This is a genomic window from Micrococcus terreus (genome assembly GCF_900116905.1).
GTDB classification, from domain to species: Bacteria; Actinomycetota; Actinomycetes; order Actinomycetales; family Micrococcaceae; genus Citricoccus; species Citricoccus terreus.
Window position 1 is genome coordinate 169018 of sequence record NZ_FPCG01000001.1, and the last position, 56292, is coordinate 225309.

Here is a 56292-nt window from a genome sequence, read left to right on the forward strand (position 1 = left end):
CAGACCTTCCCGACGACGGCCGGCTGGGTTCAGTCCTTCGGCAGCCGGTCCAGGATGGTCGCCACCAGGTCAGCGCGCTCCTTCTCGGAGAGGGCTCGGTGGTGCACGTGGTCGTGCGCCCACAGTCCCAGGGCCATCAGCTGGACCGGGTAGAGCTCGCTGTGCGGGTCCGTGCTCATCCACTGGTCCTCCAGCTCGGCCCACATCTGGGGCAGCTCGGGGTGGTCGTGGGACTCCAGGCTCATCAGCAGCTCGGCGCGGTCTGCGTTGCCGCCCAGGGTGACCACCACGGCACGGAGCCGCTGGGCCAGGGTGAGCTGATCGGCCGGGGCGCCAGCCACCTCTTGGAGCTCGGTCTCCCACTGGTCGATGAAGTGCTGGTTGACCCCGCGCAGCAGGTCGTGGCGGGTGGGGAAGTGGTAGATGATCCCGGACTTGGAGATCCCGGCGGCTGCCGCCACGGACTCGAAGGTCAGTGCCTCCACGCTGCGCTGCTCGATGATCCCGATGACGGCCTGGATGATCTGCTGACGTCTACTGGTGCGCAACACGCGCTCCCTTCGGGTTGCCTCGGAAACAGTACGCGGAGACGACGGCCAGGACGGCTGCGGCTCCGGCCAGGATGGCCAGGGTGCGGAAGTAGGCGGAGTCGTAGGAGCCGGTGGCCAGCTGCAGCACCGGCAGCAGGCTGCCCAGGATGGCCACCGAGACCAGCGTCCCGAACTCGTAGGAGACCTCCTCCACGCCCGCGGCCATGCCCGCACGGTGGGCGGGAGCGGACCCGACGATGGCGGTGGAGGCCACCGACATGATGGACCCCGCGCCGGCGCCCACCAGGGCCAGTGCCCCGACGAAGCCCGGGATCACGTCCACGGAGCCGAACCACAGGGCCAGTCCGATCCCCACGGTCACGGCGATGAAGCCGCCGGTGATCAGCGGGATGAAGCCCAGGCGGTGCAGGAACGCCCCGCTGAGGATGGAGAACGGGAAGGCGGTGACCGTGACGGCGATGATCAGCAGCCCGGCGTCCAGGGGGCTGTACCCCTCCACGATCTGGAAGCGCTGGGTGGTCATCAGCTCCAGGCCGGCCACGGCGAACATGGCACCGCCGGCGGCCAGCACGCCACCGGTGAAGATGCGGGAGCGGAAGATGTCGAAGGTCAGGAGCGGATCGGTCAGGCGCTGCTGACGCCGGGCGAAGGCGACCCCGGCCAGCGCACACACCACGACGGCGGCCGCGAGCAGCCACCAGGTCCGGTCCGGATGGGCGGCCTCCTTGATGGCCATCACCAGTCCGGACAGCGTCAGCAGGGCGTAGATCGAGGAGACGGCATCCCACCGTTTGGCGGGGTTGGGCAGATTCGGCGGAGCGATCAGCACGGTGGCGACCAGGGCCACCAGCACGATCGGCACATTGATCAAGAAGATCGAGCCCCACCAGAAGAACTCCAGCAGCAGTCCGCCCACCACGGGGCCCACAGCGGCACCGATCACCGCCACCGAGCCCCACACGCCGATGGCGGTGTTGCGCTCGCGCTCATCGGTGAAGGTGATCCGGATCAGGGCCAGAGTGGCGGGCATCATCACCGCGGCGCCCAGACCCAGGGCCGCCCGGGCGGCGATCAACGACCAGGCGTCGGGGGAGAAGGCCGCGGCCAGGGAGGCGATGCCGAACAGGACCAGGCCGGTCAGGAACATCCGCCGGTGGCCGATCCGGTCGCCCAGGGTGCCGGTGCCCAGCAGCAGTCCGGCCAGCACCAGGGGGTAGGCGTTGATGATCCACAGTCCCTGGGTCTCGGTCATGTCCAGCTGCTCGCGCAGCTCAGGCAGGGCCGTGTAGAGGATCGAGTTGTCGATGCCGATCATCAGCAGGCCGAGGGAGATCACGCCGAGGAAGGACCAGCGCTGGAAGGGAGCCGTCACGGCGGATAACTGTACCGACCGGTCAGTACAGTTTCAAGAAGGGAAGCGGGCCGGTGGCGCGGGTGGCCGCTGTCATCGGAGAGTCCGGCTCCGGCACGTCCTTGACACTCCGCGCCGGGCGCGGCTGACGGTCCAGGCCATCGGTGAGGACGTCTCACCCGCGGGGAACGGCGGCCTCCAGGCGTTCCACCCACGGGCGGGGGTCCTCGTGCTGGGCGGTTGCCAGGCGGTGGATCAGCAGGGTGGCCGTGTTCAGGATGTGCTCGCCCATGGCCGCGGCAGCTGCCGGCGCGTCCCCGGCAAGGGCAGCGTCCAGGATCGGACGGTGGTCCTCGAGGAGCTCGCGGTGCGTGCGCGAGCGCGGGACGGTGGCGGCGCCCCCGGCGATGACGTGGTCTCGGATCTCGGCCAGGACCCGGAGCAGACGCTGATTGGCATGCCCGCCCAGCAGGGCCAGATGGAAGTCGCGGTCCGCGACCAGCAGCTCCTCGGTCTGTTCGTCCTGGGCGGCCAGCTCCATGCGGTGGAAGGCCTGCGCCACCCCGTCCCGGGTCTCCTCGTCCGCCGCCATGACCGCGCGGGCCACCGTGGGCACTTCCAGCAGCAGACGGATCTCGATGCTGTCCACGATCTCGTCCAGTCCGGCGGTGAGGATCTTGATCCCGCGGTTCGGGATGATCCGCACCAGGCCGTCCTGCTCGAGCGCCAGGATGGCCTCACGCACCGGGGTCCGTGAGACGCCCAGGCGGACGGCCAGGGCTGAGGCGCTGTGATGCTCCTGTGGGGAGAGGGTGCCGTCCAGGATCTCCTGGCGCAGCTGCCCCAGGACCTGGTCCATCAGCGACGTGCGCACGATGCCGCTCATCGGACGACCCTCCTTCGATCAGCCGTCACGACGACGGACAGCAACCTGTTGAATCTACTCCTGTCCGAAGGCTCGGTGCACGACTTCTTCAGCAATGGCGAGGGCACTGGTCGCGCCGGGAGAGGGGGCATTGCGCACGTGCAGGACATGGGCCGAGCCGGAGAACGCGAAGTCGTCCACCAAGGTCCCGTCCTGTGCCATCGCCTGAGCCCGGATGCCTCGAGGACCGGAGGTGACGTCGTCGGGGGTGATCTCCGGGACGAAGTCCGCCGCACCGGCCACGAAACGGCGCCGACTGGTGGCGGTGGACAGCTCCTTCAGGGCCGCCGGGACGTTCTGCCGGGCGAAGCGCCAGAAACCGGGGGATCCGGCCACCGAAGCGAGGTCGCGGGGGTTCAGGCCGAATCGTCCGTACCCCTCGCGGGAGCCGGCCAGGAAGGCGTTGGGGCCCAACAGCACCGAGCCGTCATGCATGCGGGTCAGGTGGACCCCGAGGAACGGGTAGCGCGGATCGGGCACCGGATAGATCAGACCGCGGACCAGGTGGGTGCGGTTGTCTCGCAGGGTGAGGTAGTCCCCGGAGAAGGGGACGATGCGCGGCCACCGGCTGGACCCGGAGTTCATGGCCAGGCGATCGGACTGCAGGCCGGCGCAGGTGATCACCAGGTCGGCCTCAAGCTCGCGATCATCCTGGAGCTGGACGCGGACCTTCGGCCCGGACGGGCTCTGGGGTTCATGGATGGCGGCGACCGCGGTGCCCAGCAGCAGCTCGGCGCCGGCGGCGGTGATCTCGGCGGCCAGGGCGCGGCACACGCCCACGTAGTCGATGACCGCGGTGTGCGGGGAATGGAGCGCCTCCAGGCCGGTGGCGTGCGGCTCGACCCGGCGGATGCCCCCACTGTCCAGCATCTCGACGTCCGGCACGCCGTTGGCCTGGGCCCGTTCGCGGATGCCGCGCAGGCGGGACCGTTCCTCATCGTTGCGCGCGATCAGCAGCTTGCCGGTCTCGTTCAGGTGGACCTGGTGCTCTCGAGCGAAGCTCGTCAGCAGTCCCACGCCGCGCCGGCAGAGCCGGGCCTTGAGGCTGCCGGGCTCGTAGTAGAGGCCGGCATGCACCACGCCTGAGTTGTGACCGGTCTGATGGGCTGCGACGCGGTCCTCCTTCTCCACCACGGTGACCTCGGCGCCGGGACGAGACTGCAGCACTTCCCGGGCCACGGCCAGTCCCAGGATGCCGGCACCCACGACGACGACATGTGGGTGGGTGGACTCAGCGACGATCATCCGATCTCTCTCTCCTTCGCGAAGTATGTTGCATGCAACACGTAACGCTGTGTAATGTACCTCACATTATGACCGCGGTCATACCACCCGCACCGTCTTCCGAGGAGATTCTCATGGCCCCCACCCGCTCCCGTACCGCGCGACGGTTGGCCGTCGTGGCCGCTGCCGCGGCGCTGACCTTGACTGCCTGCTCCGACGGGGGTGACCCCGGCGGCGGCGGCGCCTCCGGTGGCGAGGGCGGCGGTGACCTGGACGCCTCGTTCCTGACCATCGCCACCGGCGGCACCTCCGGCGTCTACTACCAGGTGGGCGCCACCTTCGGTGAGATCCTCAAGGATGAGCTGGAGTCCGACACCACGGTGCAGTCCACCGGCGCTTCGGCGGAGAACATCAACCTGCTGACGGACGGCAACGCCGAAATCGCCTTCACCATGGGTGACGCCAACGCTCAGGCCATCGAGGGCACCGGCCCCTTCGAGGGGGAGCCCCGCGAAGGGCTGATGGCGATGGCCGCGCTGTACCCGAACACCGCTCAGATCGTGGCGACCAAGGCCTCCGGCATCGAGTCGGTCGAGGACCTCAAGGGCAAGCGTGTGTCGGTGGGTGACGTAGGCTCCGGTGTGGAGCTCAACGCCCAGCTGATCCTGGATGCGCACGACATGTCCTATGAGGACATGCAGGTGGACTACCTGCCCTATGGCGAAGCCGCCGAGCAGATGGCCAACGGCCTGACCGATGCCGCGTTTGTGACCTCCGGTGTGCCCAACCCCTCCCTGACCGAGCTCGAGACCAACACCGAGTTCATCATCCTGCCCATCACCGGTGATGCGAAGGAGCGGCTGCTGACCGAGCACGACTTCTTCGTGGAGGACGAGATCCCTGGCGGCACCTACCTCCAGGACGATGCCGTGGAGACCGTGGGCGTGACGAACCACGTCATGCTCAGCTCCCAGCTGTCTGACGACGCCGCCTATGACATCACCAAGGCGTTCTTCGAGAACCTGGAGCAGATCCACTCCGCACATGCCGCCGCCAAGGTGATCTCCCTCGAGAAGGCCACGACCGGCCTGACCGCGCCTCTGCACCCCGGTGCCCAGCGGTACTTCGAGGAGAACGGTGTCGAGCTCCCCGAGTGATCGCAGCGACGGCCGCGGCCCGCGGCTGTCCCGGCGCACGGCCCTGACTCTGGGGGCTGTCGCGGGACTGTCCGCGATCACCGCGACCGGCGCCGTCCTCTGGCCCCGCTCCCCGTCGGAAATCGTGTGCGCTGATCAGCGCACCGGCGAGGAGTGGGGCCGCTGGGCGGCATCCCCGGGCTCGGAGATCAGCCTCACCTGGATCCACTCCATCGAGCTGACGCCCTGGACGGATGTCTTCGTCCTGGAGGAGTCCGAGGGATTCACCTTGGCCCGCACCGAGTTCGAATCCTATGGGGCAGGAATGCCCGCCGGAGAGGCCAACGCCTCTGTTCAGGACGGCAAGGTCGTCATCACCGACATCGGCCGGCACCTGGAGACCGTGAACTGGATCCACTCGCACACCCAGCAGTTCACTCTCACCCTCGACGGGAAGATCGTGGCACGTCCTGACGACCTTCCCCACCACCGACCACTGGAACTGAGGTCAGCATGAGCAACCCATCTGAGTCACGGACTCCGGTGACACCTTCCGGCGAGGCCGCCGCCACGGAGGCGCCGCCGCGCGACGAGGTCGTCCTGGAGAATCTGACGGACGAACAGCGCCGGGCGCAGGAGACGGAGGCCTCAGAGGTCGCGGCGAAGTTCGACATCGAATCGCGTACCAGGGACCACAACTGGAGGCCGCTGGCACTCTTCCTCTCCGGCGTGGCGATCTTCACGGCGCTGTACCACATGTACACCTCGTTCTTCGGGCCTCCCGGGGTGCTGCTGCATCGCTCCATTCACGTGAGCCTGATCCTGTTCCTGGTCTTCATGCTCTACCCGCCGGTGCGCGGCGCTCAGGGCAGGGTCTGGCGGATCGTGGACGGGATCCTGGCCGTGCTGGCGCTCGTGCCCACCGTCTACCTGGCAGTGAACTACGAGACGATCCTGCGCCAGGCCGGTCGCTTCGAGCAGATGGACGTCCTGGTGGCCGGACTGCTGCTGATCCTGGTGGTCGAGGCCGCCCGCCGCCTCACCGGCTGGGCGCTGCCGGTGCTGGCCATTCTCTTCTTCCTCTACGGGATGTTCGGCCGTGACCTGCCCGGCATGCTCCGCCACCGCGGGTACGACTGGGACACGATGGCCTACAGCTTCTTCGCCTCGACCGAAGGAATCTTCGGCACACCGATCGGCGTGGCCTCCACGTACATCTTCCTGTTCATCCTCTTCGGGGCGTTCCTGAACAAGTCCGGGATGAGCCTGCTGTTCAACGACATCGCCTTGGCGGTGGCCGGCCAGTCGCGTGGCGGTCCGGCCAAGGTGGCCACCATCGCCTCCGGCCTGATGGGGTCCATCAACGGTTCGGCGATCGCCAACGTGGTCTCCACCGGTGCCTTCACCATCCCGCTGATGAAGAAGATCGGATACACCCGCAACTTCGCCGGGGCCGTGGAGTCCACGGCGTCGGTCGGCGGCCAGATCCTGCCTCCCATCATGGGTGCGGCGGCCTTCATCATGGCCGAGACCCTGGGCGTCCCCTACGCGGAGGTCGCCCTGGCAGCGATCGTCCCGTCCCTGCTCTACTTCCTCAGTCTGATCGTGCAGATCCACCTGCGGGCCACCCGCCTGGGGCTGAAGGGCATCTCCCGGGACTCCCTGCCGGCTGTCATGGACGTGCTCAAGGAACGCGGCCATCTGCTGTTGCCGCTCGTGGTGCTGATCTACATGCTCTTCTTCTCGGGCCGGACGATCCTGTACTCAGCTCTGGTGACCATCGTGATCACGATCATCGCCGCCCAGCTGCGCAAGAGCACTCGGATGGGCATCAAGGACATCTTGGGAGCCCTGGAGGACGGCACCCGTTCGGTGCTCAGCGTGTCGATCGCCTGTGCCTGCGTGGGCATCGTCATCGGCGTGGTCGGCATCACCGGTTTCGGTCTCACCTTGGCCGGAGGAATCGTCTCCCTGGCCGGCGGTCAGCTGTTCTGGACCCTGGTGTTCACCATGCTGGCCTGCCTGGTGCTGGGCATGGGTCTGCCGTCCATTCCGGCCTACATCGTCACCGCCACGATGGCCGCTCCGGCGCTGACCCAGCTCGGTGTGGAGCCGCTGCTGGCGCATCTGTTCGTGTTCTACTTCGGGCTGTTCGCCAACATCACCCCGCCGGTGGCCCTGGCGGCCTTCGCGGCGGCGGGCATCTCTGGCGGCGATCCGATGAGGACGGGCTTCGCTGCCCTGCGCCTGGCGGCCGCCGGGTTCGTGATCCCGTACATCTTCGTCTTCAATCCGGAGATGCTGTTGCGGGACGTGAACCTGCTTCAAGGCGTGACCGTGGTGATCACCGCGCTCGTGGCCGTCTCACTGCTCTCGGCCGCGCTAGAAGGGCACCTGATGGTCAAGATGCCGTGGTACCTGCGGATCGTGCTGGCCGCGGGAGCCCTGCTGATCCTCAACCCGAACATGGTGCAGGATCTGATCGGTCTGGGACTGGTGGCGGTGGTGCTGGCCGTGCAGGTGGTCCTGGCCAAGAAGCAGGACAACCTCAGCTGGAAGGCCATCTGACAGCCGGGTCGGACACAGAACCGAAGACAACGATGGCCGCCCCTTCACGGAGCGGCCATCGCTGTGTTGGACGTGATGGTGAGGTCGATCAGACTTGCGGGTTCGCGCCACCGGCCGGGGGCACGGTGCCGGAGCGGCCCTGCAGGGCGTCGCGGATCTCGGTGAGGAGCTTGACGTCCTCGGGGACCTCGTCCTCCGCGGGGGTGATGCCCAGGCGACGGTTGCGGGCCTCGATCATCTTGTTCATCGGGAGGATGATGACGAAGTACACGGCGGCGGCGATGAGCAGGAAGTTGACGATGGCGGTCAGCAGGACACCGAACTTGATGTCATTTCCGTTGATGGTGACCATTGCGAACGAGTCGAAGTTCGGGGAACCGACCAGGGCGGAGATCAGTGGCATGAGCACTGAGTCCACCAGGGCGGTGACGACGGCGCCGAAGGCGGCACCGATGACGACGGCAACGGCCAGATCGACCACGTTGCCCTTCATGATGAATTCCTTGAAACCTTGAAGCATGGTCCCGAGCATACGTCAGGATGGACTCGATTCGGTAACGAAATGGCCTAAGGTCCATGAATCCGGCTAAACTACGGGCTCGGAGTGTCCAAGATCACGGTACGGAACCGGGCTGGACGCTCTTTTTCTGCGTCTGACCTGTGCGTTCATCATCTGGGCTCTGAAACGGAGCGGTGACACGGCTGTGGGGCACCCGCTCCCGGGTGCCCCGCAGCCGGGCCGTCCTGCCCTGCGGTGGTGTGAGGGACTCACCACCGGTGGGCGACGTCGATCACCAGACGGGAGACGCCTCCTGACTGCGGGAGCACGAAGGTGCGGAACGGCAGTCGGGCGCGCACGCCGAGCCCGAAGGTGGTCTGACCCTCGAAGCTGCCGGCCAGGGCGATCTGGCGGAACGTGCGGTAGCCGGTCACGTCCACGAGCCGGTTCGGAGAGCGCGGTGTGTAGGTGGCCCGGCCGTCCTGGTCGTAGGCCGGGGCCGTGACCGTGATCCGCAGATCGGCGGCGCCGAGCAGCGGGACGAAGGCTCCGGAGCCTTCCCGGTACACGGGGGCATAGCGCACGTCATAGCCGCGCACCTGCCCCGTCAGGTCGATCACCATGCGGTCGAAGCAGGCGTGGCGGCCTGCCCGGACGTTGTGGATGGTGGCGGAGGAGTATCCGCTCCGGGTCTCCGGGAGCGAGCCCCACCGGATGCCGCAGTAGGGGGTGGCTGCGGTGGTGGCCGTGGTGACGGCGGTGGGCTGGGCCGCCGGCGCGACCGGAGCGGCGGAGGCCGGAGCGAACGCTCCCGCGGAACAGGCCAGGACCACGGCCGTGGCGGCGGCGTGGAGTCTCTGGCGGCGCGTACTGCGTGGCGAGGGGTCGAGTGTCATGGTGGTTGCCTTTCCTGGAAGACCATGTCCCCGTGGCATGGTGGGCTCAGTGTGCGCCCGGCCTCCGCAGCTGCCAAGGCCTGGAGCCCCGTGACCTGATCACGATTCGCCCGGGCTGCGCGACCCGCACATCACGGTCCGGACTCAGGGCCCGGAGCGGGTGACATGGCTCAGGCCGGCAGCTGCCGCTGCAGCTCCTCCGCGGCCCCCGCGTACACCGGACGGAAGGCGTAGACGCAACGGATCCGCAGCAGGGCGGCCCGCTCGAACAGCCCCAGGACCGCCTCCTCCACGCCGGTCCGTGCCGCGAGCCCGTCCACGGCGCGGATCACCGTCTCAGCCCGTTCCGCGGACCAGACGCCCTGCCGCCGCCGCCACTGGGCGTGCGCTCGCAGGTTGCCCAGGTCCAGGGCCGGGTGACCGAGGCAGGCGGTGTCCACGTCCAGCAGGCCCGGGCCGGGGGAGTGCTCGGCCGACCACACCAGCTGCTTGTCATGCAGGTCCCGATGCGTGGGGACCAGAGCGTTCGAGTCCCCCTGTCCCACGTCCTCGAGCCCGGCATAGGTCTGCTCCATGGCCTCCCGGAAGGCGGCCAGGTCCCGGACCCAGGGCGCGGCCCGGTCCGTCCAGTCCCGCAGCACACCGGCCTCCTCCGCGGGGCCGTGCTCCGGGATGCCGGATCCGCAGCCGGACACCGGGAGCCGGGCGGCCTCCAGCGCGTCCATCACCTCGGACCAGGCCCGCTCCCAGTCCGCGCCGCTGAACAGGTCCGGGCGGTGCAGGGACCGTCCGTCCAGCTCGGCGAATGTGACGGTCGCCTCGGTGCTGCCGAGCACGGCGGGGGTGCGGAAGCCCCGCTCGAAGGCCGCCGCCCGGCTGATCCCGTCCAGGATCGCCTCAGCCCGCCCGGCCCGGACGATCTTGGTGTACCGGACCGCGCCGAGGGAGACCTGGTGCCGGACCACGGCCCGGCGCCGCGGCCGGTGCGAGACCACCTCGGCGCCCTGCTGGACCAGCGGCTCCAGGGCCGGCAGCCTCCTGTCCCGGCCGGCGGGGAAGAGCTCGAGCCCCCGGGGCGTCCACAGCCCGGCCCGCAGGGCTCCGTCCGCGCGGACCTCCACGCTCAGCGGGGCGTCCGGCTCGTCGGTCTTGCCTGGCCACACCCGCTCCACGCGCCAGGCGGTGCCTTCGGCGGTCACGACGACGTCCGGCAGCGCCGCGGGGGCGTCAGGGTCCGCGGTGGCCGGCTGCGCCCGCGTGGGGGAGCTGCTCGGACCGCCGGCTGACGCGGTGGGGCGCGGCAGCGCGTCGAGCGCCCCCTGGAGCCGCTCGGTGACCCGCTGCGGCCAGTCCGGTGCTCGGTGACGCAGCGGATCGAGGGCGGCCAGCAGGTGGGCGGAGGACTCCCAGGCGGCGATCGTCCGATCCTCCGGCAGCGGCGCGTGGGCGGCGTAGCCGTTCAGGAACGCCTCGCCGATCTCCGGGGTGCCCTGACGGCGGCAGGCGGCCAGCCAGGAGCCCAGGTCCCGCGCGGCGGGGCCGGCCCCGGCACGGTCCACGTCGATCAGCCTCACCTCGGTGCTCCCGGGGGTGGCCACCAGCAGCTGGTCCGGGGAGAGGTCCCCGTGCAGCTCCACGGCGGGGGAGTCGGAGAGGTCCCGCAGCAGCAGCGGCTCCAGGCGCGCGGCCAGGGCGCGGGCGGCTTCGGCCAGCCAGGGGGCGGACTCGGCCACCGACTCAGCGGAGGAACGCACGCGCAGGGGCACAGCCGGCAGCGGGGAGCGTGCGGCCCGGCGGGAGTGCAGGCGGCCGATCAGCTCACCGGCGGCGCGTGCCGTGTCCGGGTGGGGCAGGGCCAGGGCATCTCCGGCACCCCAGAACGGGCTGGAAGCCGCGGTCCCATGGCCGCCCAGGCTGCGCAGCGGCAGCACCGGCAGGTCCCAGGAGCGCCACCGGCGCACCGTCTGGACCATCCCGGTGGGGCCGTCCAGAGGGGAGGTGTGCACCCGCAGCACGTCCTGGCCGGCGCGGGCCACCAGACGGCGGCCGGGGTTGAAGCGCAGCACCTGCCACGGCTCGTCCGACCCACGGGCCTGGGCCTGCCGACGGTGGGCACGGTGCAGCTCCACCGCGAGCTTTGGGTCGGTCCAGACCGAGCCGATCAGCAGCACGGAGCCGGGCAGCTCGTGCACGGTCACCTGGTCGGGACAGTGGGCCTTCTCGGCCCGGCTGAGGGTCTTGCGGATCTTGTCCGAGTCCGCGGTCACCTGGGCCCAGCCGTGCTCGGCAGGTCCGGCCCCGGTGCTCTGCCAGGCCACGGTCACGCTCTGACCCGGCTTCAGGCGCAGGTGCGTGGCGGTGACCGGGCGGCCCACCGCCTGGGAGAGCGCGGCGTCAGAGAACAGCCGCTCGGCACCCTCCAGCCGGGCCAGCCCGATCAGGTGGGCGTCCGCCTCGGCGGTGCTGGGCACCTGGCTCGGGATCTCACTGGCGCTCATGCCGGGGTGTCCTCTCCTGCAGACGGTGACGGGCCGTCGTCGGGAGCTGTGGGCTGGACCCGGCCCTGGATCTGCGCGGTGGCCCACTGGGCCACCCGGCTGTCCGGGTTCGCCAGCAGCTGCGCCGGGGAGCCGTCCTCCACGATCTGACCGCGCTCGAGCCACAGGATCCTATCCAGCTCGCGGATCATGGACAGGTCATGCGTGATGGCCACCGTGGTGCGGCCGCGGGTGAGCTCCCACAGGGACTCCTCGACCATGGCCCGGGAGGCCGGGTCCAGACCGGTGGTGGGCTCGTCCAGGATGACGATCGGCGCGTTGCGGACCAGAGCGCGGGCGATCGCGATGCGCTGACGCTGACCGCCGGAGAGGGTGTCGCCGCGGGCACCCAGGGCGGAGTCGTACCCGTCCGGCAGCTCCATGATGAACTCGTGCGCACCGGCCCGGCGGGCGGCGGCCTCCACCTCCTCATCCGTGGCGTCCAGGCGTCCGTAGCGGATGTTCTCCCGGACGGAGGTGGCGAACAGGACCGACTCCTGCAGCAGGATCGAGACGTGGTTGCGCAGGTCCTCCTTGAGCACGGCACGGGTGTCGTAGCCGTCGATCAGCACCGCTCCCTGGTCCGTGTCCGCCAGGCGCAGCAGGTACCCGGCCAGCGTGGACTTGCCTGCACCGGAGGGCCCCAGCAGTCCCACACGCTGCCCGGCCGGGATCATCAGGTCCAACTCACGGAACAGCGGGCGGCCGTGACCGTCCCGGGCGCTGATCCGGTCGAACACCACATCGCCCTGGACGTGACGCATGGGCACGGCCGGATCCGGGTCGGTGATCTCCACCTCCTCGTCCATCAGGTCCGCGATCCGCTCGCCGGAGGCCGCCGCACGGGCGATCCGCCCGGTGTACTTGGCCATGTCCCGCAGCGGCTTCATGGCGGTCTTGAGGTACATCAGGAACAGCACCATGTCCCCGGGGGTCATCGCCCCGCGCATCACCTGCAGTCCGCCGAAGCCCAGCACCACCGCGGTGGACAGGCCCACCAGCACATCCGTGGAGCGTTCCAGCCGGGCGGCGAGCTTGCGGGCCTTGATGTTGGCCTTAAGCGCCTTGGCGTTGCCCGCGGCGAAGGAGGAGGCCACGGTGTCCTCCAGGCCGTAGGCCTGCACCACGCGGATGGCGGCCAGGGCCTCGGCGGCGTCACCCACCAGCTGGCCCTCGCCCTTGCGGGTGGCGCGGGAGGCCTTGGTGATCTTGGGGGTGGCCAGCTTGGAGATCAGGAAGTAGATCCCCGCGGTGGCCAGCACCACCAGGGAGAGCATGGGGTTGAGCACCATCACCACGATGAACAGCACCACCACGGTGAGCAGGTTGCCCACCAGCGGCAGCCCCGCCGTGACGGCCACCTCCTGGAGTCGGCCCATGTCTCCCACCAGGCGCTGGGAGGTGTCCCCGATCGAGGACGTGGAGTGGTACCGCAGCGAGAGGGACTGGATGTGGTCGAACACCCGGGTGCGCAGCCGGGTCACCACGCGCACCCCGGTCTTGGCGAAGGCGATGGTGGAGATGTAGTTGCACAGGGCCCGCCCACCCACGATGGCAGCCAGGATCAGGGCCCACATCACCAGGGTGGTGGTCACGTCCTGGGGGACACCGGTGGCCTGGGCCACGTCCGCGCCGAGGGCCACGGTCACGGTGTCGATCGCGATCTTCACCGGCCACGGCTCCAGGATGCGGAACGCCACATCCCCGGCCAGGGCGAGCAGGCCCAGGGCGATCATGCCCTTGTGCTCGCCCAGGTACGGGGTGATCAGCGCCAGGGTCCGGCGGACCGGACTGGTGGGGCGCTTCTTCGGCTTCTTCCGCGCTGGCGCCTTCTGGGCGGCGCCGTTGCGGCGCAACAGACTCACGGCCGGCCCACCTCAGCAGGGGTGTGCGTGCCCACCAGGGCGAGCAGGTCCTGGGCACGGCTGGTCCAGGTGTGGTGCTCCACGACGTCGGCCCGGCCGGCTTCTCCCAGACGGCTCGCCAGCGCGCGGTCCCCGGCGAGCAGGTCCAGCGCGCGGGCCAGGGCGTCCGCGTCACCGGGGGTGACGATGACCCCGCGCTGCCCGACGCGCACTCCGGGGACGGTGCCGGTGCCCGCGGCAGGGGAGCCGTCAGCGGTGGAATCGCCCTCGGTCCCGAGGACGGCGGGCAGCTCGCCGACGCCGGAGGCCACCACGGTCAGGCCGGCGGAGAGGTACTCGTAGACCTTCAGCGGGGAGAAGTAGTGGTCGTGGTCCTGCGCGGGTACCGGGTACGGGGCGGTGGCCACGTCCCAGCCGGTCAGCACGCCGGGCACGTCCACGGGTGCGACGGCGCCGTGGAACACGGTCTGCTCGGCCAGGCCCAGTTCGGCGGCCAGGGTGCGCAGGGACTCCAGCTGGGGGCCGGCTCCGCAGATCTCGATCCGCCAGGAGTCCTTCTCCGGATGCTGGGCGCGGGCCACAGCCTCCAGCAGGGTCTCGGTGCCGTGCCAGGGCTTCAGGGTGCCCAGGAAGCCGACGGTGAAGGAGGGGTCAGTCTGAGCAGTGCGCGCGGTGTGCCCTGTGTGCTCGGCCGGGCGGATGCGCTCGGTGTTCACGCCGTTGGGGGTGACCACGGTCTGCGCGGCGGCGGCCGGGACAGCGGTGCGGACCCAGGTCGCCACCGGCTCGGAGACGCAGGAGACCACGGTGGCCCCGGCCAGGGCGCGCTCAGTCAGCGCCACGGCCTCGTCCCGGTGGTGCAGGGAGCGGTGGGTGAGCTGCTCCTGGACCAGAGGGGCATTGACCTCCATGATCAGCGGGACGCCGAGCCGTGCGGCCAGCTGGGCGCCGGCGTCGGAGAACAGTGAGTAGCGCTCGTAGACAAGTGCGGTGGGAGCGGTGCCCTCGGCAGAGCCGGCGGCGGCGAGCTCGACCATCCGCAGGGCGGTGCGCTGCAGCTCGATCTCCCGCTCAGCGGTGCCGGAGGCGGCCTGGACCGGGACCTCCACCACGGGCAGGTCGGCCAGGTCCTGGGGCACGGACTCATAGCCCTTCTTGTCGCCCCGGCGCACGCAGTACACGGTGACCTCGTGCCCCTGCTGACGGAACGCGCGGACCATCTCCTGCACGTGCACAGAGGCGCCTTTGGTGCCGAACACGCCGATCCCGGGGTCGGCGAGCAGATAGGTGATCCTCATGGCTGCACCACCAGCTCGGCCAGCCGGGCGGCCTGACCGCGCGAGTCGAACAGCTCCTCCACCTGGGCGCGGGCGCGGGCGGCCAGCTCGGCGTGATCGGCCCCGGGACGCACGGCCTCGGCGATCGCCTCGGTCAGGGCCTCCACGTCTCCGGTGGGCACCAGCCAGCCGGTGCGGCCGGTCTGGACCACTTCGCCCACGGCGGTGACATCGGCGGCCACGCAGAGCAGTCCGCGGGCCATGGCCTCCAGCAGCACGGTGGGCAGGCCGTCGGCATTGCCGTCCGACCCCACCACGAACGGGGCCACGAACAGGTCGCGGGTGCCCAGCAGCTCGGTGACCTGGGCCTGGGTGATCGGGCCGAGCAGGGTGATGTGCTCCTGCAGCCCGAGGGACTCGATCTGGGCCCGCAGTTCCGGTGCCAGCGGGCCGTCTCCGGCGATCTCCGCGGTGACCTCCACCCCGCGCTCGCGGAGGCGGTGCACCGCCTCGACCAGCAGGGAGAAGCCCTTCTTCTCCACCAGGCGACCGATCGCCAGCAGGCGAGCGGGGCCGTCGTCGGGATTCTGGGTGTGCTGGCGGGGCTGGAAGGGGAACCGGTCCAGGTCCAGGCCGTTGCGCACCAGGCGCAGGGTCTGGGTGGACTCGGGGAAGCGGGTGCGCAGGTGCTCCAGATTGTAGCCGGAGATGGTGATGGCGTGGTGGGCGTCGGCGAGCTTGCGCCGCAGGTCCTCCTCCTGGACGTCCTCGTGGAAGATGTCCTTGGCGTGGGCGGTGAAGGAGTACGGCAGCCCTGCCATGCGGCCGGCCAGGCGGGCCACGGTGGTGGCCACGGAGGCGAAGTGCGCGTGCAGGTGAGTGACCCCGTGGGCGCGGGCCTGGCGGGCGACCTCCACGGCCTGGACGGCGTCGTCATGGCCGTGCTGCAGCAGCTCCGGCAGCACCTCGGACATGCCCTGGGCCAGCTGCGGGTCGGCGGCGCCCTGGGCGAGGGCGGTCCACAGGCGGGTGGAGCTGGAGGGGCGGCCGATGTGGATCACCGGGGCCTGCACGCGCGCCAACTCGGGGTGGAAACGGGCGTCCGTGCAGGGGCGCAGGGAGAAGATCACGATCCGCTCACCCTGGGCCTCGCGCGCCAGGATCTCCGAGACCACGAAGGTCTCCGAGAAACGCGGGTACATCTTCAGCACATAGCCGATCACGGGGACGGGGGATTCAGCGGACACGGGCGACCTCCGGGGCGCGGGAGCGGACCGACTCGCCAGCGGGGCTCGAGGCGTCGGCGGGGGCGGTGAGGGTGGGGACGGGGAATCGTTCCGGGGCCTGACCCAGCAAATCCGCGGCGAGTTGGCCGACGGTGCGCAGACCGTCCAGCTCCAGGTGGTCCCGGGAGACCCGGCGGTCCCGGGCGCTGCGGAACCACTCGCCCACACGCTCCGGGGTGAGCTGGTCCGCCGGGAGGGTCTCCAGCGCGCCGGACGAGCTGAGCGCCTCGGCACGGCGCGGCTGCTCGGCCCGGCGGGAGCTGCGGGGGATGACCAGCGCGGGGGTGGCGGTGGCCATCACCTCGGCCACGGAGTTGTACCCGCCCATGCAGACCACACCGGCGGCGTGCTGGATCAGCGCCGGGATGTTCGCGGTGGAGCGCAGCACCCGGATCCGGGGAGCGGAAGAGCCGCCGTCCGCCCCGTCCAGCAGTGACTGATCCGGGTTGGTGGCCACAGCGGCGTACACCTGGTCCACGTCCTCCTCCGGCATCTGGGGGCCGGTGACGATCAGGTGGCGGTGGCCGGCGGGGACCGGGGCGGCGGCTGCGGCCCGGGCGATCGCGCCGCCGTCCGACCCGCCACCGACCATGGTCAGGAAGTAGGGCGCCTCCACGGGGCGGCCGGTGTCTTCCGGGCGGCCGTGGGCCAGGTACCCGGTGAAGTAGGAGCGGTCAGCGAACTCGCCCGGGATCTCCCCGGTGGACAGGGGATCGTAGGCCTGGGCGTCCCCGTAGACCCACAGGGCGTCATAGTGGCGGGCGGCCTCCGCGCCGCCACCGATCTGCTCCCATTCCTGCTGCACGGCCGAGGGGGTGTCCAGCACGTCACGCATGCCCAGCACGGTGGTGCACCGGTGCCGATCGCGCAGGTTCTGCAGGGCCGGCTTGAGCTCGCCGTCCACACCGAAGGGGTGCCGGTCCACGATGAACAGGTCCGGGCTGAAGGAGTCCAGGGCCGCGGCCACGATCCCCGAACGCAGATCGGTGAGCTGGTCCGACTTCACGCCCATGGACCGCGGGGCGTAGCCGTCCGGGGTGCGGGCGAACCCGGGCAGCAGCAGCCAGTCCCAGCCCTCCGGCAGGCTGTCCTGGCTGGCGTCCGGGTGGCCGGCGATCAGCAGTCCGGCGGTGGTCTGACCGGTCAGGCGGGGCAGGGTCTCCGCCAGAGCCCACGCCAGGGCTCGGTTGCGGCGGGCGTGGCCCAGTCCCACGGAGTCGTGGGAGTACAAGGCGATGTTGATGCCCATGGTGTGGTCCCTCCGGTCAGCTGGCGATGAAGACCGAATCTACGGACTGACCATGAGCCGTTCATGAGAACGACATGACGTGTTCATGAGGAACTGTGCAGGAGTGGGTGCCTCCACCCCCTTCCCGGGACACTTCCAGGGCGCCCGGGTGCGTTAAGTGTCCCGGGAAGGGTGCGAGAGCAGGGGCCGGGGCTGTGGGACGCGCGGCTACGGGAGGTAGTCCGGTGCGGGGTCGGCGCCCCAGGCGGTCTCCACGATCCCACCGGCCTCCATCACGGCCTGCCCCTGCTCCACGCCCAGGTAGCGCAGGTGCCACGGTTCGGCTCCGTATCCGGTGATGGGCTCGGAGCCCTGCGGGTAGCGGATCACGAAGCCGTGCTCCACGGCGTGTTGGGCGATCCACCGGCCCTCCGGGGTGTCCGCGAAACAGCCCTGCAGGGTGCACGTTCCGTCCGCGGCTGCCAGGTCCGCGGCCAGCCCGGTGTGGTGTTCGGAGTGGCCCGGGCGCGCGGAGTACCGGTCAGCGTGGGCCAGACCGTTGCGCTGGATGCTGTTGGAGTACAGACCGGCCTGGTAGTCGTGCGTGCGGTGCGCGCTGACCAGGATCAGCTCGATCCTGTCCGCCCGAGCGGCGGCCACCATTCCCTGCAGGGCCTGGGCGGCCGGCCTGCGCAGGAGCATGCCCTGCCGGTTGCCCACGACGCCGGCACTGACCAGATCAGGCGCCCTCCAGTTCGCCGGGACGGGGTGATGCTTGTTCACCAGGACCTGCAGCGAGTCCGGATCGCGGTGGAGGGGCGCGAGGGACGGGCCAGCAGCGGTCGGCGCGACGGTGGTGGGGGCCGTGGAGGAAGGCGCCACGGTGGGGGAGGGGGACCGCGTTGACGGTGTGTCCTCGGACGAGGACATCGACGCCGACGGGGCGGCACTGGTGGCGACGGAACGCGTGGGTGAGGCGCTCGCGGTAGGCGAGGGGGCCGTCGTCGGGGTGGAGGTGGTGCGCGCGGTGGATGCGCTGGGTGAGGTGGGTGCGTCAGCCGGCTCAGGGGCGGGGGTGCAGGCGGTGAGGGCGGCCAGCAGTGCCGCTGTGGTGAGCAGGGGCAGGGCGCGTCGCATGGGTCAGACCTTGCGCAGCAGCACGCGGCGGACGGTGTGGCCCACGTCCTTGGACATCACGAGCTTGGCGCGGCCGCGGGTGGGGCGCACGTTCTGCTCCAGGTTGGGGCCGTTGATGCGGTCCCAGATGTCCTGGGCAGTCTCCTCGGCCTCGGCGTCGGAGAGAGTGGCGTAGCGGTGGAAGTAGGACTTGGGGTCGGCGAAGGCGCCGGAGCGCAGGCGCATGAAGCGTTCGACGTACCACTGCTCGATGCTGGCGGTCTTGGCGTCAACGTAGATGGAGTAGTCGAAGAAGTCCGAGACGCTCAGGCCGGTGGTGCCGTCGGCGCGGACGCGCGGTGGGGCCAGCACGTTCAGGCCCTCCATGATCAGCACGTCCGGGCGGCGGACCACGACCTCCTCGTCCGGCAGGATGTCATAGGTCAGGTGGGAGTACATGGGGGCGCGGACCTCGGGGGCGCCGGACTTCACATCGGCCACGAAGCGCAGCAGGGCCCGGCGGTCGTAGGACTCGGGGAAGCCCTTGCGCTCCATCAGTCCGCGGCGCCGCAGCTCGGCGTTGGGGTAGAGGAAGCCGTCCGTGGTGACCAGCTCCACGCGCGGGGTGTTGGGCCAGCGCCGCAGCATCTCCTGGAGCACACGCGCGGTGGTGGACTTGCCCACAGCCACGGAGCCGGCCACGCCGATCACGAACGGGGTGCGGCGGGTGGACTCGCCCAGGAAGTCGTTGGAGGCCCGGCGCAGGTGGGCAGCGGCGTCCACGTGGATGGAGAGCAGGCGGGAGAGGGGCAGGTAGACCTCGGCCACCTCACGCAGGTCCAGGTGTTCGCCGATACCGCGCAACCGGTCCACATCGGCCTGGTCGAAGGGCTGCTCGATGGAGGAGGCCAGGCGGGCCCAGGTCTCGCGCTCCAGCTCCACGAAGGGGGAGTAGTGATGGTCCCCAGGCTCAGGTTCCGGCGGGGACCCGGCCCAGGCCGGGACGCTGCCATCCGCTGGGGGGACGGGCGAGACCGCTGCCGTGATGGGGCTGACGGGCGTGGTGGGGGCTGGAGTATCCGGGGTCGCTGAGGACGGTCCGGTCTCAGCTCCAGCGCATGATGTCACCCGCCCATTAAACACGAGTGTGCCCAGGGTGGCCTACGGGGGCGGGGGTCAGGGCAGCGTGCCGCGCCAGGCGATCTCGCCGTCCACCACCTCGCTGGTGGGGTGCAGGCCGAGGTGCGTGGCGATCCGCTGGGAGGCGGTGTGGTCCGGGTGGATGTGGGCGAGCACCTCGGTCACGCCGCGTTCGGCCAGGTGGGCCAGGAGCTGGCGGGCTGCCTCGGCTGCGTGACCCTGGCCTTGCCACGGTGCGCCGATGACCCAGGCGATCTCCGCGGGGCCCCCGTCCGTGGGGACGGTGGCCTGGACGAAACCGATCGGCTGCGCTCCGGGATGCAGGACCACGATCATGTTGATCCACTGCTCCGTACCGTCCGGGGAGTGCCCCTGTGACTGAGCGGTGTAGCGGCGGGTGAGCTGCTCTTCCGTGGGCGGCTCCCCGCCGGTGAACTCATACAGCGCAGGGTCGGCCAGGACGCTGACCATGGCTGGGGCGTCCTCCACGGTGAGTGGATGGAGGGTCAGGTGCGGGGGCCGTTGCATGGGTCCAGTCAACAGCAGAGGTGCCTCCGCGTGCGGACCCCGGGGGTCGGGGCCTCGCACGCGGTGTGGCTGGCGCTCGCTGCGGGGTGGTGAGCGAGGTGCGCTGGATGTCTGCCGGTGGGCATGCATCCTGCGGCCAGGACGGTCACCTCTGGTGGAGGGTCTGCGTCTTCTGAGCATCAGTCAAGACCTGGGTGTGGAGTCTGCGCAAACGAGTATCATGAAGGCGGTCAATCTGATCAGATCGGCACGGAGGAAGGCATCATTGGTGGTCAACTCGACGATGACACCCTTGGACGAGATCGATCGGCGTCTGCTGGCCGCGCTGGATGAGGACCCCCGGATGACGGTGCTGGCCCTGGCCGAGCGCACGGGGCTGGCGCGCGGCACCATCCATACGCGCCTGGAGCGGTACCGCACCTCTGACCGGCTGCGCCCGCACAGCACCCGCCTGGATCCGGCCGCCCTGGGACACGGGATCATGGCCAGCGTGGCCGTGGAGTTGAATCAGCACCACTTGGATGACGCCGTGGCCGGGCTGGCCCGCATCCCGCAGGTGATCGAGGTGATGGCCCCAGCGGGCCAGACCGACCTGCTGTGCCGGGTGGTGGCCCGGGATCCGGATGATCTCTACCGGGTCTCGGAGGAGATCCGCCTGTGCCCGGGCATCCTGCGCACCTCCACCAGCATGTTCCTGCGCACGGTTATCCCCTACCGGATGACGGCACTGCTCCAGGAGTGAGGGCGGGTTCGCGGGAGGGGCGTGCTCATCGGCGTCTGACTCGAGCGCCGAAGGCGTCCAGCGCCTCGACGATCTCCTGGGCCACCCGTGCGATGGCAGAAGTCCACCAGGTCGTGAAGGCAGTAGTCAGCTCATCGGAGAGGTCTGCAGCTGCACGGCATCGACATGGACGGCCACGCGCGTGGCATTGGTTCCCGTCTTCTCCTGGAGGGCCGCCAGGGCGAGAGCCTTGGCACCTGCCGTGACGTTCTCGATCGGAGAGGACGATGCCGACTCCGTGCGCAGCAGGACAGTGGAGAGAGGTGCAAGCTCACCGTCAGCGGCGGCACCCAGGTGAGAGAGTCCTGGGGTCAGTTCGGCGTCGAAGCGAGTGATCTCCTGCAGTGCATCCTCGGCGGCGGCGGTCACTTCCGGAGAGGTGTGGACGGGCAAGTGCGCGATGGCGGCCGGCACAGCGGCTCTGTAGGGGCCACGCGCGGCAAGCCGCTGACGGCGCGAGGGCCCTGAGCTGCCACCTCCTCGGACGTGTTGGCCCCCCACGGACGTTCTTCCCAGCGAACCACCCAGGAGGGGGTGTCGACATCAGAAACCTTGTATATGGAGTGAGCGAAGCCAAGGTTTCCGTGCCTGGCCGCTCCCGGCCCGAACACGTGCACGCCACAGGTCGAGACACGCCGAGGCAGAGCGCATCTATTGTGCACGTGATCAGTTGTCAGGGGAGGGGCGGACTTCCTGGGGCAGTTCGGTCACGGGGACCACGACGACGTCCTCCAGTTTCCAGTCCAGGTCCACGATGCGTCCGCGCAGCTCCTCCAGCGCACGCACGTCCACGGGGACCGGCGCAGGGCGGGCTCCGGCAGCGTGCGATCCAGTCCCAGCACCACCAGCAGTTCCGCCAGCACTCCGCGGCACCACGAACAGCTCCACATGGAACACGTGCCCCTCGTCCCGCACGCGGGCCCCGGCCTGTTCCACCCAGTCGGTGGTCTGGGCGCAGTGCTCCAGCTCGCTGATCAGCGGGTGGGGGCCCGTGCCCTCCAGCTCTCGAGCGCGGGAGTCGGCCAGGTCAGTGATGGCGGTGGCCACGTTGGACAGACCGTCCTTGAGGATGCTGGCCCCCACGAACAGCGCGGCGGCGGCGTCGAACCACCACAGCCCCAGGCCCACGCCGGCCACACCCACGGCGGTGGCCAGCCCGGTCTGCCAGTCGGCCGTGTTCATGTCCGCGTCCGCGTAGAGCACCTTGTCATGCAACTGCTCGGCCAGCTTGAGCTTCATCCGCCCCAGGATCACGGGCCCGGGTACGGAGAGCAGCATGATGCCGATCATGAACCAGCCCTGCCACACGGTCTGCCCGAACAGGTGGAAGGTGCCGATCGGCGGATGCTCGCCGGTGATCAGCCCCAGCGCGGAGTCCACCACAAGCAGTGCGCCCATCACCAGCAGCGCCACGGAGGCCACCAGGTGCCCCACGCCCACGGCCCGGTGGTTCCCGTAGGGGCGGTTGCGTGAGGGCGGCCGGTTGATCACCCGGATGGCCACGAGGAACGCGATGGGCGGGATGAGTGAGAGCAGGTCCTCGATCCAGGCCGCCCGCATGGCCTGGGAACTGCCCATCACGATCCCCACCGCGGTGATGGTCAGTGCCATCACGCCCAGGGTCACCCACTCCAGCACGATCGCCTTCTTCACCACCCGCTGCATCTGCGGGGGAAGCTCCGTGGCACCGAACCGCCGCCCTGCTGCAGAGGGCGACCGGCCGTCGTCGGGAAGGTCTGCCTGGTGGCGCTGGGCACCGCCGGTGGCCTGCTCGCCGCTCACTGCTGGCCCTCCTGATCCAGGTGGGCTTCCAAGGCGCCGAGCATCTGGTTCTCGCCCAGCGGCACGGCCATGGCCAGCTCCACCGGCTCGCCGTCAGGCCCGGTGACCTCGGTGTACCCGCGGGTGAGGGCGGCGTGGCTGGTCCAGGGGGAGGAGGTGGTCAGGCCGCCGGCCACCAGGTCCAGATCGCCCTTCTCCAGCGCGGTCATCAGCGACTCCTCGCTGGAGACGGTCCACTCCACCTCGGCGTCATGGGCGGCGGCGAAGCCACGGATCAGCTCGGCCTCAGGCCCGGTGGGCTCGGCCCCGCGGGCGTCCACGTGCGGCGGGTGGTGGCTCACGCCGGCCCGCAGGGTGCCCCCGGAGATCGAGTCCAGGGTCCCGTCAGGATCGGCGGGATATCCCGACGACGTGCATCCAGTCAGTGCCAGGCTCACCGCGACCGCGGCGAGGGTCAGGCGCAGGGGGCGTGGCGCGCCGGAGCGGAGGAGTGGGGGTGTCATGGGGTGGTCACCGGGTCGTTCTGCTCGTCGCAGCGGTCCCGGGCGGCCAGGACCTCGTCGAAGTGCTCCTCGGCCCACCTCCCCAGCGCGGTGGCGGTTCGGTCAGGGTCCGGCCCAGAGCGGTGAGCTCGTACTCCACGCGCGGTGGGTTCTCCGGGTAGGAATGGCGGGTCAGGATGCCGTCCCGTTCCAGCGCTCGGAGGGTGTCTGTGAGGACCTTGCCGCTGATGCCTTGGACGGTCTGCTGGATGGCGCCGAAACGCTGTGGGCCGTCCGTCAGGACGATCACGATCATGGCCGTCCACTTGTTCGCGATCCGGGCCAAGGACGTGCGAGACGGACAGGATTCAGAGAGCACGTTCCACTGGGTGTCGCTCAGTCCTGAGTCCGCGCTCATCTCGTCCTGCCCTTCCTGACGCTGAGGTAACTGGTGCGGTGTTGACACGATCCTCGAGTCGCTGGATCACCCGGATCCGAACATCACTCTAGGAGGACCCATGGATACGCCGAAGTCGTCTGCGCCACCCAGCGCGCTCACCGTCGCCACCGAGTACGTCCAGGCGCTGGTCGCCGGTGACGTGGCTGGGGCCATGACCCGTCTGAGTCCGCAGGTGCAGTGGCATCAGCCTGGACAGAACCGCTTCAGCGGAGTGCACCGCGGCCCCGAATCCGTTGCCGCCGTGGTGGGTGAGATGCATCAGATCAGCGGTGGGACGTTCAGGCTGGAGCTGACCGGGAAGCCCATGGTCAACGGCCCTCTCGTCGCCTGCCCGGTGCGGTTCGCCGGGGAGCGGAAGGGAGATCGCCTGGACATAGCCGGCGTGGACCTGCTGACCGTTCAGGACGGGCTGATTACCCAGGTGCACCTGTTCTCAGAGGATGGAGCTGCCGAGGACCGTTTCTGGGGCCGGGACTGAGGCCACAGGACGATCTGAGGCCTTGTGCCAGCGGTGCCGGGGCTGGTGGGATGGAGTGATGAGCACCCCACAGAACCAGACCCCGCGCCCCGCCTCCATTCCGGACCCGCACGTGAACGTGGATCCGGATCTCAGCGCCGATCCCACCCCGGTCTCCGGAGAGGAGCGCTCGGCGGCGGACTCGGCCCTGGACCGGGAGACGCTGGAGGACTACCTGAACCAGCACCTGCTGGGATCCCGGTCCGGGGTGAAGATGTTCCGCACTGCAGCGGACACCTGGGAGGGGACCCCGTACGCCCAGCGGCTGGTGAAGCTGGCCGAGGATGTCGCCGCGGATCAGCGGTCCCTGGAGGAGCTGATCGCACGGCTGGGCATGAAGACGCCGGCGCTGCAGGAGGCCGTGGGTCAGGTGGCTGAGGTGGCCGGTCGGCTCAACCCGGTGAACCTGACCCGGTCCAAGGGCAACGGCTGGACCCAGGTGGAGCTGGACCTGCTTCAGGGTGCCCTGCAGGCCAAGGCGGCCATGTGGGACGTGCTGGCGGAGCTGGCAGACCACACCCCTGAGTTGGACCGGGCCGAGATGGAGCGGCTCTACAAGGTCGCCCAGGACCAGCAGGCCGAGGTGCAGAAGATCAGCGAGGAGACCCTGTCCACGCGGTTCCTGGGCGGCACGGACTGATCTGAGAGCCTGCCCGGTCTCGAGCTCTTCGGTTACCGGTCGGTCGGGCGTAGCGTGACGTGCACGCCATCGAACTGGCGGTGGCGTCTCTGGACAGGAGGCCGGTCATGGCCCACGTCGACAAGGATCAGACACGGAAGCACGCGCAGTTCACGTCCCATCCGGGCTCCAGCCACGGAGTCGCCCCGGAGCACGAGAGTGAGCGGACCCACCCCCTGGTGCATGACAACACCGGGCTCTCACCCTGGTATCGGTTCCTGTGGAGGTTGAAGTACATCGGCTTCGACATCTACTCCACAGCCAGTCGGCAGCCGGGCATCAATCCCCGCGAGCAGCTGCGCAAGGAACGCGCACAGAAGGTGGCACGGGCGTACCGGGCTCGCGGCGAACAGCCTCCGGCGAGCGTCCGCCATGCCATCGGGCTGGACACCTGAGGCGGTGGCGGCAGGACGTCCTGCCGCCAGCTCACCTCACTCCACCGGCGACGTCGACCGGTGCTTCGCGTTGCCCAGGCCTTCGGCGTCTGCCATGTGGTCCAGCAGCTCCCGTACGGCCTCCTGAGAGGTGGACGTCTCTGTCCATCCCACGGCTTGGCGGATGGCTGAGGTGTCCATCACCGGGACGTTTGCGGCCATGTCCAGCCACCCAGGATCGGTGGGTTGGAGCCTCGCGGCGTAGGTCAGGGCGGCTGCCGCCCGGAACACCGGCATCGGCAGCTCCAGATACCTCTTCGCTCCCAGCAGCTGCCCCATGGTCTGCGCGTCGAGCACTGGATCAGCGGCCACGTTGAAGGCACCGCCCACCTTCTGCCGCACCACCTGCCAGTAGGCCTCGGCCACATCGAACGCCGACACCGCCTGGAACCGAAGCCCCCGCGGGAACGGCAGCACCGGCACTCGCAGTCCGTCCACGAGTCCGGCGGGGACCAGGTCACCCAGGAAGTAGTCCTTGATCTCCGGTGCCGCACCGGCCTGGAAGATCAGCCCCGGGCGCAGGCGGGTGACCAGTATCTCGGGGTGCTCCCGCTCCACCTGGTCCAGCAGCTCCTCCACCTCGGCCTTCTGGGCCGCGTAGTGGGAGGACGGCGTCCCGGTGGTCGGGTGGGACTCGTCCACAGCACGGTCCTTCGGACCCGGTCCGTAGGCCCCCACGGAGGAGGCGTAGACCAGGTGCGGCACCCCGGCGGCCACGGCTGCCTGGAAGACCCGTTGGTTGCCGCGCACGTTCACCGCGCGCAGGTGCTCCCGGTCGCGGTTGGGCCGAATCACCCACACCAGATCGATCACTGCGTCGGCGCCGCGCATGGCTGCTTCGAGGTCGGGCCCGGCGTTGTCAGCGGACACGTCGATCTGGTGCCACTCCACACCCTCATACGGTGGCCCGCCACGGTCCGGGCCCTGGCGGGAGATCCCCACGATCGAGTCCACCTCGGCTGCGGTCTGCAGCCGGTACAGCAGGGCCGTGCCCACGTTCCCGGTGGCCCCGACCACCACCACGCGCATCCCGGTGCTGCCGGTCAGCTCGGTCATGGCTTGAGCACCACCTTGATGCAGCCGTCCTGCTTCTTCTGGAACAGCTCGTACATGCGTGGAGCCTCATCCAATGGCACCTGGTGGGTGGCCAAGTCCAGCACGCCCAGCGGGTCGGAGGGGTCGTCCACCAGCGGCATCAGATCATCGATCCAGTGCTTGACGTTGCACTGACCTCCCCGCAGGGAGATCTGCTTGTCGAAGATGGTCATCATCGGCATCGGGTCTGCCATGCCGCCGTAGACGCCGCTCATGGATACGGTGCCGCCGCGGCGCACCGCGTCGATCGAGGTGTGCAGTGCGGCCAGCTTGTCCACGCCAGCGTTCTTCATGGCGAGGCGCCCCACGGCATCAGGCAACATCCCGACGGCGGCATGTGCAGCCCCAGCCACCGGCGAGCCATGGGCTTCCATGCCCACGGCATCGACCACGCCGTCCACGCCGCGGCCACCTGTGGCCTCCCGCAGGGTCTCTGCCACGTGCTTGCCGATCAGGCCGTCGGCGTCCACCACGGTGACTCCGTGGCGCTCTGCCATGGCCCGGCGCTCGGCGACGGAGTCCACGCCGAACACCTGGTACCCCAGGTGGACTCCGATCCTCGCGGCGAACTGGCCCACGGGGCCCAGTCCCAGCACGGCGAGTGATCCGCCCTCGGGGACTTCAGCGAACTTCACGCCCTGCCAGGCGGTGGGGAGGATGTCGGAGAGGTAGAGCCACTGCTCGTCCGGGCCGGTGTGGGGGATCTTGATGGGGCCGTAGTCGGCGTGGGGGACGCGCAGGTACTCGGCCTGCCCGCCGGGGACGGAGCCGTAGAGCCGGGAGTAGCCCAGCAGTGCGGCGCCGGAGCCCTGCTCGCGGACCTGGGTGGTCTCACACTGGGACTGCAGACCGCGTTGGCACATCCAGCAGTGTCCGCAGGAGATGTTGAACGGGATGACCACGCGGTCGCCGGGCTTGATGTGGGTGACCTCGGAGCCCACCTCCTCCACGATCCCCATGGGCTCGTGCCCGATCACATCGCCGGCATCCATGAATGGCCCGAGGACCTCATAGAGGTGCAGGTCCGATCCGCAGATGGCGGTGGAGGTGATCCTGATGATCGCGTCGGTGGGCTCCTGGATGCGTGGATCCGGGACCTGCTCCACGCTGACGCTGCGCTTGCCCTGCCAGGTGAGTGCCTTCATGGCGAATCTCCGCTCCGTGCGCACCGGGTGGGGTGTCGGCGGTGGCCGGACCTGCCGGCACCGCTGGCACGCACTATAGGGATGACGCTAGAAGCGGGGGAGGGGGCTTGTGAAGTGGGGGGGACGAATTAGAGTCGCCAGCTGAGCTGCTCCAGCCATGGCGGCAGCATGTCATCGCAACCTGGGGTGAGGGCCGCCTTGCCGAGAGCTCCACTCTGATACCAGAAGGCATTCCACGCTGCACGGCCTCCCTGAGAAGCAGTGCGGTCAGGCGCGGCGAGGTAGGCCGATTCCTCAGACCAGCAACGGTCCACCAGGATCCGCGCGCGAGTGATGTGTTCGGGGTACGCCAAGACATTCAGGCTCGTCCAGCCATGGTGCGCACCCAGGTTGTGGATGCCCATGGCCTCACCTTGAGTGGTGACCGGAATCGGACGGAAGCACAGAAGCTGATGCGGACCTCCGGGTGCCCATCCCAATCTCAGCACCTCATCGACGACCTCCGGCCGGCAGGCACCAGGTGTACCGTCCCGCTGGTCCTGATCGGAGATGACCAGCGTGTCCGCGGCCCCGTCATTCATCAGCTGCACGGCCTCAGCGAGTTTTCCGTCTGCAGGACCCAGGACCAGGAGCGCATCCGCCTGTGCGATCGGGCCGTCCACACTCGGGCGGAACACGGCTCGCCAGAGGCCGACACCAGTGATGGCGCCGATCAGCAGGAGGACCAGCGAAGCGCCCAGCACAGCACGGAGAATTGCACGACGACGGCCCATGCCTTCCATTGTCGGGCACATGAGGCAAGCACTGAGTGCGGGTATCTTGAGACCATGCGTGTTATCGTCACCGGCGGAGCCGGCTATATCGGGTCGCATACCTGCGTTCGGCTTCTCGAAGAGGGGCATGACGTGGCTGTACTGGACAATTTCGAGAACTCTCAGCCAGAGTCTCTGCAACGCGTACAAGACATCGCAGGGCGGGATCTGAGCATCCATCGGGGCGACGTGCGTGACACAGGCTCCTTTGCAGACTTTTTCGATGTCTGGCGTCCGGAAGCCGTCATCCACTTCGCCGGATTGAAATCGGTTGGAGAGTCCGTGGCGGAACCGGAGCGGTACTACACAACCAACGTCCAGGGCACAGTCAATGTCGCCCAGGCCGCTGTCAAGGCCGGTGCATCTTCTTTCGTCTTCAGCTCATCAGCCACCGTGTATAGCCCAGAGGCGCAGATGCCGGTCGATGAAACAGCGGAGCTCCGCCCTGGTAATCCGTATGGATGGAGCAAGCGGATGGCTGAACAGGTCCTCACTGATATTCAGGCCGCCCAACCTCAGCTGTCCATGGCACTTCTGAGGTATTTCAATCCCGTGGGCGCGCACCCTTCCGGCCGGTTAGGGGAAGACCCGCGGGGCGTCCCAGCCAACCTGATGCCTTACATGGCGCGAGTTGCCGACGGCACCTACCCGGCACTGAAGGTCTTCGGTGATGACTACCCGACTCCAGACGGCACTGGAGTGCGGGACTACGTGCACGTCGTCGACCTTGCTGATGCGCACCTTGCTGCGTTGGACGCGGTTGGTGCGAGCTCGGGAGTGTTGACCTGGAATGTCGGGCGGGGAACAGGCATATCTGTGCTGGAGATGGTTGAAGCCTTCGAACGAGTCACTGGTCGGGAGATACCGATCGAACGAGTGGATCGCCGTGCGGGAGACAGCGCGACGAGCTTCGCAGAAGTGTCTGAGATTTCTCGCCGTTCTCCATGGCGCGCTATCCGTGGCGTAGATGAGATGGTCAGAGATCTGTGGCAGTGGCAGTCGATGAATCCTCAGGGATACGCCACTGGAATCACGAACGAGGCGTTCAAGTCCTGAGCGGGGGATCACACGGGCTTGCAGCAGAAAGTGAGCGGGCAAATCCTTATGTGCGGATATGCTGTCCCTCATGTGTGGAATCGTTGGTTACGTTGGTCTGCCCTCTCAGCTCCAGGAGCACACCGCTCTGGACGTGCTGATGGAGGGGCTCAAGCGCCTGGAATATCGCGGGTATGACTCGGCTGGCGTGGCAGTTGTCGCCAACGGTGAGGTCCAGCACCGCAAGAAGGCCGGCAAGCTGGCCAACCTGTCATCGGAGCTGGAGCAGCATCCGGTGGACAAGGCCTCCGTCGGCATCGGCCACACCCGCTGGGCCACCCACGGCGGTCCCACCGACGTCAATGCCCACCCGCACCTGGCCGATGACGACCAGCTGTCGCTGATCCACAACGGCATCATCGAGAACTACGCCACCTTGAAGCAGGAGCTTCTCGCCGATGGCGTCACCTTCCGGTCTGAGACCGACACCGAGGTCGCTGCCGCCCTGCTGGCGAAGATCTACCGCACCACCGGCAACCAGGACCTGACCCGTTCCATGCAGCTGGCCTCTCAGCGTCTGGAGGGCGCGTTCACGCTCTTGGCAGTCCACGCCGATCACCCGGGCATGGTGGTGGCATCGCGCCGCAACTCACCGCTGGTCGTGGGACTGGGTGAGGGCGAGAACTTCCTCGGCTCGGACGTGTCCGGCTTCATCGACTTCACCCGTGACGCCATCGAGCTGGCGCAGGACCAGGTCGTGACCATCACTCCGGATTCCGTGGAGATCACCGACTTCATGGGCAATCCGGCCGAGGGCAAGCAGTTCACCGTCGACTGGGATGCTTCCGCCGCCGAGAAGGACGGCTACGACACCTTCATGGAGAAGGAGATCCACGACCAGCCTCACGCGGTCGCCGATACTCTCCTGGGCCGCACCGATGCTGCCGGTCAGCTGATCCTGGACGAGTTGCGTATCGACCCCGAGGAACTGAAGTCGATCACCAAGATCATCGTCCTGGCGTGTGGCACGTCTGCCTACGCCGGCATGGTCGCCAAGTACGCCATCGAGCACTGGTGCCGTATTCCTGTCGAGGTCGAGCTCTCCCACGAGTTCCGCTACCGGGACCCGATCATCGACCCGAACACCTTGGTCGTCTCGATCTCCCAGTCCGGCGAGACCATGGACACCCTCATGGCTGTTCGCTATGCCAAGGAGCAGGGCGCACGAACCGTCTCCATCTGCAACACCAACGGCTCGACCATCCCGCGTGAGTCCGACGCTGTGCTGTACACGCACGCCGGCCCGGAGATCGCCGTGGCCTCGACCAAGGCCTTCCTGGCACAGATCACTGCTGCCTACCTGCTCGGCCTGTACCTGGCGCAGTTGAACAAGAAGCTGTACAGCCAGGCCATCAAGGACATCCTGGCTCAGCTGGCTGAGATCCCTGCCAAGATCCAGACCGTTCTGGACCAGGCTGACCAGGTCAAGGAGCTCGCTCGGTCCATGAAGGACACCGGATCGGTGCTCTTCCTGGGGCGTAACGTCGGCTACCCGGTGGCTCTTGAGGGTGCACTCAAGCTCAAGGAGCTGGCCTACATCCATGCAGAAGGCTTCGCCGCCGGTGAGCTCAAGCATGGCCCGATCGCTCTGATCGATGAGGGACAGCCGGTCTTCGTCGTGGTCCCATCACCGATGGACCGTCACTCGCTCCATGCGAAGGTCGTCTCCAACATCCAGGAAGTCCGGGCGCGTGGTGCAAAGACGATTGTCGTCGCCGAACAGGGTGACGAAGATGTGAAGCAGTATGCGGAGACCACTTTCTATGTGCCCGAGACGCTGCCTATGCTCATGCCGCTTCTGACCACGGTTCCTCTGCAGATATTCGCGCTGGAGTTGGCCTCCGCTAAGGGGTATGACGTTGATCAACCCCGCAATCTGGCAAAGTCAGTGACTGTGGAGTGACTGTATGGTCGGCGCGCCTTGCGTGCTGATGCCATGTGGTTTGGTATTTGAAACACTCCTGGAATAGTGTCGGGAGCGTAAACCTGTGCACGCATCTGAGGAGTAGTCGTGCGCGTCGTTGAGTAGTTCGACAGGGTGACGGGGCTCTGGAACGCGAATACTCGTCAAAGGAGACCCTGGTGATCCGCCAGCCACTTAATCCGACTGCTCGATTTGCCTTCTGGGCCTGCGACGCCTTCGCTTGGTTCCTCGCCGTTGTTCTGGCTGTCTGGCTCCGATACGAATTCAATGTTCCGGGGGCGGCCTGGGCTGGCGTCCTCCTTTTCGCACTCGGAGCCGTAGGTCTGCAGACGATCTTGGGGTATGTTTTCGGTCTGTACCGAGGGCGCCACCCCTATGGCACCTTCGAAGAGGTCAAGACTGTGACCCTGGTCGTGGCCATTGTCGGTCTGGTGACGTCTCTCCTGGTGTTCGTCCTGGGCACGGTGTGGGACGTACCCAGGAGTGTCTTCCTGATCGCCACACCGGTCGCCCTGATTCTGATGCTGGCGATCCGCTATCTCTACAGACTTCTCCGTGAGCACCGAGCTGGGCCGAGCGGGGCAGCTAAGCCCACGATCATCTATGGCGCGGGGTATCTGGGCGAAACGATGATCCGCCGCATGAAGACAGACAAGGAATCCCCATACCGCGCCGTGGCGCTGCTGGACGATGACAGGCACCTGTCGAACCTGGAGATCCGCGGCACTCGCGTTATGGGTGGCCTGGAGGACATGGCGCGGGTAGCTGAGGAGACCGGTGCCACAGATCTGATCATTGCGATCGGTCGCGCCGATTCAGACCTGGTGCGAACGATCACTGATGCAGCCAAGGACGCTGGACTCACAGTCAGTGTGCTTCCCCTCCTTGAAGAGATCATGCAGGGTAAGACTCGGCTGACCGATCTCCGCCAGATATCCATCGAAGATCTGATCGGACGCCACCCGGTGGACACTGAAGTCGAATCGATCGCGCACTACATCGCGGGGAAGCGTGTTCTGGTCACCGGTGCCGGCGGCTCTATCGGTTCAGAGCTTTGCCGACAGGTCCTCAAGCATGCGCCCGCCGAGCTGATCATGGTCGATCGAGATGAGACGGGTCTGCAGCTCGCGCAGCTCGAGACTGTCGGCCACGGACTGCTGCACACCAAGGACGTGGTTCTTGCAGATATCCGCGAGCCGGAGACCATGAAGCAGGTCTTCCGTGAGCGTCGTCCTCAGGTGGTCTATCACGCGGCTGCGTTGAAGCACCTGCCGATGCTCGAGCAGTACCCGGAAGAGGCTTGGAAGACAAACGTGCTGGGTACATTGAATGTGCTCGAAGCCGCCCGCGAGGCCGAGGTGGAGACGTTCATCAACATCAGCACCGACAAGGCAGCGAATCCGACCAGCGTGCTGGGGCACTCCAAGCGCGTTGCGGAGAAACTGACGGCCTGGATGGGCGAGGAAACTGGACGGCCGTACCTCTCTGTCAGGTTCGGCAATGTGATCGGCAGCAGGGGATCCATGTTGCCGACCTTCCGTTCCCTCATCGAGAAGGGCGGCCCCCTGACGGTCACCCATCCGGATATCACCCGCTACTTCATGACCATTCCCGAGGCCTGCCAGCTGGTGCTCCAGGCGGGCGCCATCGGTTCCGCCGGCGAAGTCTTGATTCTGGACATGGGTGAACCCGTGCGGATCATGGACATCGCCGAGCGGATGATTGAGATGTCGGGGAAGGACATCGACATCGTCTTCACGGGGTTGCGGGAAGGCGAGAAGATGCATGAGGAGTTAGTTGGTCTCGGTGAGGGCGACGAGCGACCGTACCACCCCAAGATCTCTCATGCCCTGGTAGAGATGTTGTCACCGACCAAGCTGGAGAAGTTCGTCTGGCTGGAGAGGTGCGGCAAAACTGAAGTGGTGCTGGGAGTCAAATGTGCAGACGTGGAAAGGGACCCTCGCGAACATGAAGACTGAACGGTTGAAGATTCGTGAGACAGCTGACCAGTCTTATAGATTGGTTGCGGCGACTATTGACGGCATGGTCGACAAATGATAAACACCATACTTCTCCCGGGCTTACTGGCTGCGGCAGTTGCAGGGCTATCCCCGATCCTTCTCCGGCCACTTCTCGGGCGGTGGGGGGTCGTAGACCGCCCCAACCATCGTTCATCGCACACTCAGCCGACTATCAGGGGCGGCGGTGTCGCGCAAATGTTAGGGGTCGCGGTAGCTGGAAGCGTGGTGTATGCAACCTTTGAAGATCGCCTCGATCACGGTATCTCTTTAATGATTGTTCTAGGCGCCTCTTTACTAGCTAGCATCGTCGGACTGGTTGAGGATTTGCGGGGAGTGAGTACCCTGCTACGTGCAGCGATTCAGATTATTATTGGCGTAGTGCTATCGGTTTTTTTGATCTCGTCGTCCAGTTATGCCATGTGGATGGTGCCGCCGCTTGCCATCGCGTATGCAGCTATTATCAATTTTACAAATTTTATGGACGGTGTCAATGGCATCTCTAGCCTCTATGGGACAGTAGTAGGCATATCTTTTGCTTGCCTTGGCTTCATTAATAATTTGGACTGGCTGGTCGCTTCGGGGACTATCACAGCGGCGGCGTACCTCGTCTTCCTTCCCTGGAACCTAGCGCCGTCTGGAATGTTCCTTGGAGATGTCGGTAGCTACCTTCTCGGTGCCTTGACGGCTGGGATGGCCATCGCTTCTGCAGTTAGTGGCATTCATCCGATTGCTGCCATGGCGCCCCTGGCTATCTACCTCGCGGACACGGTTTCAACGCTGGTGCGGCGGAGTCTACGGGGAGACCCGATTTTTGAAGCTCACCGGTCGCACACCTACCAGAAGCTAACGTCGCGTGGCATGTCTCATCTCGGTGTTGCATCCACCGTCTCTCTTCTATCGGCAATCTGTGGCATCCTAGGAATAGCGATTGAAGCGGATTTATTGTCTATCGCTTTCGCATCCGTTCTGCTCATTGTACTGAGCTCGTTCTACTTGATAATGCCGCAGCTAGGGAAGGGAAAATAGAATGAGTGCGCCCAAGCCGGCTCGTCCAGGTCAGTTCACTTCTACAGTTCCAGGTCGCCCTGATTGGAGGCCACGCCGATGGGCGGTGATCGGTGGTTCTGGCTTCGTCGGATCCGCTATTGTCAGCCGACTGATGGAACGGAGCTTTGAGGTGAAGGCGGTTCCAGCACCTAGGCTGGTTCTTCCCCCGAATGAGGATGATGGGCTGGCTGCCGCCAAGGTCGCAGCGGGGAGCAATGAAATCAGCCGGCTTGCTGCGGAACTCGCGGGCTTCGACGTGGTTGTCAATGCGGCCGGCCTTGCTGAACCGGACGGAAGTGAGTCGTCCTCGATTTTCGGAGCAAATGGCCTATTACCTGCTGTAGTTGTGTACGCGGCGACTATGGCTGGCGCTACCCGAGTAATCCACATCAGCTCTGCGGCCGTGCAGGGGGAGAAACACATCCTAGATGCTACGCCGTATGTAGATCCTTTCTCGCCGTACTCGAGATCTAAGGCGCTTGGAGAACGGGCGTTCCTCGCTGTCGAACCGCGGAACCTTTTTGGGGAGGTCGACAAGATTGTAGTTCGGGCGACATCGGTACAAGGAAAAGGTCGAAAAACAACTACCACTCTGCAGCGTGTCGCGCGGTCGCCGTTTTCGAGCGTTGCGTCGCCCGGAGACCGTCCGACGATCGTCAGCAGCGTCACGGGTTTGGCTGAGTTCGTCATCAGTGTTGGGGTAAAAACTTCCGCGCAACCGGCAATTCAGCTACAGCCTTGGGAGGGGCTAACCACACGCGAAGTGCTCAAGTTGGCCGGTGGACGTGAACCCCGAGTTCTGCCAGCCGAACTCTGCCGGTATGCAGTGCGGTGCGGGAAGTTCGCTGGCAGGTTCAGCCCCAAGGCTGCGGGATTGGCGCGTCGAATCGAAGTAATGTGGTTCGGTCAGATGCAGGAGGGACAAGATTCCCCTCCCGTGGATCAGACATGGGTTGTTCAAGCGCTTGCCTACAACTCTGCAGGAAGTGATGTCGCACATGGCTAACGCTGGTTCGGTTCTTTTTGGTATGACCATCGACTACCAGCTCAGGTACCACCAAGGGCTTTGGCAGCGGCTTAACGCAGCAAGATGGAATGTGCATCTGGCATGTTCACCAGGAACTAATTTGGCCGCCGAAACTGCGCCCGGTGTCCACTTGCACGAAGTAAGTATGAGCAGAGAGCCAGACCCGTTGAATGATCTCGTCGCATTGATGAGATGGCGAAAGTTGTTTCGGGAGGTGAAGCCTGATGTGGTTGTGCTCGGAACACCAAAAGCATCCCTCCTCGGCCTCGCAGCGGCTTCCATGACAGGTGTGCCCAACCGGATCTATGAGGTACACGGCTTACGTTTAGAAGGTTCTCGTGGCTGGAAGCGCAAGCTTCTTGCCTGGATGGAGAGGCTTACTTGTCGGCTGGCCACCACAGTAGTGCCGGTCGGGGAATCGTTGTCAAATCAGTTGGTCAGGCTACAGTTATGTGATCCGAAAAAGATTAGAGTCTTGGGATTCGGTAGCCCTAATGGCGTCGATCTTGAACACTTCAAAGCCGCTCGCGAAAACCGGGTTGCCCAAGCATGCCTGAGAAAATCATTACGTATCGCGAGTGACAGGCCTGTTATTACTTTTATCGGCAGGTTAAATAATGATAAGGGATTGAATTGCTTGGCTCGTGCTGTCGCCAGGTTGGACCCATCTCTAAACGTGCAACTTTTGATTGTAGGTGGCACGGAAGAGTCGAGTGAAGCCGATTTGGAAACGTTGCGTGCGGCTACGAATTCCGTGACTTTTGCGGGTGAAGTCACAGATGTAGCGCCGTACTTGGCTATCACTGACGTACTGTGTCTGCCTAGCCGACGCGAAGGACTTCCGACTGTGGTGCTTGAGGCATTTGCAACGTCGGTCCCCGTGGTCGCTACACGCGCAACGGGGATCGTTGACTTAGTCGAACATCGACTGACTGGCGGTCTGGCTGACATCGACGACGATGTCGCACTTGCAGATGAACTGCGCATTGTGTTGTCTGAGGCTAATGTTGCTGAGAGATATGCCTCGAATGCTCTAGCGATGGTGACGGCTCGGTATAGACGAAGCGAAGTCCAAGACCGATGGGTCGAGTTTCTGCGCCTCATGCAGCATCCTCGACGATAGTAGTTTGCATTTTCAGTGCAGCCGAGAGGTGGAGATTGAGGAGATCAGGCAGGTCATGCGCATAGACAAGATGGAAAACAGATATAGGGTAGCGACTTGATAAGAAAGACCTCTGCTTCGCTTCTTGTCCTCAGCTTGATAGCCCTGCTCTTACTTGCTTTCCTATATGTGGGAGCAAGTGCCAAGGGGGATCAGGAATCTCGACTTGCTGGTCCAGCAATTGTGCACGCTACTTTAAGCGCACTTTACTTCATGCGGCTAGCCAGGGTGAAGTCTCGGTCTACTGCCGTATGGACATTTTTTGGAGCATTCGAGTTCTTGCGAGGTTCAGTAGTCCCTCTTCTGATTCTATACGTGGGCCAAGATCCGGTCCCGTATAGAGATTATGGCAGTTACTCGAGCGCCGAGAAAGTACTTTGGGTCGGAGTGATCTACTTTGCTGCCGTATTCCTCTTTAGCTTCTTCGCGATGCGATCGAAAACACCTAGTAGCAAGTTGACTAGTCCGGTTGGGGGTAGGAGTCTTCGAACTGGAGTGACAGATCGCGTGATCGTCATACTCATGTGTTTGGGCATCGTAGGTTTGGTCCTGCGTTTCCCTTCGGTGGATTCCCTCTGGAGTTTCGTTACGATAGAGGACTACCGTGTATTGCAGTCCGCTGGACAGGACGTTCAGAGCGGCATTGCGCAGCTGACTAGCAATCTTCTGCGGCCCATGCTCCCCCTTGCGATTGCTTTGCTCCTTGTGCGACGGCGAGAAAAATCGGGGAAACTCTCATTCCTTCTTATAATTGTCCTTTTGATTGTATCTTACTTCTCTCTTGGGTCGTACGGACTAAACCGTGCTACTCTACTTATTCCACTTGTAGGTGTTCTAGCCAGCTACATCATCTACTTCGACATAGAGATTAAGTTTAGACGTATTGTTTGGGTTTCCTTGCTTGCCGGGTTGGCCTTCATTCAGATAGGTTCCTTCCGTTCAGAGTTGTTTGCCCCGTCGGGTGCCTACGTGGCTGAAGGATCATGGTTGCGGACTACAGTTCAGACGGTGTTGCTCTATGGGCAATCGCCGCTTCAAACGGCAATTATTTTCGACGGCAGTTACTGGCCCGGTGGAACTGTCATCGCATCCATCCTGAGTCCCATACCCGGCATCGGCGAGGTGTGGCGGAATGACACCGGGACAGCGTTCTACAATCAACTCATATATGGGAATTCTCTTACCCGGGATCAGATTCTTCTAAGCTGGCTTGAGGTTTTTCTTTCGAGTAATATTGTCGGCCTGCTATTATTTGCTGTTATTCTTGTGGTAGCGTTTAAGATTGTTCAGGTGATACACGATCGTGCCTCTTCTTTTGTTTCAATCTACGCGTCTGTTTTGCTCATAGCCTTTGCGAGTCAGGTGTCTATTACGTCTATAAATGCGTTTATACAGAGTTTCATCTACTTGGTCCTCGTGCCACTATCTCTATCATTCCTGGACGGAGCTCGATCTGATAAGCATGCGACACTCGTGTTAGGGCGATCTTCTGATTGTGGATAGTTGGATGTGGGTCTGCTAAGGATTTAGTTGACTCGGCGGTTAAGACCCTCAGAGCGACGGCGTGTTGATGGATGGTTTTGTGTTGAACCGGGGTCAGTTCGCTGATGTGTCGATGTCTTCGGCGTTGGTAGGTTGGGTCGTTCCAGTCGATGATTGACAGACGCAGCTCGTTCCTGGGACTTATGCGTCCGCGGTCAGCACGTTCTTCTGGAGGTTGGTGAAGAAGCTCTCCATCGCCGCGTTGGCCCGGGAAGCTCCGGCCGGGCCCGTCGACTCGATCACCCTGTGGTGCTTCAACGCCTGCTGGAACTTCAGTGGTCGAAATTCGCTACCGCATTCGCTGGGGACGATCAGCCCGGCCATTGCTACCGACCCTTTGGAGCGGGCCGCTGCACCCACCAGTGCCGCGACGGCCAGCCGGGACTCCTTCCGCTTGCCGGTGGTTTAGCTGATGGTTCTTCCCGAGCAGGGGCCTTAGGTCGCGCGCAGGTAGTGCTTGCCCTGGCCGGTATGGTGCTCGGTGGCATCTATCGGTCACTTCTCGTTGATGCCGTTTGCAGTGAAGTCACGTTCGAGCAGGTCTTCGCAGGCCGGCGGGTCCAGCTTCGTGCCGTTTCCCTAGGTCGTCGCACAGTGACCGAGAAGATGAGTTGCAGGGAGCACACTCGCGACATCCGCCGCTCGCTGGCCCGGTGTCCGGGCCCCTTCAGCTCATCGCCGATGAACCGGTGCCCAAAGTGAAAGGTCGTCGGCGTGAACGTCGGATGCGGCGTTGAGCAACCGCTTCTCCTCCCCGTCTGCGTTGTGACTGACCGAGCGTCCCACTGGTAAGAGGCCTGTCTGGGAGTTGTCCAATACCCAGCGGGTCCTAGTCACCTTCGGATCTCGGCAGCGGCGAGGTTATGGGCCAGCGGGTACATATCTATAGGCGCGCCACCCCGGATTCGAGGTTTGCTGCCTCTTCCCGGTTGAGCGTGGGGCTGTCTTGAGTTAAGGGGCGCGGGCCCTTGTTTGAGGATGTATTCTGCAAAGAATCTTCCCTAGATTGCGAAGGGCATGAGCCATGTCCCAGCGTACGTGCGCCACCCTGCCTCCGCCTGCCCACAACACCGCCGAACAGGCCGCCGAGCACCTGCTAAGGGATGCTGCCCATGGTGGTCTTCAACCTGGACGGCCATACCGTTGTGGAGGCCGTCGATCGGCCGTTGGGCGGGCTCCGGGTGGTCATGACCGACCACACTGGAGAGGGTGCTTGTCCGTCCTGCGGGGTGCTCTCATCGAGAGTGCACCAGCGGGTTCGCCAGCCGGTGAAGGACATCCCGGCTGGCGACACTCTGGTGGAAAAGATCGTGGTCAAGCCGGCTACGTGTGCGCGGAGATCTCCTGTGAGCGCCGGACCCTCACTCAGGGCGCGGACCAGCTGTCGGCCCGGGCCCGGTGCATCATACGCTTGAAGGAACCGGTGGTGACCACGGTGCGGGACTATGGCCGGGGCACCGCGGAGGTCGCCGGCGTGCGTGGCTTGGCCTGGGGCAGCGTTAACACCGCCGTGGTGGACGCCGCCCTGGTACTGCCTGAGGTAGGCCGGGGCCCGCTGCGGGCGCTGGGGATCGAGGAGCGCCGGATCGCCTCCGCGAAGTGGTTCAAGACCCCGGACATCGCGGTGTGGTGCCGGGTGGAGCCGTGGATGAGTACCTTCGTGGACGCCTACACCGGACACGTGCCCGGGTTCGTAGACGGCCGGTCCTGTCGCAACGTCACCGACTGGCTGAGGCAGCGCTCCGGGGCGTGGCTGGAGTCTCTGGAAGTGGTGGCGATCGATCTTTCGGCCACGTTCCGCACCGCGATCCGTCAGATGCTGCCAGCGGTGGAGATCAGCGTGAACCACTGGCACATGGTCAAGCTCGGCAATCAGACGCTCACCGCCGTTCGCCAACGTGTGATCTGTGAGGTCTTGGGCCGCCGGGGCCGCAAGCAAGACGTGGTGTGGGCGCACCGTATGATGCTGCTATGTGCCGTGGACCGGCTCACCGAGGCCGGGCTGCACTGGCTCGAAGAGGTCCAGGATGACGGGTCCTTCGAGGAAAGTGCCGCCGCCTGGGCCGTCAATGATCACATGCTGCGGATCCAGAACGCCCCGAGCATCGACAAGGCGCAGAACGCAGGATCGGCTTCGAGGTGGCCGTCGCCGCCGCTCAGCTGACGGAGGTCGACCGGCTCTCGCTGACGGTGGCGAAGTGGTGGGTCGAGGTCAAGGAGTTCATCGGCGCCCGCGTCACCATGTCCGTACCGAGGCAGCGAACACCGCCGTCAAGTAGATCAAGCGGACCGGGCGCGGGTTCCGCAACCAGACCAACTACCAGTCACGCACCCTGGCACGGAGCTTCCGGCGGACACGCCAACGCTCCCAGATCCACCCTCGAGTAGAACACCACGCTCAAGTGTGAAGAGCCGGTTTGCTAGGGAGAGGAAGGCCGCAGCTTGCCGCAGGATCTCGTCGTCCTGATCTCCTGCTCCCGTTTCAGCATCCTGGCTTGCTCGGCCTTGCCCCCAACACCTTCGGCGGGCTTGAATCCATGGTGGTGCAGGCGGGGTTCATCCATCCAGGATCGCAGTTCAGACTTGGATATCCTGAGGTCCTGGCAAATCTGCTTTTGGGTCGTTCCCGGCTCACGTAACTCCAAGGCTCTAGCGTTGACCTCCTTCGAGGAGATCCTTGCCATGATGACAGTCCTCGCCGCCCCGCCGAGCATTCAAAGAGTCCGCCGAACCCTCAGCCGACCCCCTCCAGGTCTCAGCCCAGTGCCCGGCGGGAGATCTAGGCCTTGGGTTCAGCCGACTTCGTGATGTGGAGGCGCCATACGTCGCTATAGCCAGCGCACCGCTACAGTTAGCCCGTGATGTGCAGGCTCGTGGGCCGCCACCCCATCTGCCCGTGGGCGAACCGGCTGATCACGGTATCCCTCTGGGTGCCCTGTGACCTGTAGCGGTGGCACCCGTCCTCGGATTCGACCACCTAGCCGGGGATAGAGATCACAATAGCGATTCGTAAAGTCTAATGTGACCATCAATCATGGCATCAACACTAAAACGATTTCGAACTATTCTCGCATGTTCTGACGCAAGCTGAGAGTGGTGATCATAGTTCTCTATGATTGAGGTAGTTAGACTATAAAAACTATCTATATCGTGAGGTGGCGGAAGTTGTTCGGGTGCGTAGACCTGTTCTCGAATGCCTCCGACGTTGAAGGCGGCTACGGGAAGTCCAGTAAGCCCCGCCTCTGTAACTACTGTAGGCAGGGCTTCGGTTCTGGACGGGTGAACAAGCAAGTGCGCAGAGTGCATCGCCGACCCGAGTTCCTGACGGTTCAGTGGACCTAGAAATGTCACAGAGTCTGTGATGCCAAGCTGTTGTACAAGATCCATCAACCGACTCTCTAATGTTGCACGGTGGTAGGCGATGTCTAGCTTCACGTTGTGGCCCTTGGCTCGGAGGTTGGCTACGAGTTGGACCGCGATTTCAACACGCTTAAGTTCGATCAGCTGGCCGACATAGAGCATGCGGAATGGTTCCGGGGCGAGAGGCTGAGTCCGGCGCACGGCCGCGAAAAACTCCGGGTTAACGCCATTGTGGATCATGTGCAGTTTGGCGTGTGTCTGAGGTGTCGCTGCAAGGTGGCGCTCTGAATCGCTGAGAACAACGAGAGCATCAGCGACGCGGTATGTCTGAGCTAGGACTAAACGATGGTGAAGGGGGATGTCTTTGGTGGCGTGTCTCGTGAAAACGATTTTCTGTTTGGGCGGCCGGAACAGTCGGAGGCAGGCATTTGCTAAGTGGTGAATATGGACTATATCCGCGTGCTTCCAGTTGTCTGTGAGACTGTGACCGCCGGTGGTGACTTCGATACCTCTGTCACGGAGACCATCAGCAAGGATGGTCTCCATGGTTTCTTGGAGGTTTCTATTCCGAAACTCGTCGGGGGATACGAAAATCCCCGACACCATGTGGATATGCATTACTATTCATCCAGCCTTACAGGTGAAGTTGATTCGATATCATTCAATCGCTTTCGCATGGACAGCACTCGCAGCACAAGGCAGGTAAACGCAGATGCCACAGTGGCTGCAACCAGTACTTCTAGGCTGTCGAAGTAGATGGCGCTACCGCTAAGCCAGGCGATTGCGACAATGGTCGCAAAAAGGTCACTGAAGATCCAGTCCCTTCTGGCGCCCAATGAGACGAGGACGACGCCATTGGCAGTTGCGGAAGCTCGGAAAGCCGCGCCGATAGAAAGTATCAGTACTAGCACTGTTAGTCCAGAATACTCAGGGAGGATTGAGTCAGCTGCGAAGTGGACGATGGCCGATGCGGCGACCGCTGCGACAGCCGAACACACTAGAATCCAGGCGATGTAGCGGCTAGCGACTCTCCGCAATGAAGGGAAGTTTCTGGCCTCTCTCAGTCTGGACAGCTCGCCCAGGACGTTCTTGGCCAGGAATCCAGGCACAAGCAGTACCAGCGTGGCAAACCTATTGGCAACTGAGTAAGTTCCAACTGCGGCAAGGCCCATGGTTGCTTGAATCACAGCTAGAAGTGCCCAGTTTGCTATCTGAGCGACGCCATTCGTCGTTATGCCTGCATAGACAGTTGCGATTTGGCTGGCGTTTGGAGCAGGATCTTCCTGCGGCGAACTTTTGCGTGTGACTAGGGTGACTGCGAGAGCAACTATGGCAAGGATAGCGTCAAAGAGCACCAGACCGAAGGCGGCCCCGACGGGGCCGAAGATGATTCCAAGGGTGAGAGCTGCGGCTCCGGCAACCATTGCCCTTGCTGCATCGAGAGATCCCGCCGTGCGGACCGCTCCCAGGCCTGCTATAGCTCCGATGAAGATGTCGGTGATGACCAGTGAGATAGCTGTGAAGCCTAAAAGGGGAACCCAGTAGCTAAATTCCCCGCCCATGATGACAAAGTAGAGCAGCGAGACTAGAACGACTAGCCCAATAAGAGTGTATCCGATGTGCTTTCGCAGAGAATGTATCGCGTATGCCACAGCCTCGAACGGCGACATTTTTCCAGTAACTACAGAAACATGCGCTACTCCGGTATTGGCGGCCATTCCGAAGCTTGAACTGACGATGCTCGCCGCCCCAGTAATTATCAGTTGGGCGACTGAGAAATGCCCGAATTCGGCCGGAGAAAGGAACACTGCTAGGGCTGTTAGCGTTCCAAAGTTAATGATCTTTCCGGCGAGCCCAAGTCCTGACGAGTAGAGAATCAGTCGTCGCCAGCCACGCCGGTCAAGTTGGCTGGGAGCCATTATGCTGATTCCTTTCGCAGAACGGCTGTGAAGTTACCCCTACGATCCAAGGCCACGAAGATATCCCGGACGTCGCAATCCTCCATACCTTGAAGTTTGAGACGCGACGAAGAAGGCGTTGCGGCTGGTTTGGACATACCAAGGAACCCCAAGGTCGGATGCCAGTCGACTTCGGCCAGCCGAGATCTTTCTCATGAGGCTCGTGAAGCCGGTCATCTTCTTGCTGCTCTGCCCTTCATGGAGCCGATAGCCCACTAGACGATCCTCGATGATTCGCATGGGGCCCTCTAGGGCTAGGCGAAGGAAGAGGTCGTAGTCCTGCATGCGAATGCACGCTGGGTCATACCCACCTGCCCGATCGAAGGCATCAGACCGGAAAAGCGTCGACGAATGTATGAACGGGTTGTTGTGAAGTAATGCGACCCTAGGGTCTTTGTCCTCGTGGCGCGTGATCATTCTCCCAATGGTCCGTTCCGATCCGTCAATCAACAGACCTTGCGTGCCGACAGTGACAAAACCTCGGTCAATAGCTTCCAGCTGGGCCTTGAAGCGGCCTGGGTAGGAAATGTCGTCCGCGTCCAACCGGGCCAAAACTGGAGTGTCAACGACACTGCGTGCCAAGTTGAGGGCGGTTGCTGTCCCGGATCGTTTGCCCGTGAACTGTAGAGTGACCCCATCTTGTTCGACCCAGTCGGGAATAGGCGTAGTGCTCGGCCCGTCTAGGACCAAGCTAACGATCACTGGACCAGCCGAACTATCAGCCAGCACTGACTCGATTGCTTTTCTGGTGGAGTCGTCGAAAGCCAGGGTGGGTATTAGAACGGCAACTTCTGCACGGCTACGCATTTATTAGACCGGTCCTTCGGTGGCTGTGAGGGGTTAGGGGTCTTGGCCTCAACGAAACCCTGATACTAGGTTTCTGCGGCGGATATGGATGTCCCCTGAATCTAATGCCTAGTTGGAGGGGAGCTTATTCGGCTGTCTCTTCATCTATGGAGAGTTTGAAGCGGTGGCCGAGGGCGGCGTGGGTGAACCCGACGTCGGTCCAGGCCTTGGCGTCCAGGACGTTGCGGCCGTCGATGATGGCCCGGTGCTTCATCAGCGGTGCGATCTGGGCGGGGTCCATCTGTTTGAACTCGTCCCATTCGGTGAGCAGGATGGCCAGATCGGCTCCGGTGACGGCAGCCTCCAGGGAGCCCACATAGTCCAGCCGCGGGAAGCGTCCGGCGGCGTTGCGGTTGCCCTGGGGGTCATAGACGGCGACGTCGGCCCCGGCGGTGAAGAGCCGATTGGCCACATCCAGCGCGGGAGAGTCGCGCACATCGTCCGAGTCCGGCTTGAACGTGACACCGAGTACTGCGATTTTCTGCCCGGGCAGCACTGTCGAAGGAGCTTCGACTGCACCCTCATTGAGGACCTGGACGGCGAGGTCGACGACGCGGTCGCGGCGGCGCAGGTTGATGTCGTCGATGTCGTTGAGGAAGGCCATGGTGCGGTCCAGGCCCAGTTCGGAGACGCGGGCCTGCAGGGCGCGGATGTCCTTGGGCAGGCAGCCCCCGCCGAAGCCGACGCCGGCGTTGAGGAACCGGCGTCCGATCCTCGGGTCGTGTCCGATGGCGTCGGCCAGGGTGGTGATGTCTCCGCCGACGGTCTCGGTGATCTCGGAGAAGGCGTTGATGAAGGAGATCTTGGTGGCCAGGAACGCGTTGGCGGCGACCTTGACCAGTTCGGCGGTCTCGAAGTCGGTGCTGATCCACGGGGCGCCCTCGGCCAGCGGTGCGGCGTAGACCTGACGCAGCACCTGCTCGGCGTGCTCGGAGTCCACTCCGACGACCAGCCGGTCCGGGTGCAGGGTGTCCTTGACGGCGAAGCCCTCGCGCAGGAACTCGGGGTTCCAGGCCAGCTCCACCTCTCCGGGCAGCTCGAGCTCGGCACGGGTGGCCTGGATCAGCCCGGCCAGGCGGGTGGCGGTTCCCACCGGGACGGTGGACTTGCCCACGATCAGCGCATCGCGGGTGATGTGCTGGGCCAGGGAGGTCACCGCGGCGTCCACGTAGCGCATGTCTGCCGCGGACTCGCCGGCCTTCTGCGGTGTGCCCACTCCCACGAAGTGCACATCGGCCCAGTCCCCGACCTCCTGATAGGAGGTGGTGAAGCGCAGCCGGCCGGACTGCACGTGCTTGACCAGCAGCTCGGACAGGCCGGGCTCGTGGAAGGGCAGCTCCCCGCGGGAGAGCGCATCGATCTTGGCCGGGTCCACATCCAGACCCAGCACCTCGAACCCCAGCTCGGCCATGCACGCGGCATGCGTGGCACCTAGATAGCCCGTCCCAATCACCGACAGACGCATCAAACACTCACCATTGCTTTCACCAGGAGTCAGAGGCAACGAACTTCACAGTTCAAGTACGTTTCTACCAGCACCCGCATGAGATGTGTCACTCGGGTCATCACTCACCAGGTACGTCGCGGTGTTCGAAGCCAAATAGAATGGAGCCGTCCCACCCATCCGCTTGAGGAGAACCATGTTCGAGATGACGACCGGTATGCCCTATCCGTTGGGAGCCACCCCGGATGATGAGGGCACCAACTTCGCCATCTCTGTGGGCAAGGATGCCGAGAAGGTGGTGCTCTGCCTGATCGACGCTGACGGGGCCGAGGAGTGTCTCGAGCTGACTGAGCGCTCCGGCAACACCTGGCATGCACACGTGGCGGGCGTTGGTGGAGGCCAGCTGTACGGGTACCGCATCCACGGCCCCTGGGACCCGGCCAGCGGGCTGCGCTTCAATCCCGCCAAGATCCTGATCGACCCCTACGCCAAGGCGATCGAGGGGGACTTCAACTGGGGCCAGCACCAGTTCTCCTACAGCTTCGACAACCCGGACGAGATCGACTCCACCGACTCCCTGGGCCACACCATGGTGGGCGTGGTGATCGACGACGATGCCTTCGACTGGGGCGAGGACGAGCGTCCGAACATCCCGTTCAACGAGACCGTCATCTACGAGACCCATCTCAAGGGCCACACCCAGTTGCACCCGGACGTCCCGGAGGAGCAGCGCGGCACCTACGCCGGAATGGCCCACCCCAAGGTGCTCGAGCACTTCAACCGGCTGGGCGTCACCGCCGTGGAGCTGATGCCCGTGCACCAGTTCACCAACGACTCCCACCTGCAGGACAAGGGGCTGTCCAACTACTGGGGCTACAACAGCCTGGGCTACTTCGCCCCGCAGAACACCTACTCCTCCTCCGGAGACCGCGGCCAGCAGGTCCGCGAGTTCAAGGAGATGGTCAAGGCCATGCACGCCGCCGGCCTCGAGGTGATCCTGGACGTGGTCTACAACCACACCGCTGAGGGCAACCATATGGGCCCGACCCTGTCCTTCCGTGGCATCGACAACCCCGGGTACTACCACCTGGTGGAGGGCGACGAGCGTCACTACATGGACTACACGGGCACCGGGAACTCCCTGGACCTGTCCAACCCCATGGTGCTGCAGCTGGTCATGGACTCCCTGCGCTACTGGGTGGAGGAGATGCACGTGGACGGGTTCCGGTTCGACCTGGCCACCACCCTCACCCGCGCTGAGGGGGAGCAGGGGCCGGACATGCTCTCCAGCTTCTTCCAGGTCATCCGCCAGGACCCGGTGATCCGCCAGGTCAAGCTGATCGCCGAGCCCTGGGACGTGGGCTGGGCCGGATACCAGGTGGGCAACTTCCCGGGCCTGTGGAGCGAGTGGAACGGCAAGTACCGGGACGTGGTCCGTGATTTCTGGCGCGGAGAGCCCGGCACGCTGGCCGAGTTCGCCACCCGCATCACCGGCTCCGCGGACCTCTACGAGGAGGACGGCCGCACCCCGCGCGCCTCGGTCAACTTCATCACCGCCCATGACGGCTTCACCCTCCGCGACCTCGTCTCCTACAACGAGAAGCACAACGAGGCCAACGGCGAGGACAGCAACGACGGCGAGAGCCACAACCGCTCCTGGAACTGCGGTGCCGAGGGCCCCACGGACGATCCCGAGGTCAACCGCCTGCGCGCCCAGCAGCAGCGCAACTTCCTGGCCACCCTGCTCTTCAGCCAGGGCGTGCCCATGATCAGCCACGGCGACGAGCTCGGCCGCACCCAACAGGGCAACAACAACGTCTACTGCCAGGACAACGAGCTCTCCTGGATCCACTGGGACCAGGCCGATGAGAACCTGATCGAGTTCACCGCCAAGATGATCGGGCTGCGCCACCTGCACCCGGTGTTCCGCCGCCGCGACTACTTCGACGGCCGCCCCATGGCGCGCGAGGACAGCACGGACCTGCCGGACATCGTCTGGCTCGAGCCGGACGCCACGGCCAAGGACGAGTCCGACTGGGACTCCTACCACGCCAAGTCGATCGCGTTCTTCCTCAACGGCCATGACCTGCCGGCCTCCGGCAAACACGGAGCCTCCGACGACGACCACGACTTCTACATCCTGCTCAACGCTCACTGGGAACCGGTGGAGTACACCCTGCCTGGTGAGCCCTTCCCGTCCCAGTGGAACCTGGTGGTGGACACCGCCAGCGCCTCCAGCGACGTGCTGGCCTTCACCGCCGGGGACAAGGTCACCGTTCCCGGACGCGGCATCGTGATCCTGCAGTCCACCGACCGCTGACGCGCTGAGGCAGGGGAGCCGATCATGACCTGGATGGTGACCGGGGGAGCCGGATACATCGGATCCCACGTGGTCCATGCGTTCCTCGACGCAGGGATCCCCGTGGTGGTCCTGGACAACCTCTCCACCGGCCATCCGGAGTTCGTCCCCGAACAGGTGCCGTTCATCCAGGCCGACCTCAACGACACCGCCCAGGTGACCCAGGCCCTGCGTGAGCACCACGTGACCGGGATCGTCCACGTGGCCGGGTTCAAGTACGCCGGAGTCTCCGTCCAGCAGCCCCTGCAGACTTACCGGGACAACGTCTCCGGCACGGTCTGCCTCCTGCAGGCCTGCCGGGACGCCGGAGTGCAGAACCTGGTGTTCTCCTCCTCGGCAGCCACCTACGGCACGCCGGAGACCGACCTGGTCACCGAGGACGCCGCCACCCGGCCGGAGTCCCCCTACGGGGAGTCCAAGCTGATCGGCGAATGGCTGCTGGCCGACGAGGCCCGGGCCACCGGACTGCGGCACACCTCCCTGCGCTACTTCAACGTGGTCGGCTCCGGGCACCAGCACCTGGTGGACACCAGCCCGCACAACCTCTTCCCGCTCGTGTTCGACGCACTGATCGAGGGCCGCGCCCCGAAGATCTTCGGCGGGGACTACCCCACCGAGGACGGCACCTGCGTGCGGGACTACATCCACGTGGCCGACCTGGCCGTCTCCCACGTGGCCGCCGCCCGGCGACTCGAGGCGGGGGAGGAGCTCGCTCCGATCTACAACCTCGGCTCGGGCAGCGGGACCTCCGTGCGTCAGATCATGGACGCCATGGCCGCCGTCACCGGACAGGACGTCCAGCCCGAGGTCCACCCGCGCCGCCCCGGCGATCCGCCCAGGATCGTGGCCGACGGCTCCCTGGCCGCCCGGGACATCGACTGGACGATGCGCCACTCACTGGAGCAGATGGTGGGATCCGCCTGGACCGCACGGCAGCAGTGGCAGGCCCGTGGCCGGGCCTGACCGGGCAGGATCACGACGACGCCGCCGTCACCCGCTCCGCTGGGTGGCGGGGATCCTCGTCACCGTGCTGGCCGTCGTCGCGGCCGTGCTGGCCTGGCTGACGCTGAACCCGCGCACCAACCCCGCCGAGCACGTGGATGCCCTGGTGGTGCTGGCCACCCAGCCCGGCGCGCACCAGGAGGCCCTGCGCCTGGCCGACGCTGGGGTGACGGACCTGCTGATCGTCTCGAACCCGCCGGACCACGAGTTCGACCTGTGCACCGAGCAGGACCTGCCCGCCGAGATCGTCTGCTTCGTGCCCGAGCCCACCACCACCCAGGGCGAGGCGATCATCGGGACCCAGCTGGCCCGGGACCACGGGGCACAGACCCTGGGCGTGCTGACCTTCGACCACCACATCGAACGCTCCCGCCTGGTGTTCCAGCGCTGCTGGGACCAGGACCTGCACCTCTACGAGTTCCAGCCGCCCCGCCAGACCCGGCACCACATCTACGACTTCGTCTACGCCATGGCCGCCTACGGCAAGACCTTCGTGGTCCCCGGGTGCCAGACGCAGCCGCCGGGCTGGCTGCAGGAGCCGATCGAATGGATCAAACGGGTCCGCTGAGCACCCTGGCTAGGATGAACAGATGATCATCGGCATCGGCGTGGATGTGGTCCAGGTGACCCGGTTCGAACAGCAGCTCACCAAGGCACCGGCCCTGCGGGAGAGGCTCTTCACCCCCGCCGAACGGGCACTGAACATGCGCTCGCTGGCCGCACGCTTCGCCGCCAAAGAGGCTGTGGCCAAGGCCCTGGGCGCCCCCGCCGGCATGAACTGGCAGCACTGTCAGATCGACATGGACGCGGCCGGCGCCCCCCACGTGAACGCCTCCGAGACCGTGGCCGAGGTGGCCAGGTCCCGCGGCGTCAAGCGCTGGCACCTCTCCCTGAGCCACGACGGTGACATCGCCACCGCCATGGTGGTGGCCGAGGGCTGATGCTCCGCGCCCACACCGGCACCGCCGTCCGCGCCGCCGAACAGCCCCTGCTCGAAGCCGGCCAGGGGGATGCGCTCATGCGCCGTGCCGCCTGGGGCCTGGCCCAGCATGTGCTCGCCGAACTGCGCCGCCGCGGCCCGGTGGCCGGCTCCACGGTGGCCGCCCTGGTGGGCAGCGGCAACAACGGGGGAGACGCCCTGTGGGCGCTGAGCTTCCTGCGCCGCCGCGGGGTGCACACGGTGGCGGTCCCGGCCAGCCGGAGCAGGGCCCTGCACGACGACGGCCACGCGGCACTGCTGGCAGCCGGCGGTCAGGTGGTGGACCAGGTTCCCTCCGGCGCAGCTGTGGTGATCGACGGGATCCTGGGCACCGGCGCCCGCGGTGCATTCGAGCTGCCCGACGGGCTGGTGCTGCCCGAGGGCGCGACCGTGGTGGCCTGCGATGTCCCCTCCGGCGTGGACGCAGACACCGGGCAGGTGCTGGGCGAGGTGATCCCTGCCGATGTGACGGTGACGTTCGGGGCGGTCAAGGCCGGGCTGCTCCTCGGCGCCGGGGCGCAGGCGGCCGGGCGGGTGGAGCTGGTGGAGATCGGTCTGGGGCCGTACCTGGGCGCACCGGACCTGCTGTCCGTGGGGGAGCCGGAGCTGCGCGCGGCGTTCGCACCGCCGCGGTGGGACGATCACAAGTACAGCCGGGGTGTGCTCGGTGCGGCCGCCGGATCGGAGCAGTACCCCGGTGCGGCGGTGCTGGTCTGCCGGGCGGCGCTGGCATCCGGACTGGGCATGGTCCGCCTGGCAGCACCGGAGGCAGTGCGGCAGCTGGTGCTGGGTGCCGCCCCGGAGGTGGTGGCCCAGGACCAGGTGGGCGGGAAGGCCACCGCCTGGGTGTGCGGCCCCGGACTGGGGGAGGACGAATCGGCAGCCGACCGACTGGAGGCCGTGGTGGTCCTGGCCGCCGAACAGGGGCTGCCCGTGGTGCTGGACGCCTCCGCCCTGTCCCTGGTGAGCCTGGCTCAGGTGAGACGACTGCGTGCGGCGGGGGCCGTCGTCGTGATGACCCCGCACTGCGGGGAGCTGGTGGCCCTGGCCCAGCGGCTGGGTGCTGAGGCTGGTCTGGATGCGGGGGAGTGGGAGTCAGGGTTGGACGAGGACCCGGTGGGGGCCGTGCGCGAGCTCGCCGAGACCCTGGATGTGGTGCTGGTGGCCAAGGGACCTTCCACGGTGATCGTGGAGCCGGGCGGGACGGTGTTCGTACAGACCGAGGGCGGGGCCGAACTGGCGACCGGTGGAACGGGGGACTGCCTGGCCGGGGTGATCGGGGCGGTGCTGGCGCGCGGTGCGGCGGACGCTGAGCGTCCCGCGGTGGGCATGCAGGTGGCCGCAGCCGTGCGGCTGCACGGACTGGCCGGGCGCGCGGCGGCCGCAGACGGACCGTTCGGCGCCTCAGCGCTGCCTGATCAGATCAGGAGCGTGCTCGCCACTGCGGCAGCGAAGTGATGGCGAAAAGCAGGCCGAGCACGCCAGCGGCGGCCCACAGGACTCCGGCCAGCGGTCGGAAGGACTCCAGCTGAGCGGCTGCTGCATCAGGACTGTCTGCCATCACATGCGTCATGGCCACCGCCTCAGGAGCGGCAATGGCCGCCAGGATGACTGCGGCGGAGACGAACGCCAGAACAGCTGCAGTGCCGACTGCAGCACGCGCGAAATGACCCATGATTAACCCCGAACATCACACGAAGAACTGCTTCAGCGCCGGTGTGTGTTTGAGACGGTACGACCAGCGGCTGAAGTCATTGACCCAAGGGCCAGATTACCAGTGTGTCTGCTTGATGACCAGGTGTTCTTGCTCTCAGTTTCCACGAATGGTGCAGGCCAGGTGCAGGGTGGGCGGGGAAGCGGCCAGCTCGGCTGGCTCGCGGGCGAGAAACAATCACATTCACCCGATCCGTTGCTGAACAGCGGCAGCGCGGATCAGTAGGCTCCGTCTTTGGCGACCACGGCCTTGAGCGTGCGCAGCAGGATCAGGATGTCCTGCACCACGGACCAGTTCTCCACGTAGTACAGGTCCAGGCGCACCGACTCGTCCCAGCTCAGGTCCGAGCGACCGCTGACCTGCCACAGCCCGGTGATCCCCGGTTTGACGAGCAGGCGGCGGCCCACATGCCGTTCGTACTCGGCGACCTCCCGCGGCAGGGGCGGACGGGGGCCGACCAGCGACATCTCTCCCTTGAGGACGTTCCACAGCTGGGGGAGCTCGTCGATGGAGTACCGGCGGATGAAGGCGCCCACCGAGGTGATGCGCGGGTCGTCCCTCATCTTGAACAGCACTCCGGCCCCCTCGTTCTGCGCGGGCAGCTCCGCCAGGCGGGCCTCGGCGTCCACCACCATGGAGCGGAACTTGTGCATGGGGAACCGGCTGCCGTCCTTGCCCACACGCTCCTGGTGGAAGAAGGCCGGGCCCGGGTCGCTGAGCTTGACGCACAGGGCCACCACCAGGAACACCGGGGCGAGCAGGATCAGCAGGACGGCTGAGCCGATCACATCGAACGTGCGCTTGACGAACGCCTCAAAGCCCTCCAGGCGAGGGGTGGAGACGTGGATCAGTGAGGTCCCGGCCACCGGCTGGCTGTGGATGCGCGGTCCGGCGATGTCCGTCAGTGCCGGAGCCATGATCTGGCTGATCCGGCGTTCGGAGAGCTCCCAGCCCAGGCGGCGCACCGTCTGGATCTTCAGCTGGGCCCCCGAGGCGATGGCCAGGGCGTCGGCGTCGTAGTCCTCCAGGACCTGGATGATGTCCTTGACCTTGGCCGAGGCGCTGGCCACCGGCAGTGGCAGGCCCTCCTCCCCGTCCGGGGTCTCGACCTGGAAGCCGGGCAGGATCGCCGCCACCGGCCGATACCCAGCGCCGGGTACGGAGCGCAGGGAGTCATGCAGGTGCAGGACGCTGTTGGGGCTGCCCAGCAGCACCACACGGCGGGTGGACCGTCCCTGCACGCGGGCGTGGACCAGGTGCTGACGCAGGAACCACCGCCCGGCCAGCAGGCCGATCACCCCCAGCGGCAGGGCCAGGCCCACGTATCCACGGGCCACCTCCAGGCGGAACAGGTAGGAGATGATCGCGATCAGCCCGAAGAGGTACAGCGAGGAGGTCACGACCTGCTTGTACTCTTCGGGGCCCGCTCCCAGCACCCGCAGGTCCCGGCTGCGGAAGAAACCGAGGAACAGCCACCACACCACGGTCAGGGCCACGGTGAAGGTCCAGTAGCTGGCATCCAGCGCACCGGCCAGATCAGGGGTGCCGCCCACACCGAAGCGGATGATCTGAGCCCCGATCACCGCCCACAGGATGACCAGGGCGTCCACCACGGCGATGCGCCGCTGCAGGGCGTCCTGCCAGGACGTGCGCTGTTCCTTCACCGAGGCCCGTGAGCCGGTCCCCGCTTTCGGTGACCTCTCGGACTGCTGTGGCTGGACGTGATCGGTCTGCGACCGCGTGTGATCCTCCATCTTCGAGGACATCGTGACCCCTTCTCAGATCCGTTCTGATCCGCGGCGGATGCCCGCCCCGTCCCGATCTGGTGCTACGCCCCAGTATCCTTCATGCCCTGCTCTGTTGTCTTGCCGGTCCCGCATGGGCTGCGCCACAGGGGCGGGGCCTGCTGAAGCGGGGCTGACCTGGGAGGAGATCAGGTGTGCTGTGCTCGGTGCCAGAATGAGGGGACCATGCCTGACCAGACCCCAGCACCCTCCGCTCACCCGGCCTCGGGTCACCGCGCCTCCAGCCCTCCGCCTGCCTCCTCCATGCCGCCGACCGGTGCGCACAGCGTGCCGGGAGGGGCAGGGCCGGCTGAGCGGGCCGTCGTCGTGGACCTGGCGGCGATCCGCCACAATGTGGCGACCCTGCGCTCCTGGGTGCAACCCGCCGCGCTGATGGCCGTGGTGAAGGCCGACGCCTACGGGCACGGCATGATCCCTGTGGCCCAGGCCGCCCTGCAGGCCGGGGCCACCTGGCTGGGCGTGGCCCACGTCACCGAGGCGCTGAGCCTGCGCTCGGCCGGGATCACCGCGCCCGTGGTGGCGTGGCTGCACACCCGGTCCACCCCGTTCGGGCGGGCGATCGAGGAGGGGATCGACCTGGGCGTCTCCGGGTGGGAGCTGGAGGCGATCGCCGAATCTGCTCGCCGACTCCAGCAGCCGGCCCGCGTGCATCTGAAGGTGGACACCGGACTCGGACGCAACGGCGCCACCCTGGCCGACTGGCCCACCGTGACCGCCCGGGCGGCAACGCTGCAGGAACAGGGGCTGATCCGCGTGGTGGGCGTCTTCTCCCACCTGGCCGTGGCCGACGACCTGGACCGCGAGGAGGAGACCGACGAGCAGCTGGCCCAGTTCCACCAGGCAGTGGAGATCGCCCGCGGGGCCGGTCTGCACGTGGACGTGCGCCACCTGGCCAACACTCCCGCCACGCTGGTGCGGCCCGAGACCCACCTGGACCTGGTGCGGGTGGGGCTGGGCATCTACGGGCTGAGCCCCTTCGACCGGCGTCCGGCCAGCGACTTCGGCCTGCGCCCTGCGATGAGCCTGACCACCACGGTGGCCAACAGCAAGACGGTTCCCGCCGGGCAGGGCATCTCCTACGGATACCTGTACCGCACCCCTGAACCCACCCGGCTGGCCCTGGTGCCCCTGGGCTACGGCGACGGCATCCCGCGCACCGCCATGGAGGCCCCCGTGTGGATCGGCGGCCGGCGGGCCGAGGTGACCGGGCGGATCGCCATGGACCAGTTCGTGGTGGACCTGGGCACCGAAGAGGACGTGGCACCCGTGGGATCCCCCGTGGAGCTGTTCGGGCCGGCCTCCGGCATCACCGCCGACGACTGGGCTCGAGCCGCACGCACCATCAACTACGAGATCGTCACCCGGGTGGGCGCGCGCATCCCCAAGGTCCATGTGGACACCCGTCCCGGCGAGGACATCGGCTCACCCACGGGGGAGGGGCGATGAGCCCGTTCACGGGCGAGGCCGCAGGAGTCCGGCCGCCCGAACCGGTCCTGCGCGCTCAGGTGCGGCTGGAGACCGCCGAGGCCACCCAGGCCTGGGCCGGACGGCTCGCCCAGCTGCTGCGCGGCGGGGACGTGCTGATCCTCACCGGCGAGCTCGGCTCCGGCAAGACCACCTTCACCCAGGGACTCGGCGCCGGCCTGCAGGTGCGCGAAGGGATCATCTCCCCGACGTTCGTGCTCTCCCGGATCCACCCCACGGTCCGTGCGGCTCAGGACCCGCGCGCGGTCGACCTGGTGCACGTAGACGCCTACCGGCTCGGCTCCGCCGGCGAGCTGCTGGACCTGGACCTGGACGCCACCGTGGACCGCTCCGTGACCGTGGTGGAATGGGGCCGCGGCATGGCCGAGGAGCTCGCCGGATGGCCGGAGGATCCGGAGGCCTCCTGGCTGGACATCGAGCTCGTGCGCGCCGTGGGCGCTGCACCCGGTGCCGTGCCCGCGGAAGGTGAGGGGGCGTCGTCGGGAATCATCACCGACTTCTCCGAGGACGAGGACGGGACCGACGAGATCCGCTCCGCCGTGCTCACCGCCTACGGTCCTCGCTGGGCTGGAGTGGAGCTGCCGTAGGGAAGGCGCGCCGTGCAGGGCCATGGGGAGAACTCCCCATCGCGGGGCGGACCGTGGATCCGTACCGTGTTCACGAAGTGTTCACGTCCCCCCAAGGAGTCCCTGCATGCACCGCCCGCCAGCCCTGAGCCTGGACCTGCCGCAGGGGTGGGTCGGCTACCGGGTGAAGGGGTTCCACCTGGTGGCGGCCGGACCCGGAGACGCCGTGAGCAGCCCGCGGCTGATCGCCGCGACGTACGGCGGTCAGCCCGCCGACGTGGAGCAGCTGGACCGGATGTACCTGGTGGAGGACACCGCGGCTGAGGTGGCCGGGCTGCCGGCCCGCCGGGTGGACTTGACCCGCTGGAACGGGGACGCCGCGGTGTTCACCCGCCGGTGGCTGGTGCAGTACGCCCTGCCCAGCGGACGGGCCACGCTGGAGATCAGCGCGCACTGCCTGGTCGGGGACTATCAGCGGTACACCCACGTCTTCGATGCAGCCGTGGCCGGTGCGCGGCTGATGCCCGCGCGGCCGCTCTCCGCCCCAGTCCAGACGGTGGGCGCCAGGACAGCCGCCTGATGGGCCGGGCGCACGAGCACAGTCTCAATGGCAGCAGCTGGCCCGGGCGCACTGTCCCGGAC

General features: G+C 66.2%; 52 protein-coding genes and 1 pseudogene (1 of these 53 only partly in view). 24 read left to right on the top strand and 29 right to left on the bottom strand.

The genetic code is table 11. The annotated features are described in order from the left end of the window. Positions 1-29 precede the first annotated feature (29 nt). The 4 genes from BM355_RS00835 to lhgO all read right to left on the bottom strand — a co-directional run bounded on the left by BM355_RS00835 (position 30) and on the right by lhgO (position 4072). Positions 30-548, bottom strand: a complete 519-nt coding sequence (locus BM355_RS00835) for a TetR/AcrR family transcriptional regulator (protein ID WP_177227782.1) — start codon at positions 546-548, stop codon at positions 30-32. After that, positions 535-1923 carry an MFS transporter gene (locus BM355_RS00840; RefSeq protein WP_245760499.1) on the bottom strand — a complete coding sequence of 463 codons (1389 nt, stop codon included), beginning with the start codon at positions 1921-1923 and terminating at the stop codon, positions 535-537. The genes BM355_RS00835 and BM355_RS00840 overlap by 14 nt, the downstream gene beginning before the upstream one ends. A gap of 154 nt (positions 1924-2077) precedes the next feature. Beyond that, positions 2078-2788: a GntR family transcriptional regulator gene (locus tag BM355_RS00845; protein WP_091692926.1), complete on the bottom strand. Its 711-nt coding sequence runs from the start codon at positions 2786-2788 to the stop codon at positions 2078-2080. 54 nt (positions 2789-2842) lie between these two features. After that, positions 2843-4072 (bottom strand): L-2-hydroxyglutarate oxidase, encoded by a 1230-nt coding sequence (lhgO, locus tag BM355_RS00850; RefSeq protein WP_091692928.1) that lies wholly within the window; start codon positions 4070-4072, stop codon positions 2843-2845. A 113-nt stretch (positions 4073-4185) separates the two neighbouring features. Here lhgO and BM355_RS00855 point away from each other — a divergent pair, with 113 nt between their 5' ends. The 3 genes from BM355_RS00855 to BM355_RS00865 all read left to right on the top strand — a co-directional run bounded on the left by BM355_RS00855 (position 4186) and on the right by BM355_RS00865 (position 7755). Continuing rightward, positions 4186-5208: a TAXI family TRAP transporter solute-binding subunit gene (locus BM355_RS00855; RefSeq protein ID WP_091692930.1), complete on the top strand. Its 1023-nt coding sequence runs from the start codon at positions 4186-4188 to the stop codon at positions 5206-5208. A gap of 124 nt (positions 5209-5332) precedes the next feature. Beyond that, positions 5333-5704: a DUF1850 domain-containing protein gene (locus tag BM355_RS00860; RefSeq protein WP_177227783.1), complete on the top strand. Its 372-nt coding sequence runs from the start codon at positions 5333-5335 to the stop codon at positions 5702-5704. Next, the gene (locus tag BM355_RS00865; RefSeq protein WP_091692936.1) at positions 5701-7755 is read left to right on the top strand and encodes a TRAP transporter permease; all 2055 of its coding nucleotides are present in this window, start codon (positions 5701-5703) and stop codon (positions 7753-7755) included. The genes BM355_RS00860 and BM355_RS00865 overlap by 4 nt, the downstream gene beginning before the upstream one ends. Before the next feature lie 88 nt (positions 7756-7843). Here BM355_RS00865 and mscL read toward each other — a convergent pair whose 3' ends face one another. The 10 genes from mscL to BM355_RS00915 form a co-directional block, all read right to left on the bottom strand. Further along, positions 7844-8275: a large conductance mechanosensitive channel protein MscL gene (gene mscL / locus BM355_RS00870; protein WP_091693803.1), complete on the bottom strand. Its 432-nt coding sequence runs from the start codon at positions 8273-8275 to the stop codon at positions 7844-7846. 248 nt (positions 8276-8523) lie between these two features. After that, a complete protein-coding gene (locus BM355_RS00875; RefSeq protein ID WP_091692938.1) occupies positions 8524-9150 on the bottom strand; it encodes an AMIN-like domain-containing (lipo)protein in 627 nt (208 codons plus the stop codon). A gap of 170 nt (positions 9151-9320) precedes the next feature. Beyond that, the gene (locus BM355_RS00880) at positions 9321-11648 is read right to left on the bottom strand and encodes a phosphotransferase (protein ID WP_091692941.1); all 2328 of its coding nucleotides are present in this window, start codon (positions 11646-11648) and stop codon (positions 9321-9323) included. Continuing rightward, positions 11645-13552 carry an ABC transporter ATP-binding protein gene (locus BM355_RS00885; RefSeq protein WP_342715168.1) on the bottom strand — a complete coding sequence of 636 codons (1908 nt, stop codon included), beginning with the start codon at positions 13550-13552 and terminating at the stop codon, positions 11645-11647. The genes BM355_RS00880 and BM355_RS00885 overlap by 4 nt, the downstream gene beginning before the upstream one ends. Continuing rightward, positions 13549-14850 (bottom strand): glycosyltransferase, encoded by a 1302-nt coding sequence (locus tag BM355_RS00890; RefSeq protein WP_091692943.1) that lies wholly within the window; start codon positions 14848-14850, stop codon positions 13549-13551. Before BM355_RS00890 ends, BM355_RS00885 begins: the two co-directional genes overlap by 4 nt. After that, on the bottom strand, positions 14847-16031 hold the full coding sequence (locus tag BM355_RS00895) for a glycosyltransferase family 4 protein (RefSeq protein WP_177227799.1): 1185 nt from the start codon (positions 16029-16031) through the stop codon (positions 14847-14849). Before BM355_RS00895 ends, BM355_RS00890 begins: the two co-directional genes overlap by 4 nt. Before the next feature lie 34 nt (positions 16032-16065). Further along, positions 16066-17364, bottom strand: coding sequence for a glycosyltransferase family protein (locus BM355_RS00900; protein WP_091692948.1), 1299 nt, complete (start codon positions 17362-17364; stop codon positions 16066-16068). Positions 17365-17571: 207 nt separating this feature from the next. Further along, a complete protein-coding gene (locus tag BM355_RS00905) occupies positions 17572-18480 on the bottom strand; it encodes a M15 family metallopeptidase (RefSeq protein WP_091692950.1) in 909 nt (302 codons plus the stop codon). Positions 18481-18483: 3 nt separating this feature from the next. Then, a complete protein-coding gene (gene coaA / locus BM355_RS00910) occupies positions 18484-19401 on the bottom strand; it encodes a type I pantothenate kinase (protein ID WP_245760500.1) in 918 nt (305 codons plus the stop codon). A 234-nt stretch (positions 19402-19635) separates the two neighbouring features. Next, positions 19636-20127 carry a GNAT family N-acetyltransferase gene (locus BM355_RS00915; protein ID WP_091692953.1) on the bottom strand — a complete coding sequence of 164 codons (492 nt, stop codon included), beginning with the start codon at positions 20125-20127 and terminating at the stop codon, positions 19636-19638. Between the two features lie 283 nt (positions 20128-20410). On the opposite strand from BM355_RS00915, the gene BM355_RS00920 reads away from it, so the two are divergent. Continuing rightward, positions 20411-20869 (top strand): Lrp/AsnC family transcriptional regulator, encoded by a 459-nt coding sequence (locus BM355_RS00920; RefSeq protein ID WP_091693815.1) that lies wholly within the window; start codon positions 20411-20413, stop codon positions 20867-20869. Between the two features lie 126 nt (positions 20870-20995). Here BM355_RS00920 and BM355_RS00925 read toward each other — a convergent pair whose 3' ends face one another. From BM355_RS00925 to BM355_RS00940, 4 genes are all read right to left on the bottom strand, one after another. Beyond that, positions 20996-21322, bottom strand: coding sequence for a hypothetical protein (locus tag BM355_RS00925; protein ID WP_143109365.1), 327 nt, complete (start codon positions 21320-21322; stop codon positions 20996-20998). Positions 21323-21574: 252 nt separating this feature from the next. Further along, entirely contained in the window at positions 21575-22573 is a 999-nt protein-coding gene (locus BM355_RS00930; RefSeq protein WP_091693818.1) for a cation diffusion facilitator family transporter, read from the bottom strand. Between the two features lie 113 nt (positions 22574-22686). Further along, positions 22687-23193: a transglycosylase SLT domain-containing protein gene (locus BM355_RS00935; protein WP_245760501.1), complete on the bottom strand. Its 507-nt coding sequence runs from the start codon at positions 23191-23193 to the stop codon at positions 22687-22689. Positions 23194-23200: 7 nt separating this feature from the next. Then, the gene (locus tag BM355_RS00940) at positions 23201-23590 is read right to left on the bottom strand and encodes a winged helix-turn-helix transcriptional regulator (protein WP_245760502.1); all 390 of its coding nucleotides are present in this window, start codon (positions 23588-23590) and stop codon (positions 23201-23203) included. A gap of 100 nt (positions 23591-23690) precedes the next feature. On the opposite strand from BM355_RS00940, the gene BM355_RS00945 reads away from it, so the two are divergent. The 3 genes from BM355_RS00945 to BM355_RS00955 all read left to right on the top strand — a co-directional run bounded on the left by BM355_RS00945 (position 23691) and on the right by BM355_RS00955 (position 25223). Continuing rightward, positions 23691-24110: a nuclear transport factor 2 family protein gene (locus BM355_RS00945; RefSeq protein WP_091692957.1), complete on the top strand. Its 420-nt coding sequence runs from the start codon at positions 23691-23693 to the stop codon at positions 24108-24110. A gap of 58 nt (positions 24111-24168) precedes the next feature. Further along, a complete protein-coding gene (locus tag BM355_RS00950; protein WP_245760503.1) occupies positions 24169-24789 on the top strand; it encodes a hypothetical protein in 621 nt (206 codons plus the stop codon). A 107-nt stretch (positions 24790-24896) separates the two neighbouring features. Beyond that, the gene (locus BM355_RS00955) at positions 24897-25223 is read left to right on the top strand and encodes a hypothetical protein (protein WP_245760504.1); all 327 of its coding nucleotides are present in this window, start codon (positions 24897-24899) and stop codon (positions 25221-25223) included. 36 nt (positions 25224-25259) lie between these two features. Here the strand turns inward: BM355_RS00955 and BM355_RS00960 are convergent, their stop codons facing one another. The 3 genes from BM355_RS00960 to BM355_RS00970 form a co-directional block, all read right to left on the bottom strand. Further along, positions 25260-26291 carry an NAD-dependent epimerase/dehydratase family protein gene (locus BM355_RS00960; protein WP_091693833.1) on the bottom strand — a complete coding sequence of 344 codons (1032 nt, stop codon included), beginning with the start codon at positions 26289-26291 and terminating at the stop codon, positions 25260-25262. A gap of 23 nt (positions 26292-26314) precedes the next feature. Further along, complete coding sequence (locus BM355_RS00965; protein WP_091692960.1) at positions 26315-27502, bottom strand: zinc-dependent alcohol dehydrogenase; 1188 nt, start codon at positions 27500-27502, stop codon at positions 26315-26317. Between the two features lie 128 nt (positions 27503-27630). Then, positions 27631-28275, bottom strand: a complete 645-nt coding sequence (locus BM355_RS00970) for a hypothetical protein (RefSeq protein ID WP_143109366.1) — start codon at positions 28273-28275, stop codon at positions 27631-27633. A 54-nt stretch (positions 28276-28329) separates the two neighbouring features. On the opposite strand from BM355_RS00970, the gene galE (BM355_RS00975) reads away from it, so the two are divergent. From galE (BM355_RS00975) to BM355_RS14005, 7 genes are all read left to right on the top strand, one after another. Then, the gene (galE, locus tag BM355_RS00975) at positions 28330-29370 is read left to right on the top strand and encodes a UDP-glucose 4-epimerase GalE (protein ID WP_091692965.1); all 1041 of its coding nucleotides are present in this window, start codon (positions 28330-28332) and stop codon (positions 29368-29370) included. A gap of 70 nt (positions 29371-29440) precedes the next feature. After that, complete coding sequence (gene glmS / locus BM355_RS00980; RefSeq protein ID WP_091693837.1) at positions 29441-31312, top strand: glutamine--fructose-6-phosphate transaminase (isomerizing); 1872 nt, start codon at positions 29441-29443, stop codon at positions 31310-31312. 179 nt (positions 31313-31491) lie between these two features. Beyond that, complete coding sequence (locus tag BM355_RS00985) at positions 31492-33312, top strand: polysaccharide biosynthesis protein (RefSeq protein WP_245760505.1); 1821 nt, start codon at positions 31492-31494, stop codon at positions 33310-33312. 264 nt (positions 33313-33576) lie between these two features. Continuing rightward, the gene (locus BM355_RS00990; RefSeq protein ID WP_177227784.1) at positions 33577-34380 is read left to right on the top strand and encodes an MraY family glycosyltransferase; all 804 of its coding nucleotides are present in this window, start codon (positions 33577-33579) and stop codon (positions 34378-34380) included. 1 nt (position 34381) lies between these two features. After that, on the top strand, positions 34382-35407 hold the full coding sequence (locus BM355_RS14895; RefSeq protein WP_091692969.1) for an NAD-dependent epimerase/dehydratase family protein: 1026 nt from the start codon (positions 34382-34384) through the stop codon (positions 35405-35407). Next, complete coding sequence (locus BM355_RS01000) at positions 35391-36551, top strand: glycosyltransferase family 4 protein (protein WP_091692971.1); 1161 nt, start codon at positions 35391-35393, stop codon at positions 36549-36551. Before BM355_RS14895 ends, BM355_RS01000 begins: the two co-directional genes overlap by 17 nt. Positions 36552-37097: 546 nt before the next feature. Then, complete coding sequence (locus tag BM355_RS14005) at positions 37098-38093, top strand: hypothetical protein (RefSeq protein ID WP_143109367.1); 996 nt, start codon at positions 37098-37100, stop codon at positions 38091-38093. Positions 38094-38273: 180 nt separating this feature from the next. On the opposite strand, the gene BM355_RS01005 is transcribed toward BM355_RS14005, so the two are convergent. Then, positions 38274-38456, bottom strand: a complete 183-nt coding sequence (locus BM355_RS01005) for a hypothetical protein (RefSeq protein WP_091692973.1) — start codon at positions 38454-38456, stop codon at positions 38274-38276. A gap of 700 nt (positions 38457-39156) precedes the next feature. On the opposite strand from BM355_RS01005, the pseudogene BM355_RS14855 reads away from it, so the two are divergent. Beyond that, positions 39157-40540: pseudogene (locus BM355_RS14855) on the top strand (transposase). 12 nt (positions 40541-40552) lie between these two features. Here the strand turns inward: BM355_RS14855 and BM355_RS14900 are convergent. From BM355_RS14900 to BM355_RS01030, 5 genes are all read right to left on the bottom strand, one after another. Further along, positions 40553-40846, bottom strand: a complete 294-nt coding sequence (locus BM355_RS14900) for a transposase (RefSeq protein WP_091692975.1) — start codon at positions 40844-40846, stop codon at positions 40553-40555. Between the two features lie 280 nt (positions 40847-41126). Continuing rightward, on the bottom strand, positions 41127-42038 hold the full coding sequence (locus BM355_RS01020) for a glycosyltransferase family 4 protein (RefSeq protein WP_177227787.1): 912 nt from the start codon (positions 42036-42038) through the stop codon (positions 41127-41129). Between the two features lie 74 nt (positions 42039-42112). Next, positions 42113-43411, bottom strand: a complete 1299-nt coding sequence (locus BM355_RS14015; protein ID WP_143109369.1) for a lipopolysaccharide biosynthesis protein — start codon at positions 43409-43411, stop codon at positions 42113-42115. Between the two features lie 39 nt (positions 43412-43450). Continuing rightward, positions 43451-44257 (bottom strand): glycosyltransferase, encoded by an 807-nt coding sequence (locus BM355_RS14905; RefSeq protein ID WP_091692979.1) that lies wholly within the window; start codon positions 44255-44257, stop codon positions 43451-43453. 124 nt (positions 44258-44381) lie between these two features. Then, on the bottom strand, positions 44382-45761 hold the full coding sequence (locus tag BM355_RS01030) for a UDP-glucose dehydrogenase family protein (RefSeq protein WP_091692981.1): 1380 nt from the start codon (positions 45759-45761) through the stop codon (positions 44382-44384). 175 nt (positions 45762-45936) lie between these two features. Between BM355_RS01030 and glgX the strand changes: the two genes are divergently transcribed. From glgX to BM355_RS01055, 5 genes are read left to right on the top strand one after another with little or no spacing between them, the layout of a single operon-like run. Next, positions 45937-48060, top strand: coding sequence for a glycogen debranching protein GlgX (gene glgX, locus BM355_RS01035; RefSeq protein ID WP_091692983.1), 2124 nt, complete (start codon positions 45937-45939; stop codon positions 48058-48060). A gap of 24 nt (positions 48061-48084) precedes the next feature. Further along, positions 48085-49062, top strand: a complete 978-nt coding sequence (gene galE, locus BM355_RS01040) for a UDP-glucose 4-epimerase GalE (RefSeq protein WP_091692985.1) — start codon at positions 48085-48087, stop codon at positions 49060-49062. Continuing rightward, positions 49049-49669 (top strand): YdcF family protein, encoded by a 621-nt coding sequence (locus BM355_RS01045; protein ID WP_143109370.1) that lies wholly within the window; start codon positions 49049-49051, stop codon positions 49667-49669. The genes galE (BM355_RS01040) and BM355_RS01045 overlap by 14 nt, the downstream gene beginning before the upstream one ends. Before the next feature lie 22 nt (positions 49670-49691). After that, positions 49692-50042, top strand: coding sequence for a holo-ACP synthase (locus BM355_RS01050; protein ID WP_091692989.1), 351 nt, complete (start codon positions 49692-49694; stop codon positions 50040-50042). Continuing rightward, positions 50042-51538: a bifunctional ADP-dependent NAD(P)H-hydrate dehydratase/NAD(P)H-hydrate epimerase gene (locus BM355_RS01055; protein WP_091692992.1), complete on the top strand. Its 1497-nt coding sequence runs from the start codon at positions 50042-50044 to the stop codon at positions 51536-51538. The genes BM355_RS01050 and BM355_RS01055 overlap by 1 nt, the downstream gene beginning before the upstream one ends. On the opposite strand, the gene BM355_RS01060 is transcribed toward BM355_RS01055, so the two are convergent. Both BM355_RS01060 and BM355_RS01065 read right to left on the bottom strand, forming a co-directional pair. Then, positions 51504-51755: a hypothetical protein gene (locus BM355_RS01060; RefSeq protein ID WP_091692995.1), complete on the bottom strand. Its 252-nt coding sequence runs from the start codon at positions 51753-51755 to the stop codon at positions 51504-51506. The two genes, BM355_RS01055 and BM355_RS01060, sit on opposite strands and share 35 nt — an antisense overlap. 257 nt (positions 51756-52012) lie before the next feature. Beyond that, positions 52013-53560, bottom strand: coding sequence for a sugar transferase (locus tag BM355_RS01065; protein ID WP_245760506.1), 1548 nt, complete (start codon positions 53558-53560; stop codon positions 52013-52015). A 204-nt stretch (positions 53561-53764) separates the two neighbouring features. Between BM355_RS01065 and alr the strand changes: the two genes are divergently transcribed. From alr to BM355_RS01085, 4 genes are all read left to right on the top strand, one after another. Further along, entirely contained in the window at positions 53765-55045 is a 1281-nt protein-coding gene (gene alr / locus BM355_RS01070) for an alanine racemase (RefSeq protein ID WP_342715170.1), read from the top strand. Beyond that, positions 55042-55671 carry a tRNA (adenosine(37)-N6)-threonylcarbamoyltransferase complex ATPase subunit type 1 TsaE gene (gene tsaE / locus BM355_RS01075; RefSeq protein ID WP_091692997.1) on the top strand — a complete coding sequence of 210 codons (630 nt, stop codon included), beginning with the start codon at positions 55042-55044 and terminating at the stop codon, positions 55669-55671. The genes alr and tsaE overlap by 4 nt, the downstream gene beginning before the upstream one ends. Before the next feature lie 106 nt (positions 55672-55777). Next, positions 55778-56230, top strand: a complete 453-nt coding sequence (locus BM355_RS01080) for a hypothetical protein (protein WP_091692999.1) — start codon at positions 55778-55780, stop codon at positions 56228-56230. Beyond that, positions 56230-56292, top strand: the 5' portion of a protein-coding gene (locus tag BM355_RS01085; RefSeq protein ID WP_091693001.1) for a hypothetical protein. 912 nt of this gene lie beyond the right edge of the window; only the first 63 of its 975 coding nucleotides appear in the window; it begins with the start codon at positions 56230-56232; its stop codon lies off the right edge, out of view. Before BM355_RS01080 ends, BM355_RS01085 begins: the two co-directional genes overlap by 1 nt.

What these genes read in the sequence shown, in the direction of transcription:
- BM355_RS00845 (WP_091692926.1), bottom strand. Translation starts at nt 2,788, where the DNA reads ATGAGCGGCATCGTGCGCACGTCGCTGATGGACCAGGTCCTGGGGCAG.
- lhgO (WP_091692928.1), bottom strand. Translation starts at nt 4,072, where the DNA reads ATGATCGTCGCTGAGTCCACCCACCCACATGTCGTCGTCGTGGGTGCC.
- BM355_RS00855 (WP_091692930.1), top strand. Translation starts at nt 4,186, where the DNA reads ATGGCCCCCACCCGCTCCCGTACCGCGCGACGGTTGGCCGTCGTGGCC.
- BM355_RS00865 (WP_091692936.1), top strand. Translation starts at nt 5,701, where the DNA reads ATGAGCAACCCATCTGAGTCACGGACTCCGGTGACACCTTCCGGCGAG.
- mscL (WP_091693803.1), bottom strand. Translation starts at nt 8,275, where the DNA reads ATGCTTCAAGGTTTCAAGGAATTCATCATGAAGGGCAACGTGGTCGAT.
- BM355_RS00875 (WP_091692938.1), bottom strand. Translation starts at nt 9,150, where the DNA reads ATGACACTCGACCCCTCGCCACGCAGTACGCGCCGCCAGAGACTCCAC.
- BM355_RS00880 (WP_091692941.1), bottom strand. Translation starts at nt 11,648, where the DNA reads ATGAGCGCCAGTGAGATCCCGAGCCAGGTGCCCAGCACCGCCGAGGCG.
- BM355_RS00890 (WP_091692943.1), bottom strand. Translation starts at nt 14,850, where the DNA reads ATGAGGATCACCTATCTGCTCGCCGACCCCGGGATCGGCGTGTTCGGC.
- BM355_RS00895 (WP_177227799.1), bottom strand. Translation starts at nt 16,031, where the DNA reads ATGTACCCGCGTTTCTCGGAGACCTTCGTGGTCTCGGAGATCCTGGCG.
- BM355_RS00900 (WP_091692948.1), bottom strand. Translation starts at nt 17,364, where the DNA reads ATGGGCATCAACATCGCCTTGTACTCCCACGACTCCGTGGGACTGGGC.
- BM355_RS00905 (WP_091692950.1), bottom strand. Translation starts at nt 18,480, where the DNA reads ATGCGACGCGCCCTGCCCCTGCTCACCACAGCGGCACTGCTGGCCGCC.
- BM355_RS00915 (WP_091692953.1), bottom strand. Translation starts at nt 20,127, where the DNA reads ATGCAACGGCCCCCGCACCTGACCCTCCATCCACTCACCGTGGAGGAC.
- BM355_RS00920 (WP_091693815.1), top strand. Translation starts at nt 20,411, where the DNA reads ATGACACCCTTGGACGAGATCGATCGGCGTCTGCTGGCCGCGCTGGAT.
- BM355_RS00930 (WP_091693818.1), bottom strand. Translation starts at nt 22,573, where the DNA reads ATGCAGCGGGTGGTGAAGAAGGCGATCGTGCTGGAGTGGGTGACCCTG.
- BM355_RS00935 (WP_245760501.1), bottom strand. Translation starts at nt 23,193, where the DNA reads ATGACACCCCCACTCCTCCGCTCCGGCGCGCCACGCCCCCTGCGCCTG.
- BM355_RS00940 (WP_245760502.1), bottom strand. Translation starts at nt 23,590, where the DNA reads ATGAGCGCGGACTCAGGACTGAGCGACACCCAGTGGAACGTGCTCTCT.
- BM355_RS00945 (WP_091692957.1), top strand. Translation starts at nt 23,691, where the DNA reads ATGGATACGCCGAAGTCGTCTGCGCCACCCAGCGCGCTCACCGTCGCC.
- BM355_RS00950 (WP_245760503.1), top strand. Translation starts at nt 24,169, where the DNA reads ATGAGCACCCCACAGAACCAGACCCCGCGCCCCGCCTCCATTCCGGAC.
- BM355_RS00955 (WP_245760504.1), top strand. Translation starts at nt 24,897, where the DNA reads ATGGCCCACGTCGACAAGGATCAGACACGGAAGCACGCGCAGTTCACG.
- BM355_RS00960 (WP_091693833.1), bottom strand. Translation starts at nt 26,291, where the DNA reads ATGCGCGTGGTGGTGGTCGGGGCCACCGGGAACGTGGGCACGGCCCTG.
- BM355_RS00965 (WP_091692960.1), bottom strand. Translation starts at nt 27,502, where the DNA reads ATGAAGGCACTCACCTGGCAGGGCAAGCGCAGCGTCAGCGTGGAGCAG.
- BM355_RS00970 (WP_143109366.1), bottom strand. Translation starts at nt 28,275, where the DNA reads ATGGGCCGTCGTCGTGCAATTCTCCGTGCTGTGCTGGGCGCTTCGCTG.
- galE (WP_091692965.1), top strand. Translation starts at nt 28,330, where the DNA reads ATGCGTGTTATCGTCACCGGCGGAGCCGGCTATATCGGGTCGCATACC.
- glmS (WP_091693837.1), top strand. Translation starts at nt 29,441, where the DNA reads ATGTGTGGAATCGTTGGTTACGTTGGTCTGCCCTCTCAGCTCCAGGAG.
- BM355_RS14895 (WP_091692969.1), top strand. Translation starts at nt 34,382, where the DNA reads ATGAGTGCGCCCAAGCCGGCTCGTCCAGGTCAGTTCACTTCTACAGTT.
- BM355_RS01000 (WP_091692971.1), top strand. Translation starts at nt 35,391, where the DNA reads ATGTCGCACATGGCTAACGCTGGTTCGGTTCTTTTTGGTATGACCATC.
- BM355_RS01005 (WP_091692973.1), bottom strand. Translation starts at nt 38,456, where the DNA reads ATGGCCGGGCTGATCGTCCCCAGCGAATGCGGTAGCGAATTTCGACCA.
- BM355_RS14900 (WP_091692975.1), bottom strand. Translation starts at nt 40,846, where the DNA reads ATGCTCGGCGGGGCGGCGAGGACTGTCATCATGGCAAGGATCTCCTCG.
- BM355_RS01020 (WP_177227787.1), bottom strand. Translation starts at nt 42,038, where the DNA reads ATGGAGACCATCCTTGCTGATGGTCTCCGTGACAGAGGTATCGAAGTC.
- BM355_RS14015 (WP_143109369.1), bottom strand. Translation starts at nt 43,411, where the DNA reads ATGGCTCCCAGCCAACTTGACCGGCGTGGCTGGCGACGACTGATTCTC.
- BM355_RS14905 (WP_091692979.1), bottom strand. Translation starts at nt 44,257, where the DNA reads ATGCGTAGCCGTGCAGAAGTTGCCGTTCTAATACCCACCCTGGCTTTC.
- BM355_RS01030 (WP_091692981.1), bottom strand. Translation starts at nt 45,761, where the DNA reads ATGCGTCTGTCGGTGATTGGGACGGGCTATCTAGGTGCCACGCATGCC.
- glgX (WP_091692983.1), top strand. Translation starts at nt 45,937, where the DNA reads ATGTTCGAGATGACGACCGGTATGCCCTATCCGTTGGGAGCCACCCCG.
- galE (WP_091692985.1), top strand. Translation starts at nt 48,085, where the DNA reads ATGACCTGGATGGTGACCGGGGGAGCCGGATACATCGGATCCCACGTG.
- BM355_RS01050 (WP_091692989.1), top strand. Translation starts at nt 49,692, where the DNA reads ATGATCATCGGCATCGGCGTGGATGTGGTCCAGGTGACCCGGTTCGAA.
- BM355_RS01055 (WP_091692992.1), top strand. Translation starts at nt 50,042, where the DNA reads ATGCTCCGCGCCCACACCGGCACCGCCGTCCGCGCCGCCGAACAGCCC.
- BM355_RS01060 (WP_091692995.1), bottom strand. Translation starts at nt 51,755, where the DNA reads ATGGGTCATTTCGCGCGTGCTGCAGTCGGCACTGCAGCTGTTCTGGCG.
- BM355_RS01065 (WP_245760506.1), bottom strand. Translation starts at nt 53,560, where the DNA reads ATGTCCTCGAAGATGGAGGATCACACGCGGTCGCAGACCGATCACGTC.
- alr (WP_342715170.1), top strand. Translation starts at nt 53,765, where the DNA reads ATGCCTGACCAGACCCCAGCACCCTCCGCTCACCCGGCCTCGGGTCAC.
- tsaE (WP_091692997.1), top strand. Translation starts at nt 55,042, where the DNA reads ATGAGCCCGTTCACGGGCGAGGCCGCAGGAGTCCGGCCGCCCGAACCG.
- BM355_RS01080 (WP_091692999.1), top strand. Translation starts at nt 55,778, where the DNA reads ATGCACCGCCCGCCAGCCCTGAGCCTGGACCTGCCGCAGGGGTGGGTC.